This is a genomic window from Nocardioides sp. Z24_21, from assembly GCF_058134345.1.
In genome coordinates, this window is sequence record NZ_JBYTTH010000002.1 from 784,467 (window position 1) to 840,419 (window position 55,953).

The window sequence follows — 55,953 nt, forward strand, 5'->3', positions numbered from 1 at the left end:
CAGCACGTTGGAGTGGAGCTTGTTGCGCCACTCGGCGGGCGTCCGGTCGGTGTTGAGCAGCCACAGCAGGGTGATCGCCAGGAACGGCATGAAGAACGCCCCGAGCACGCCGTAGGCGAGGATCAGCCAGATCGGCTTGCCGAGGAACATCATCGCCATCGGCGGGAAGGTCAGCCAGAGGATGTAGACGCGGTACCACCTGCCGCCGGCGCGGGCCTCGGACGGATCGCCCTTGGTCACGTTGGTCATGAAGTCGGCGAACATCAGGCTGACGCCGTTCCACACGCCCACGAGCGACGACATCGCGGCGGCCCAGAAGCCGAGCAGGAAGAGCTTGCCGGCCCACTCGCCGTAGCGGTCCTGCAGCACCACGCCGAGGTCGACGAGGCCCTGGTCGCCGCTCTCGATGGCGACGCTGGTGGAGTAGAGCAGCTCGGCGCCGACCACCAGCGTGGCGAGGACGAAGAGGCCGGTGACGACGTACGCGACGGCGTTGTCGATGCGCATCACCCGCATGTAGCGAGGAGTGGACCAGCCCTTCTCGCGCAGCCAGTAGCCGTAGGCGGCCAGCGTGATGGTGCCTCCGACGCCGCCGGCGAGGGCGAGGGTGTTGACGAGGCCGTCGTCGGGGATCCGGGGGGCCAGGCCGGTGAGCAGCTCGCCGAGGTTGGGCAGCGTCAGCAGGGCCGCGCCGACCATCGTCACGAACATGATCCCGACCAGGGCGGCGAGCACCTTCTCGAAGACGCTGTAGCGGCCCGTCCACACCAGCAGCAGGCCGATCAGGCCCGACAGGATGCCCCACCACGTCGTGGTCAGGCCCCCGAGGAGCCCGGTGAGGGCCAACCCCGTGCCGGCCATCGCGGCGGCGCCGTAGACGAAGCCCCAGATCACGATGTAGGGCGCGAAGTACCACGTCGTCCAGGCGCCGAGCGAGCGCCAGCCCTCGAAGATCGTGCGACCCGTCGCCAGCGAGTAGCGCCCCGCGCCCTCGACGAGCACGATCTTCATGACGCACCCGACGACGACGCACCACAGCAGGGTGTAGCCGAACTTCTGGCCCGCGATGAGCGTGGCCACCAGGTCGGCGGCGCCGACGCCCGTCGCCGCGACGACGAGCCCCGGACCGATGATCCTCCAGCGGGGGACCGTCGACTGCTCCGCCGATCCGGTCGAGGTGGTGTCAGCCATGGACAGCACCATAACCGCGGTCTGGACCAGTGCGGCCCAGGATCGGACGGCGTGACGTCACAGGTCGAGGAGGAGGACCCGGTGGTCCGACACCTCGGGCTGCGTGACGATCTCGAACGTGCGCACCGCTCCGGGGTCGGAGACGAGGAGGTAGCCGGCATGACGCACCGGTTTGGCGTAGCGAGATGTTCGTGTGTCCGCGCAACCCACCAGATCGGTCAGGCCGAGGTCGCCCAGGATGGCGAAGGTCTCGCTGTCCGGCAGGACGTTGAGGTCACCGCAGACGACGACGAAGTCGCCGGGCTCACGCACCGACTCGACGCTCTCAGCCAGGCGCTCTGCCTGCGCGCGGCGGGCGGGAGTGTCGGCCTTGCCCGTGGCGTCGCGCAGTCCGTGCAGATGCCCGACGACGACCGTGCGTCCGTCCGGCCCTCGCAGTCGGGTCGCCTGGACCGCACGCGGCCGGTCCGTGTGCGGCCACGCGTCGCCGTGGTCGGTGTAGCCTCCGTGCACGAAGGCCTCGCGGCTGGCCGTCCGGACCACCGATCGCCGGGTGAACATGGCGAGGCCGAAATGCTGTCGGTGAGTGCCACCGTCGATGACCACCGGGCCGGTGTCGGACACCGTGAACCACGACTCGTGGTCGGGGAGCACCTCGGCGACGTCCTCGACGAGGTTCGCGCGCTGGGGGAGCGCCCGGTCCTGGTCCTCGAACCTGGTCCATCCGGCAGCGCCGGGCGTCAGGGTGGCTTCCTGCAGAGCCACCACGTCGGCGTCCGCCTCCGGGAGGTAGGCCGTCAGGGCATCGCACATCGCGCCACCCCAGGCGTTCACCGACAGGATCCTCACGACGGCCATCCTCGTGCAGCGCAGGTCGCGTCGCACTCGACTTTGCCCGGCGGTGGTGCCAGCACGTCGCCGACGTGGGTACGGTCAGCACAGCGTCGCGTGCTGGCGGCAGACCGTGCCGGGCATGGAGGCGTGCGAGTCGAAGGAAGGTGACGATCATGTCGTTCACCTCTTCGCCCTCCCGTGACTGAGGGTGAGAAGTCCAGGCTGGTGGCCTGGAGTCGAGAGATGCGCCGGGTCCATGACCGACTGCGCGAAGCGCTGGCGGTGACGCGCGAGGCCGTTGCCGAGGGTGATCCCTCCGAGACCGCAACCCGCGACCTCCTGCTGTTCTGCCACGGATTCTGCACGGCCCTGACCCAGCACCACGAGGGCGAGGACCGGGAGCTGTTCCCCGCGATCGCCGCCGCCCACCCGCACCTGCGGGAGACGCTGCGCTACCTCGAGCAGGACCACTCGATGATCGCGCACCTGTTGGGGGGCCTGCAGCAGGCGGTGGACCGGCGTGCCAGCCCACCGGAGCTCGAGCGCCACCTCGAGGGCGTCGCCGCCATCATGGAGTCTCACTTCGGCTACGAGGAACGCCAGCTCCTGAAGGTTCTCGACACCCTCGAGCTTCACGCAGAGGTGCGCACCGTCCTCGGCCCTTTGTGAGGATCAGGCACGAGGCCGTGCATGGCCGCCACCTGCCAGGGCGCTCGCAGGGCGGCCGATGCGTTGAGGGCCGGCTCTCGTGGGGCAGGGCGCGATCCCCACCCGTGCGTGCCGGTGGCCCCGCTACCGGGTGGGTGGCGGGGTGTGGGGCGGGGTCTGGGGACGGCTGGTGGCCCGCGCGTCACCCGTGGCGCCGTTGCTGGTTCATCAAGGGATGCAGACGAACCGGCACTTCCCATGGTGAGCTGACCATGGGAAGTGCGGGTCCGACGACATCCCTTGATGAAGCGGGGTCATGGTCGGCGGGGGCGTGGGATGCCGGGTGGGTCGGGTGGGTCCGGCTCGTAGATGCGGGTGGTGCCGGATGCGTCGCGGTGGTAGCGGTGGCCGTGGGGGCTGGTCCACTCGTACGCCCGGCGCGCGGCCGCTTGGTAGGTCCAGGGGGTGTGGGTCTTGAGTCGGTGGTGGGACTGGCACAACGCGGCGAGGTTGTCGCTCTGTGTCGGCCCGGGCTGTGGTCTGCCTTCGGCGGCGGCGGCGTCGTCGTGGTCGTAGGCGATGACGGGCTTGATCGTGACCTTGGTGCGCGAGTCGGTGCACCAGTCGCGGACGTGGTCGAGCAGCACCAGCCGCTGCCCTTCCACCACCCGAGCAGCCCCACTAGGACAGTCTCGTCCCCGCTGGGACACCTGGATCCGGGTGGTTGAGCGGGGTCGTGACCGCTCGAGGACGCCCGGTCGGCCCGAACCCGTCGGGGGCGAGTGCGCGGTCGAGGTCGAGGGCGTCGGCCATGTCGAGCTCGGCCTCGAACCGCATCATGCCCGCGACGTGCACCTCCTGGTCGTGCACGGTGGCATGACGCGGGTCGACGTAGAGGTAGCCGTCCTCCGGATCGGGCGCCGGCCCGAACCCGGCGAGGGGCGCAGAGCCGCGGTCCCGACCGCCCGCCAGGGCGGCCCGGGCGCCTCGCCGATATCCATGCGACGCCGCGGCAGGTCGCTTGCGACAATCCTCCCGTGGGTCACGTGGATGTTGCCGGAGTGCGCTACGAGCTGCCGGACGGGCGGGTGCTGCTCGACGACGTCAGCTTCCGCGTCGGCGACGGGCAGAAGGTCGCGCTGGTGGGTGCCAACGGCGCCGGCAAGACGACGCTGCTGCGCATCGTCACCGGCGACCTCAAGCCGCACGCGGGTGTCGTCACGCGGTCGGGCGGGCTGGGGGTGATGCGCCAGTTCGTCGGTCACGGGGGTGCCGACGAGACCGTCGCCGACCTGCTGCTCTCGGTGGCCCCGGCAGACGTACGCCGGTGGTCGCAGGAGGTCGCGGCCCAGGAGCTCCGGCTGATGGACGACGACAGCGAGCCGGTGCAGATGGCGTACGCCGAGGCGCTGGGCCACTACGGCGACGTCGGCGGCTACGACCTCGAGGTGGTCTGGGACAAGGTCACGACAGCGGCGATGGGGATGCCCTACGACCGCGCCAAGTATCGCGCCCTCACGACGCTGTCGGGCGGCGAGCAGAAGCGGCTCGTGCTGGAGTACCTCCTGCAGGGGCCCGACCAGGTGCTGCTGCTCGACGAGCCGGACAACTACCTCGACGTGCCCGGCAAGATCTGGCTCGAGGAGCGGATCCGCGAGTCGCCCAAGACCATCCTGTTCATCAGCCACGACCGCGAGCTGCTCGCCAACACCGCGACGCGGATCGTCACCGTCGAGCTCGGCAGCGCCGGCAACCTGGTGTGGACCCACCCGGGCGGGTTCGCGACCTACCACCAGGCCCGCGAGGAGCGCTTCGAGCGCTTCGAGGAGCTGCGGCGCCGCTGGGACGAGGAGTACGCCAAGCTGCGCGCGCAGATGCTGATGTACAAGCAGAAGGCGGCCTACAACTCCGACATGGCCAGCCGCTACCAGGCGGCCCAGACCCGGCTCAAGAAGTTCGAGGACGCCGGGCCGCCGACCGAGCAGCCGCGCGAGCAGCAGGTCAAGATGCGCCTCAAGGGCGGGCGCACGGGCAAGCGCGCGGTGGTGTGCACGGGCCTCGAGCTGACCGGCCTGATGAGGCCCTTCGACCTCGAGGTCTGGTACGGCGAGCGGGTGGGCGTGCTGGGCTCCAACGGGTCCGGCAAGTCGCACTTCCTGCGCCTCCTCGCCGCCGGCGGCAGCGACCCCGACGTCGAGCACCAGCCGGTCGGCGTGCCTCCCGCGCCGGTCGAGCACACCGGCAGCGCCAAGCTCGGCGCGCGGGTGCGGCCGGGCTGGTTCGTGCAGACCCACGAGCACCCCGAGCTGGTCGGGCGCACGCTGCTGGAGGTCCTGCACCGCGGCGACGACCACCGCGACGGGATGGGCCGCGAGGCCGCGAGCCGGGTGCTCGACCGCTACGAGCTCGCCCACGCCGGCGAGCAGCGGTTCGAGTCGCTCAGCGGCGGGCAGCAGGCGCGCTTCCAGATCCTGCTCCTCGAGCTGTCGGGTGCCACCCTGCTGCTGCTCGACGAGCCCACCGACAACCTCGACGTCCAGTCGGCCGAGGCCCTCGAGGCCGGGCTCGAGGCGTTCGACGGCACGGTGCTCGCGGTGACGCACGACCGCTGGTTCGCCCGCGGCTTCGACCGCTTCCTGGTCTACGGCGCCGACGGCGAGGTCTACGAGTCGGACGGACCCGTGTGGGACGAGGGTCGCGTGGCCCGCTCGCGATGACGCCCGACATCGTTGCCGTCGACCCCTCCGACGGCGCCGCCTTCGCTGCCTGGCACCACGTCTACGACACCTCGGCACGGCACGAGCTGGGCGACGTGGCGACGCCGTGGCGGTTGGAGGAGCTGCGGGCGGCGATGCAGGACGGCGGCCGCCACAGCTGGTCGGGCGCCTCGTCGGCGCTCGTGGACGGGCGGGTGGTGGGTGCGGGGTGGATGCGCACCCCGCTGCTCGACAACCTCGAGCTGGCCGAGCTCGACGTCCACGTGCTGCCCACCCACCGGCGCCGGGGGGTCGGGTCGGCCCTCCTCGCCCGGCTCGAGGACGAGGCCCGCGCCCGGCGGCGGCGCGTGCTCACCGCGCTGGCCTCGTGGCGCCACGACGCCGGTCCGGACGGTGACGGCCAGCCCGGCCCGGCCGTCGCGCGGGCGCGCGGCTACGACCTCGCCCTCACCGAGGTGCAGCGCGAGCTGCGGGTCCCGGTCGCCGACGACCTGCTCGCCGGGCTCGCGGACGACGCCGCCCGCGCCCACGCGTCGTACACCCTGCGGTCGTGGACCGGCCCGGTGCCCGACGACCTCCTGCAGGGCTGGGCGGAGATCACGTCGACGCTGGCGACCGAGGCCCCCACCGGCGACCTCGAGCTCGAGCCTGAGGCGGTCAGCACCGAGACGGTCCGCGAGCGGGAGGCCACGATCGAGCGGCAGGGGCGCACGAAGCACAACACCGTCGCCCTGTCCGAGGCGGGCGAGGTGGTCGCCTACACCGACCTGGCCACGACGCTCCACGAGCCCGGCCGGGCCTACCAGTGGGGCACGCTCGTGCGCAGGGAGCACCGCGGCCACCGCCTCGGCATCGCGGTGAAGGTGGCCAACCTGCGCCTGCTCCAGCGCGAGCGCCCCGACATCGTCCGGCTCACCGCCTACAACGCCGAGGTCAACCGGCACATGATCGAGGTCAACGAGGCGCTCGGCTTCCGGCCGGTCGCACGACTGGGCGACTTCCAGAAGAAGCTGGCCTGAGGCCCACCGCATCGGTCCCGCTCGCGGCGGGTACCGGGGATGCAGAGGCAAGGAGGCCCACGCATGAGCGATTCCAGCGACGCAGGAACCGGCCGGCCCGAGGGCGAGGAGCCCATCGGCGCCGAGATCGGGATGACCGACGAGCCCAACACCTTCGAGCCCGAGGAGGACGCGGAGGAGGATCCCACCCCGGACTCCAAGGAGGACCCCGAGGACGCCGAGGGGCACGGGGCCTGACGCCCCGTGCTCCCCTGACCGCATGACCACGCGCCGCGGCCTCTTCGTCGCGCCCTTCGACGCCCTGGCCGACCCGCGGGTGGTCGGCGACCTCGCCGCCGACGCCGAGGCGGCCGGCTGGGACGGCTTCTTCGTCTGGGACCACCTGCAGTACGGCGACCGGGTGGCCGCGGTCGCCGACCCGTGGACGTGCCTCCGCGATCGCCCTGCGCACCGAGCGGCTGCTGCTCGGGCCCATGGTGACGCCGCTGCCCCGCCGCCGTCCGCAGGTGCTGGCGCGCCAGGCGGCCAGCCTGTCGGTGCTGTCGGGCGAGCGCCTCGTGCTCGGCCTGGGACTGGGTGACGACTGGGTGGGGGAGTTCAGCGCCTTCGGCGACGAGCCCGACCCGAGGGTGCGCGGCCGGATGCTCGACGAGGGCCTCGGCGTCCTGACCGGTCTGCTCGCCGGGGAGCCCGTCGACCACGTGGGGGAGCACTACAGCGCGCGCCAGGCCCGGTTCGTGCCGGCGCCGCGGGTGTCGATCTGGCTGGCCGGTCGCTTCGGCAACCGGGCCCCGCTGCGGCGGGCGACGTCGTACGACGGCTTCTTCGTCATCGGCCTCGACGACCCGGGCGACCTCGACACCGTCGCCGGCGACCTCGCGGCGCACGACCCGGCGCCGGGCTTCGACCTGGTCGTCGACCTCCGGACCGACCAGGACCCCGCCCCGTGGCTGGACCGCGGCGCGTCGTGGGTGCTCACCCGGGTCGGGCCCTACCACCTCGACCTCGACGAGGTACGCCGCGTGGTGCGGGCCGGACCCGCTGAGGAGGGGTGCCCCCGCGCCCCGGGCGGTGCTAGCGTCGAACGATGCCGGCTCGCCGCCGCTCGTTCCGCCTGCGACTCGTCCCCGCCCTGGGCGTGCTGCTCGGGGTCACCGCGCTGCCCGCGGGTGCGAGCCCCGCGCCCGCCCCGGCGCCGCTGCCCGAGTCGGTCACCGTCACGGACGGCCGCACCTCACCGCCCTCGGTGGACATCTCGCAGGTCAGCCTCGTAGCGAGCTCGGGCAGCTTCACCGCTCAGTGGATGTGGATCACCGTGCCGCACCGGTTCCGGGACGGCCACCACCTCACGGTGTGGTTCGACATCGACGGCGACGCCGCGCCCGAGGGCCACCTCACCGTGCGGCTGCGGAAGGACCGCAGATGGCCCCGCCTGCTGCACGCCCGGCAGGCCTTTCGGATCGGCGGCGGCTGGACCGGCGCCGGGCGGCGGGTGCCCTGCGGTTCCGCGTACAGCGACCTGCCCGTGGGCGGCGCCTTCTCGTCCGACCGCTTCCTCAAGGTCACGCTCGACCTGTGGTGGTGCCTGCGGACGCCGAGCCCGCCCGGCGACGGGCCGCGGGGCGCGTGGCGGACCGCCGTACGGCTGGCCGAGGACGGCAGGAGCGACACCGCGCCCAGTGGCCGCAGGTGGAGCCCGCCGGTGCTGGGGTGGACGGGGTGCACCACCGAGTGCGACTGACGCGCGCGACCGTCTCCCGACGGTCTGCCGCTCACGCCTAGGGGGGAGGCAGCGTCTGTCCCGGGTCACGCAGGATGAGGCGCGTGCTGAGTCCCACCGCCCCCGTCCGCGTCACGGACGTCGCGGTGCCCGACCACCTGCTGCTCGGCCCCGACACGCACGGCGTCACCGCGTACGCCGGCGAGCTGGCCGCCGCCGCGCAGGCCCGGGTGGTGCGCGACGCCCGCGACCTCGCGCCCGGCTCGCCGGTGCACCTGCACCTGACCGACCGGCTCTTCGGTCGCGAGCCGGCCCGCGCGGCGGCCGTGGTGCAGCAGCTCGCGCGGCAGGTGCACCTGACGGTGACGCTCCACGACGTCCCGCAGCCCACCGACGGGCCGGTCTTCGCGGCCCGCGCGGCGGCCTACGGGCGGATCGTGCGGGCCAGCCGCGCGTGGGCGACCAACTCCTGGCACGAGCACGCGCTCGTCGACCGCTGGAGCGCCGCCGGCGCCCGCGGCACGGTCATCCCGCTGCCGGTCCGCGCCGCCCCTCGTGGGGCGGGGGAGGGCCCGACGGTCGTGGCGGAGCCGGTGGTCGGCGTCTTCGGCTTCGTCTACCCCGGCAAGGGCCACCGCCAGGTGGTGCGAGCCGTCGCGGCGCTGCGCCGCGCCGGCACGCCGGCCTCGGTGCGGGTGCTGGGCGACGCCGCGCCGGGCCACGCCGACGAGCTCGACTCGCTGGTGCGCACGAGCCGCGCCCGCGGCGTCCCCGTCGAGGTCGCCGGCCGGGTCCCCGACGACGAGCTGGTGGAGGCCCTGCGGGCGGTGGCGGTCGGCGTCACGGCCCACCGCAACGTGTCGGCCTCGGCCAGCCTCAACTCCTGGATCGCCGCGGGCCGGCGGCCCCTGGTCCGCGACGGGGCCTACGCCCGCGAGATGGCCGCACTCCGCCCCGGCACGATCACCCTGTTCGACGACTCCACCCTCGTGCCGTGCCTCGACGCCGCCCTCCGCCACCCGACCTCGACGTGGACCGCACCCGGCCTCGACCTCGGCCCGCACCTCGCGGACACCGTCGCGGCCTATCGCGCGTGGTGGGCCTCGGTGCGATGACCGCGCCGCCCTTCGGCACCAGCGTGCCGGGCAACCGCTGGGACCTCGCGCCCGCCGGGGCGCCGCGACGGCGGGTGTCGGTCGTGGTCACCCACTTCGAGCAGGGGCAGGCGCTCGCGCGCACCCTCGCCGCCCTGGCTCGGCAGACCCGGCCGCCCGACGAGGTGGTGGTCGCCGACGACGGGTCGCGGCAGGCCCCGGTCGTCCCACCCGGCGTGCGCCTGGTCCGCCAGCACGACGACGGCTTCCGGGCTGCCGCCGCGCGCAACCTCGGGGTCGCGGCCACGACCGGCGACGTGCTGGTGCTGCTCGACGCCGACACCACGCCCGAGCCGGGGTTCGTCGAGCGGATGGTCGCCCTCCCCGAGGCGCTCCCGGAGGCGCTGGTGGTCGGGCGGCGGCGGCACGCCGACCTGTCCGGCGTCGCGCCCGACGAGCCCGTCGAGGTGGCCGGCCCTGCCCGGGAGCTGGCGGAGCCGGCTTGGCTGCGCGAGGCGTACGCCTCCACCCGGGACCTGCTCGGCGCCGACGCGAGCAGCCACCGCTTCGTGATCAGCGCCGTCCTGGCGTGCACTCGGTGGTGGTGGGACGAGCTGGGTGGCTTCGACGAGACGTTCCGCGCCTACGGCGGCGAGGACTGGGACTTCGCCCACCGCTCGTGGACCGCGGGCGGGCTGCTGGCCCACCGGCCCGACGCCGTGGCGTGGCACGACGGCCCGGACGCCGGCGCACGGCCCCGCGCCCCCGATGCCCGCCTCGCCGAGACGGCGGCCGTGGCCGACCGGACGTCGGCGCCCGGCACGACGTGGCGCGGCCTGCTGCGCGGTCCGGCGGACCTCGTCGTGACCTGCGACCCCGGCCTCGGCGCCACGGAGCTGTTGGTGAGCGTCGACTCGCTGCTGGCGGCGCTCCCGCGCGCCGTCGTACGCCTCGAAGCCGCGCACCGGGCCCTCGTGGGCGACGACCCGAGGGTGGTGGCTGCCGAGGACGACCTGCCCGCGTCGGCACGGCTCCACCTCGAGGTGCGCCGCGGTCTCCACGGCGACGCCGCGGCGTGGTCGGCCCTGCTCGACGGCCTCGACGGCAGCACCGGCTCGCGCGTGCTCGCGGACGGGTGCGCCGAGGTGCACGACCTCCGGCTGCTGCGCCGGGCCGGCCGGTGGGGCCGGCCGGACCTCGCCCCACCGGGAGCCCCGCTCACCACGTCGCTGCGCCCGTGGGCCGGCGACGCGACGCTGGAGGCGTGGCTGGGCGGCTGGGCCGGCGCGCCGGACCCGGCGTAGGGTCCGACGCGCCGGCGGCCGCCTCAGCTGGTCGGCACGCCGCCCTCCGGCGGGCTGTCGTCGGCCTGGCCCGAGTCGTCGGTGGTGATCTCGGCGTCGCCGATGTCGGTCACCAGCACGTCGGTGAGCGGCTCGCCCACGCCGCCCTTCAGCTCGACCAGCCGCATGCCGGCGATGCCCATGTGGCTGTCGGCGCTGTAGCGGAACGGCGCGAGCTGCGGGCCCTCCCACTCGGCGCCGCCGTCCTCGATCGCCGCCACCAGGCCGTCGCGGGTCAGGTCCTCGCCGGCCGCCTCGAGGGCCTGGACGAAGGCGTAGGCCTGGGACATGCCGTAGATGCGGTAGTTGGTGAGCTCGCCCTTGCCGCCGTGCTCGTCCCACACCTCCTGCCACAGCTGCACCCAGGGGTCGTCGGCGCTGTCGACGCCGGGGATGTACTCGCTCGTCATCACCCCGTCGAGGGCGCCGGAGTCGCCGGTGACCGCGCCCTCGGAGAAGCGCTCGAGCAGCGAGCCGACCAGGGCCGGGTCGGAGCCGATGTTGGCGTAGAACCACTTCGGGGTGAACCCGGTCTTGAGCGCGACCAGCTGGCTCAGCGCCGTGTAGGAGGGCGTGTTGAAGGCGAGCACCAGGTCGACGTCCTCGGCCTGCAGGCCGGTGATCTGGGGGGCGACGTCGGTGTTGCCGGTGGTGTAGCGCTCGACCGCGACGATCTGGTCGTCGATGTAGCGCCGCACGCCCTTCTCCGCGTCCTCGCCGAGGTCGTCGTCCTGGAGGAACAGCCCGACCCGCGCGTCGGGCATGTTGTCGGCGACCCACTGGCCGATGACCTTGCCCTCGGACTCGTAGTCGGGCTGCCAGCCGAAGGTCATCGGGCGTGCCTCGACGTCGTCGCCCCACTGGAGCGAGCCGGAGGACACCATCAGCTGCGGCACGCCCTCGTCGTTGAGGTAGTCGGCGACCGAGGCCTGCGTCGGGGTGCCCAGGGAGCCGACCGTGGCGAAGACCTCGTCCTGCAGGACCAGCTCGTTGGTCACGGTGCTGGTGTTGGTGGGGTTGTAGCCGTCGTCCTTGACGATGTACTCGATGGTCCTGCCGTGCACGCCGCCGGCCTCGTTGACGTAGTCGAAGTAGGCCTTCGCGCCGGTGGGGATCTCCGCATAGCCCGGCGCCGCCACGCCGGTCAGGGGGAAGGTCGCGCCGATCGTGACCGTGTCGTCGGTGACGCCGGGGTCGGCGGCGGCCCCGCCACCGCCCCCGTCCCCGTCGTCGGAGTCGTCGCGCCCGCCGGCGCCGCACGCCCCGAGGACGAGCGAGGTCGCCAGCGCGACGGCCAGGGGTCCTGCGACCCGGAAGTGTCTGCTCATGCTGATGTTCCCTTCGATGAGGTGGTGCGATGGGTGCTGCGTCGACGCGCGAGGGCGCCGCGGAGGGAGCCGACGATCCCGGCGGGGGCGAGGAGGATGACCGCCACCGTGACCAGCCCGTAGACCAGTGGGGCCAGCTCGGCCGCGCGGATGTCGTCGAGCCCGGCGCCGCGGCCGAGGTCGGTGACGATGCCGGGCAGGAAGGTGAGGAGCCCGGCCCCGAGCAGCGCCCCGGTCAGGCTGCCGAGGCCGCCCAGCACGATCGCCGCGAGCAGGGTGAGGCTCAGGGTCAGGGTGAACGCGCTCGGGGCGGCGAGCTTGACGGTGAAGGCCACGATGGCGCCGGCGGCCCCCGCCGCGGCCGCACTGACCATGAACGCCGAGACCCGCGCACGCCCGAGGTCGATGCCGGCCAGCTCGGCGGCGACCTCCGCGTCGCGCACGGCCCGCCACCGGCGCCCGGTGCGCCCGGCGCCGAGATTGGCCAGCAGCAGGTAGACCACGACCAGCGTCAGCCACCCGACGTACGCCGTGAAGCGCGAGCGGGTGAGCTCCTGACCGGTGACGAAGAACGCGACGTCGAGCACCCACACCGGGATCTCGGGCATCACCACGCGCAGGCCCTGCTCGCCGCCGAGGGTCTGCTTGAAGTAGAGCGCGATGCCCGGGACGGCGACCGCGAGCGCCAGGGTGGCCCCGGCGAGGTAGGGCCCGTGCAGGCGCGCGGCGGCCAGCCCGACCACGGTGCCGACGGCCAGCGTGGTCAGCACGGCGGCCACGACGACGACGCTCAGCGGCATCCCCGAGTCGCGCTCGGGCAGCAGCAGGGCGGCGGTGTAGGCGCCGACCGCCATCAGCGCTCCGTGCCCCAGCGAGAGCTGTCCGTTGGTGCCGGTCAGCACCGTCAGCCCGCCGGCCGCGATGCCGAGGTAGGCCATGGCCGCGAGCTGGGTGTTGCGGTAGTCAGAGACGCTCTCGAGGACCACCACCAGCACCACGAGCGCAGCCAGCGTGAGCACGAGGTGGCGGCCGAGGGTGGAGCCCCAGATCGCCGCAGCCCGGGCGCGCATCAGACCCGACGCTCCGGGGCCTGGGCGAACAGGCCGCCGGGTCGCAGCGTCAGCACCAGCATGAGGATCGCCAGCGCCGCCAGGGGCACGAGCTGCGAGCCGACGTAGCCGCTGACGAAGCTGAGCGACACGCCCAGCACCAGCCCGCCGACCACCGCCCCGAGCGCACTGTCGAGCCCGCCCAGGACGGCCGCGACGAAGCCGAACACCACGACCGAGTCCATGTAGGCGGGGTGGACCAGGCTGCCGCCGGCGATCAGGAGGCCGGCGAGCGAGCCGACCACCGCCGCGAGGGCCCAGCCGAGGGTGAGCATGTGCCCGACCCGGACCCCGAGCAGCCGCGCCACCTCCTGGTCGAGGGCGGCGGCGCGCATCCGCAGTCCGACGTCGGTGAACCGGAAGAGGGCGACGAGCGCGACCAGGACGACCCCGACCGAGACGATCGTGAAGACGCCGAACCCGTTGAGCGCGATGGTCGTCCCGCCGACCTCGAATCCCCGCAGCCCGAACGGCGCCGGGAACGACCGGTAGCGGTTGCCGAAGACGACGGCCGCCAGGGCGTGCAGCACGATGAACAGGCCGAGGGTCAGGATGACCGCGTTGATCTCGGGTCCCCCCTCCGCCGGGCGGATCACCACCCGCTCGAGCACCGCGCCCAGGACCAGGCCCGACAGCAGCGCAGCCGCGAACCCCAGCCAGTAGCTGTGGCCCGCGTCGATGACCACGAGGGCCACGAAGGTGGTCACCATCGCCATCGGCGCCTGGGCGAAGTTGACGACGCGGGTGGAGCGCCAGATCAGCACGAGCGCCAGGGCGAAGGCCGCGTAGACCATGCCCAGCGTCAGGCCGGTCAGTGCGGTGTTGACGAGCTGCAGCACAGGGTCTCCTGGTCAGAATCCGAGGTAGGCGTGGCGGAGCTTCTCGTCGCCGGCGAGCTGGTCGGCCGGAGCGTCGGCGACCACGTGGCCGAGGCTGAGCACGACCCCGCGGTCGGCGACGGACAGGGCGCTGCGCGCGTTCTGCTCCACGAGCAGGACGCTGAGGCCCTCGGCGCGGACCAGGTCGCGGACCAGGCCGAAGAGCTGCGCCACGATGCGGGGCGCCAGGCCCAGCGACGGCTCGTCGAGCAGCAGCATCGTGGGCCGCGCCATCAGCGCCCGCCCGACGACCAGCATCTGCCGCTCGCCCCCGGACAGGGTCGTGGACAGCGCGGTGCGACGATCGCCGAGGACGGGGAACAGGTCGTAGACGCGGTCCAGGTCGCCGCGGCTGACCTTGCCACCGCGCCCGAGCCCGCCGAGGCGCAGGTTCTCCTCGACGGTCAGCTCGGTGATGACGCCGCGGCCCTCGGGCACGTGGGCCATGCCCAGCCCGGGCATCCGCTCGGCCGGCAGCCGGTCGAGCGGGCGGCCGGCGAGCTCCACCGTGCCGGAGCGGGCGCGGTGCAGCCCGGACACGGTGCGCAGGAGCGTGGTCTTGCCGGCGCCGTTGGCGCCGAGCACCGCGGTGATCTCTCCCTCGCGGGCCGTGAACGTGACGTCGTCGAGCGCCGTGATCGGGCCGTAGCCGGCGCAGAGGGAGGTGATGGCGAGCATCAGCCGACCTCCTCCCCGAGGTAGGCCGCGAGGACAGCCGGGTCCTCGCGCACCTGCTCGGGCGTCCCCTGGGCGATGACCCGGCCGAAGTCCAGCACCGTGATGCGGGTGCAGACCTGCATCACCAGGTCCATGTGGTGCTCGACGAGCAGCACGGAGGTCGTCCCCGCGAGCGTGGTCACCAGCTCGCCGAGCTCGTCCATCTCGGCCGCCGACAACCCGCTCGCCGGCTCGTCGAGGAGCAGCACCTCGGGGGCGGCGACGAGCGCGCGGGCGAGGGCGACACGCTTGCGGACGGGGTAGGGCAGGCTCGGCGGGTAGCGATCGGCGTACGCCGCGACACCGAGGTCGTCGAGCGTCGCGCGGGAGCGCTCGCGCAGCGCCCGCTCGTCGCGACCGGCCCTCGGAAGCGCGAGCAGCGAGCCGAGGAAGCCGGAGCGGGCGTGGTGGTCGGCCCCGACCATGACGTTGTCCAGCACCGTCATCCGGTCGAAGAGGCCGAGCCCCTGCAGGGTGCGGGCCATCCCGAGCCCCGGGAGGTCGCGGGGGCGCAGCCGGTCGATCCGCTCGCCGCGCCGGACCACCTCGCCGCTGTCGGGCTGCACGAACCCGCACGCCACGTTGAACAGCGTCGTCTTGCCGGCTCCGTTGGGGCCGATCACGCCGTGCACCTCGCGCGCCCCGACCGCGAGGCTGACGTCGCGGAGCGCGGTGAGCCCGCCGAAGGTGACGGTGACGTCGTTCAGCTGGAGCTCGTCCACGTGTGGCTCGACCCTTCCCGGTCCGGGACATGACGTAGACCACTGTCACCAGATCGGGCTGCGAGCACATTGGGCGGGCAGCACAGAACCGGAGGCCAATTCGGCCCCAGCGGTGGCGATCTGTGTGCGCCGGGTGCCACGGTGGGGCCGTGGACACACGGGTGAGCGACGAGCCGGCTCCGGCCTCCGAGCGGGTCGAGCGCGCCTGGCGCTCGATCCTGCACCGCTCCGACGAGGTGGCCGACGTGATCTCGGCGCGGCTGCTGGCCCGTGACATCGACACCTACGCCGAGATGAACGCGCACCTGCCCGACGACATCCGGCAGTCCTGCCGCGAGCACATCCGGCGCGGCCTGCAGGTGCTGTCGGGGATCGACTCGGCCAAGGCCTCGGCCGTCGAGCTGTGGCGCGAGACGGGACGGCGCCGGGCTCGCCAGGGCGTCCCGCTCGAGCTGGTCCTCAACGCCTACACGATGGGGGCGCGGGTGCTCTGGGAGGCGCTCGCCGAGGCCGCCGGACGCTCGGGTGCGGCCGACGTGCCCGACACCGACCTCCTCGTGGCGGCGCGGGCGGTCTGGTCCAACCTCGACGTGCAGAGCGCGGTCCTGATCGAGGCCTACCACCGCGAGCGCGACCGCGTGCACCGCCGCGACCAGCAGCGCCAGCAGACGGTGATGGACGGGCTGGCCGACGGTCGCGGAGGCGACCCCACCTTCGCCGAGACGGCCCGCGCCGCGCTGGGGCTCGACGCCCACGACGCGGTCGCCTGCGTGGTGGTCATCGCGGACCAGGGCGACGGCGACCCGGTCGGCCGGCTCGACGACCAGCTGCAGCGCCACGGCATCACCGCCCACTGGCACGTGCGCTCGGGCGCGGCCTACGGGCTGCTGTCGGGCCGGCTGCCGGACGAGCCCGGCCTCGTCCGGCTCATCGAGCCCGCCGGCGAGGGGCGGATCGCCGTCGCGTCGAGCGACGGCGTCCACGGCTTCGGCACCGCGTTCCGCCTGGCGATGCGCTCGGCGCGCACCGTACCGGCCGGTGGTGGGGTCGTCGGCGTCAGCGACCGGCTGCCGGAGGTGCTCCTCGCGGGCGACTCGTGCGTGACGCCGCTGCTGATCGTCGAGGCGTTCGGCGCCCTGCTCGACCACCCGCAGGTCGACACGCTGCTCGAGACGCTGCGCTCGCTCCTCGCCCACGACGGCTCACCCACGCACGCCGCCGAGGAGCTCTACTGCCACCGCAACACCGTCATGTACCGGATCAAGCAGATCGAGCGACTGACCGGACGCGACCTCACCGACCCGCGCGACAAGATGCTCCTCTGGCTGGCCCTGACCGCCCGGTCCTGACCGGCCGGGAGCGAGGGCCGCTAGAACGCGCTGATGCCCGTCTCCGCCCGCCCGATCAGGAGCTTCTGGATTTGCGAGGTGCCCTCGTAGAGGGTCATCACCCGCGCGTCGCGGAGGTACTTCGCGACCGGGAAGTCGTCGACGTAGCCGGCGCCGCCGTGCACCTGGATCGCGTCGTTGGCGGCGCGGACGGCCGCCTCGGAGGCGAAGAGCTTGGCCTTGGAGGCGGCGACGCCGTAGGGCTCACCGCGGTCGATGAGGTCGGCGCACCGCCAGGCCAGCAGTCGCGCGGCATCGGCGTCGAGGGAGATGCCGGCGATCAGGTCCTGCACGAGCTGGAACGACGCGATCGGCTTGCCGAACTGGGTGCGCTGTGTCGCGTAGGCCACCGAGGCCTCCAGGCAGCCCTGGACGATGCCGACGCACCCGGACGCGACCGCGAGCCGACCCTTGTCGAGGGTGCCCATCGCGATCCTGAAGCCCTGCCCGACCTCGCCGAGACGGGCGGAGTCGGGCACGCGCACGCCGTCGAGGAACAGCTCGGCGGTCGCCTGTCCACGCAGCCCGAGCTTGCCCGTCACCTCGCGTGCGGTGAAGCCGGGGGAGTCGGTCGGGACGAGGAACGCCGTCACGCCCCGCGGGCCGTCGTCGCTGGTGCGCGCGAAGACGAGGGCGACGTCGGCCCAGGTGCCGTTGGTGATGAAGAGCTTCTGACCGTCGAGCACCCAGTCGGAGCCGTCGCGCACGGCCCGCGAGGTCAGGTTGCCGGCGTCGGAGCCGGTGCCCGGCTCGGTCAGCCCGAAGCACCCCAGCGCGGTGGCCGAGGCGAGGCGCGGCAGCCACTCCTGCTTCTGCTCCTCGGTGCCGTGGAACAGGATCGACTTGCCGACCAGGCCGCTGCTGACCGAGACGATGCCGCGCAGGGCGGAGTCGGCCCGGCCGAGCTCCTCCATGGCAAGGGAGTAGGTGACGTAGTCGCCGCCGACCCCGCCGTACTCCTCGGGGATGGTGAGGCCGAAGAAGCCGAGCTCGGCCATCCGCGGCACGATCGCGAGGTCGACCGACTCGTCGCGGTCCCACTGCATCCGGTGCGGGACCGCCTCGCGCTCGAGGAAGTCGCGCGCGAGGGCGCGGAACGCCTGCTGCTCCTCGGTGAGGGAGAGGTCCACGTCAGCCGCCCCGCCTCACGACAGCGCCTCGACGCGGTCGTGGTCGGTGACCCGCTCGGAGAGCCGGGAGAGGTGGTGCCCGGCGTTGCCGAGCCACTGCTCGAGCACCGTCAGGTGTGCGGTGCCCACCCCGACGGCGTACTCCGCGGTCATGGCGATGCCGCCGTGGAGCTGGATCGCCTCCTGCCCGATGTGGCGCGCGGCGCGGGAGACCTGGAGCCCGACGCGGTCGGCGGCGTCGGCCACCGCCTCGCGGTCACCGCCAGCGATGGTCATCGTCGCCCAGTCGACCGCGCTGTGCGCGAGCTCCAGCGAGACGTACATGTCGGCGGCGCGGAAGGTGAGCGCCTGGAAGGTGTTGAGCGTGACGCCGAACTGCTTGCGGCTCTTGAGGTAGTCGGTGGTCGCGCGCACCTGGCTCTGCATGACGCCGAGCGCCTGGTTGGCCCCCATGATCCGGGTGAGGTCGCTGAGGGTCGCGACGCTCGCCGTGACGTCACGGCCGGGCTCGCCAAGCGGCGTCGCGGCGCTGGCGTCGAGCCGGACGGTGGCCGCCCGGGTGAGGTCGGCGGCGGCGTAGCCGGAGACCGTCGCCGCGGACGGCTCCACGAGGAAGGCCCCGGTGCCGCCGGCGGGCAGCGCGGCGGTCACGACGAGGAGGTCGGCCGACTCGCCGCCCATCACGGGGTCGGCCACGCCGTCGAGCGTCCAGCCGCCGTCGGTGACCGAGGCGCGCACGCCGTCGGCGCGTGAGGTCCAGCGCTCGCCCGGGGACGTGTCGGCGGCGGCCAGCAGGAGCTCGCCGGCGCTGAGCCGCCCGAGCAGGTCGGCCTTCTGCTCCGCGGTGCCGAGCGCGGCGACCAGGCCGCCTGCGTGCACCACGGCGGAGAGGTAGGGCTCGGGCGCGAGGACCCGGCCCAGCTCCTGGCACACGATGCCGATCTCGACGGGTCCGGCGCCGACGCCGCCGTCGTCCTCGCTGAAGGGCAGCCCGAGGATGCCCATCTCGGCCAGCCGTCCCCACAGCCCGCGGTCGAAGCCGGGCTCCTCGGCCACCGTGCGGCGGCGCCGGTCGTGGTCGGCGTACGCCGTCGCCAGGAGGCCGCGGACGGCCTCGCGCAGCGCCTGCTGCTCGTCGTCGTAGGTGAAGTCCACGTCGTCTCCTCAGAGTCCCAGGATGGTGCGGCTGATGATCTGGCGCTGGATCTCGTTGGATCCGCCGTAGATCGAGGCCTTGCGGAGGTTGAGGTAGGCCGGCGCCGTGCGCCGGGCCCAGCCCTCCTGCGGCGAGTCGTCGCCCGCCCGGGCGGCGAGCGACGCCGGGCCGGCGAGGTCGAGGGCGAGCTCGCTCACCGCCTGCTGCAGCTCGGTGCCCTTGAGCTTGAGGACGGACGAGGCCGGGTGCGGGGCGCCGTGCGAGGAGTGGGCCACGACGCGGAGCGCGGTGAGCTCGAGGGCGAGCAGCTCGGTCTCGAGCTCGGCGACCCGGGCGCGGACGAGCGGGTCGCCCATCCGGTCCGCGGCCGTGGTCTTCAGCCCGGCGAGCACCCGCTTGACGGTGCCGACGGGGGCGACGCCGACGCGCTCGTTGCCGAGGAGGAACTTGGCGATGGTCCAGCCGCCGTTGAGCTCGCCGACCAGCAGGTCGCCGGGCACGCGCACGTCGGTGAACCACACCTCGTTGACCTCGTGGCCACCGTCGATCAGCTCGATCGGGCGCACCTCCACGCCCGGGGTGGTCATGTCGATGAGGAGCATCGAGATGCCCGCCTGCTTCTTGACCTCGGGGTCGGTGCGCACGAGGGTGAAGATCCAGTCGCCGTACTGGCCCAGGGTGGTCCACGTCTTCTGGCCGTTGACGACCCAGTCGTCGCCGTCGCGCACGGCCGTGGTGCGCAGGCTGGCGAGGTCGGAGCCGGCGTCGGGCTCGGAGAAGCCCTGCGACCACCAGATGTCGAGGTTGGCGGTCGCGGGCAGGAAGCGCTCCTTCTGCTCCTGCGTGCCGAAGTGGGCGATGACCGGCCCGATCATCGAGGTGTTGAAGGCGAGCGGCGGCGGCACCCCGGCGCGCTGGAGCTCCTCGTGCCACAGGTGGCGCTGGAGGTCGGTCCAGTCCTGCCCGCCCCACTCGACCGGCCAGTGCGGCACGGCGAGCCCTTCGGCGTTGAGGGTGCGCTGGGCCGCCACGAAGTCCTCGCGGGCCAGGTGGCGCCCCTCCAGCACGGCGTCGCGGATCTCCTGCGGCACCTTGGTGGTGAAGACCTCCCGCATCCGGGTCCGGAACTCCGCGTCGGCGGGGCTGAGCTCGAGCTGCATGTGACTCCTCGGGGTGACGGGTGGCCCCATCATGTCCGCCCGGTGGTCACGGGTCGATGTTCCACGCGCACAACTCCCGCCCCCACTGGGTGGGGGCGGGAGTGCGGGGAAGGGAAGGGGAGGGGGAGGGAATGGGAGGGGGTCAGCCCTGGGTGGCGTCGGAGTCCAGGGTGACCGTCGCCTGCTTGGTCTGGCCGTCGCGGGTCCAGGTGATCTCCACCTTGTCGCCGGGCCGGTAGGACCGGATGGTCGCGACGAGCGAGTCGGCGCCGGTGATCCGGTGGTCGTCGATCGAGGTGATCACGTCGCCGGCACGGATGCCCGCGTCGGCAGCGGTCGAGCCGTCGGAGACTCCGGCGATCTGCGCACCGTCCTCGGCGTCGGTGACCCGCAGGCCGAGGCGCGCGTGGGTCGGGGTCTCGCCGGCGGCCATCTGGTCGACGATCGGCATGACCTCGTCGATCGGGATCGCGAAGCCGAGACCGATCGAGCCGGCCTCGCTCTGCCCGTAGGGGGACGGGGAGGCGGCCGAGCGGATGGAGGAGTTGATGCCCACCACGGCTCCGGTCATGTCGACCAGCGGGCCGCCGGAGTTGCCGGGGTTGATGGCCGCGTCGGTCTGGATCGCGGGGTAGGTGGTGGAGTTGCCCTGGTCGTCCGAGCCGACGTTGACGGGACGGTCGAGCGCGCTGACGATGCCGCTGGTGACGGTCGCGTCGAGGCCGAACGGCGAGCCGATCGCGACGACGCTCTCACCGACGCCGAGGTTGGCCGACTTGCCGATCGTCGCGGGTGTGAGGCCGGAGACGCCCTCCGCCTTGATCACCGCGGTGTCGGTCAGCGGGTCGGTGCCGAGGACCGTCGCGTCCGCTGTGGTGCCGTCGTCGAACGACACCCGGAGGCCGCCCTCCTCGGCGCCCTCGACGACGTGGTTGTTGGTCAGGATGGTGCCGTCGGCGGTGAGGACGATGCCCGAGCCCGAGCCGCCGCCCTGGGCGGTGGCGACGTCGATCTTCACGACGCTGGGCAGCACCTTCTGCGCCACCGACTCCACCGACCCCTCGGGGGCGGGGGTGTCCGCCTCCGAGGCGGGCGACGCGGGGGCCGACTGCGACGCGCTGGCGGGCTCGTCCTGGGTGGCGTGCCACAGCGCCGCGCCACCGAAGCCGGCGCCTCCGCCGACGAGCAGCGAGGTGGCGAGGACAGCGGCGGCGAGCCCGGCGCGACCGCTCGGGCGCCGCTGGGGCGGGGGTGCGGTCACGGGGTACTGTCCCGGCGGCGTGGCCGCGCCGGTGGCGGGGTGCACGCTGTCAGTGCTTCCTGGTCCCGCCGTGGCCTGCTGGAACGGGTTGTCACCGGCGGGGCGCGGGGTCTGCGGGCCGCCGTACTGGGAAGTGGGTCGCTCGGTCATGGCTCCACTGTGCGCCGGGACCCTGTGGATGCGCTGAGAGCCCGCTGTAAAGCCGCGATGACCTCGCGGCACCTCGCAAGGGCACGTCCGGCAGCCAGGTGTACGGCGCGGGCAACGGGGTAGACGGGTGGCGTCAGCACCGAACCGGGGGGATAACGATGGGCCAGACTCTGCAGATCCAGTGGGGCAGTCTCGACATGCTGCTCGAGGACATGGTCGCGATCCGCGACCAGGTGGACAGCATCGACACGTACGTCGGCACGCACGTGTGCAACGCGGCGGGCTTCGACTTCGAGCCCTTCGCACTCAAGAAGCTCGCCGATGCGATGGGCACGATGCGTGGCCACTTCACCACGGTGAAGAGCACGTTCGAGACGCGCTACGACGGGCTGCGCGAGGCGGTGGTCACCACGGCCAAGGACGTCTACGCGACCGACGACAGCATCAAGTTCGACATCGACAGGCTCACCGGCGAGCCCGGACAGGCCGGGGGCGAGGGCGCCGGCATCGAGGTGCGGCTGAAGAACCTCAAGGACCCCACGGACGTCCTCACCGCACCGCCTCCGGGCGAGCAGCAGTTCCCCAAGGACCACGACCAGCCGTTCCAGTCGGTCGTGACCGGCTGGGACGACGCGCGCGACAAGATCAACGAGTGCATCAAGTGGTGCCGCGACCACAAGATCGACATCTTCGACGAGCTTCCCGACAAGAGCCTGGAGGACTTCATCGTCTTCCCGCTGTCGGGTGACTACTACGCGATCCAGCAGAACGCCTCGGCGTGCCGCAACCTGTCCAAGGCGTTGAAGGACTACGCCTACAACTTCGGACTCCTCGCCATCAACGCCTCGGCGGCCATGAAGGGCCAGGCGGGTCTGACGCTGACGGCCCACATCGGTCTCTACGGCACCGTGATGACCGCGATCTCGGCCGTGGTGTCAGGACTGGCCAAGGTCTTCGACGAGCTGGCGGAGATGAGCGAGAAGATCGCCATCAAGGTGGAGAAGATCATCCGGGTGCTCGCCCAGAAGCTCTTCAAGCTGATGAAGTTCCTGCTCAAGCGCATCAACGCGGCCGTCGGGATCTTCGTGACGATCAAGGAGATCGCCGAGAAGGGCACGGCGTTCTTCACCGACCTCGTCGACGACGTCAAGACCGTCACGAAGCTCATCAAGGTGGCCTTCGGGCTCGCCGACGACGTGGAGGAGTGGGCCAAGGAGCAGGCAGACCGGATCAACACCGTCAAGCAGGTCGTCACCATCATCGAGAAGCTGCCGCACGCGCGCGGCAAGATGAGCCTCAGCGACCTGCCCAAGGACGTGACCGACGTCGAGAAGTCGCTCAAGGACCTCAAGACCGACTTCGGGGACCCCGAGGGCGAGGCCTTCGACGACCTCGAGGCGGCCGTCGACGAGGGCGTGAACGAGGCCGGCAAGACGGATCCCAGCGTCCACTACGACGAGGACTGCGTGCCCGACGACCCGCCCGCGGGCCAGCCCGGCATGTTCGGCCCGTCGGTCCTGCCGCCCGAGTGGCACCCCCCGATGGCGCCGCCGCAGGTGGCGGTGCCCGAGGACGACGTGCGCGTCCCGAAGGTCGCCGAGCGGGTGGGTGGTCGCTGATGGAGTTCTACGACGCCTCGAGCGCCGCTCCGCAGGACCCGATCGAGCAGGTCCTCGGTGACCTCGGCGCGGACGCCACGACGTCGGCCCTGCTCGAGCGCCTGCACGAGGTCGACGACCTGGTCGATCGCATCCTCGAGGAGGAGGGGGCGCAGCCGCTCGACGCCGACATCGTCGCGGCACTCGAGCAGATCACCGGGGCGCAGGACGCGCCCGACCACTTCCGGCGGGTGTACGAGCGGGTCGAGCGGCGGGCGACGACCTGGGACCGGTTCTGGCAGCGACCGCACGACGAATACCGTGGCTTCGAGATCATCCAGGCCGCGATCGTGCGGACGACACGAGAGACCGGCGAGACCCTCGCCCGACTCGACACGAAGGAGCAGCGTGACTGACCTGAGACGGGTGACGACGGCGTTCGCGGCCGTGGCCCTGGTGCTGGTGGCATCGGGGTGCGGCGGCGACGACGAGCCGGCGCCCACCGACCCGGGGAGTGCGACGAGCAGCCTGAGCGGCACCTCGTCAGCGGAGCCCACGGAGGAGCCCACGGAGGAGCCCACGTCCGATGGCGCCGCGGGTGGCGACGGCTATGCCTGCGAGGCGATCGACGTCCAGGTCGCCGGAGCGGACAACGGCGTGCCCCTCGAGGAGCCGTCGGGTGTCGGCGAGATCGGCGGCGACGAGGGCTGCTCGCTGTTCCAGAAGGACGAGCCCACGGTGGTGGAGGTCGAGCTCGTGACCGAGCCCGGCGACCTCGACCAGGAGGGAGCCGCCCTCCAGATCTCGGGCCAGGAGGAGATCGAGGACGTGACGGTCGGCGGCAGCCCCGCACTGCTCGTGAGAGGAGCGGGGAGCCCGGTCTACGTCAACCTCGCGACGCTCGCCGGCGACCGCCTGCTGACCATCAGGCTGCTCGCGCCCGGTGCCGAGCCGAAGCAGGTCGAGCAGTACGAGCAGGTGGTGCGCTCGGTCGCCGAGCAGGTGGTCGCGGCCGCCTGAGGCCCGGACACGACGAACGCCCCCGGCCGTGCGGCCGGGGGCGTTCGTTCGTACGACGGTGGAGCGGGGACTCAGGCCCAGCGCTCGGACGCGGGGGTGAAGGTCAGCTCGCGGTCGCCGGTGTAGATCTGCTTCGGGCGGGCGATCTTCTGGTCCTTGTCCTGCACCAGCTCCGACCACTGCGCGAGCCAGCCCGGCGTGCGGCCGATGGCGAACAGCACCGTGAACATCTCCGGCGGGAACTGGAACGCCTCGTAGATCAGGCCCGAGTAGAAGTCGACGTTGGGGTAGAGCTTGCGCTTGACGAAGTACTCGTCCTCGAGCGCGATCTTCTCCAGCTCCAGTGCGATGTCGAGCAGCGGGTTGGTGCCGGTGACCTCGAAGACGTCCTCGGCGGACTTCTTGATGATCTTGGCGCGCGGGTCGTAGTTCTTGTAGACCCGGTGCCCGAAGCCCATCAGCCGCTCGTTGCCGTCCTTCACCCCCTCGATGAAGGCGGGGATGTTCTCCTTGCTGCCGATGCGCTTGAGCATCCGCAGCACGGCCTCGTTGGCGCCGCCGTGCAGCGGGCCGTAGAGGGCGCCGATGCCGGCGGAGACCGCCGAGTAGGGGTCGACCTGCGAGGAGCCGACCGAGCGCACCGCGTTGGTCGAGCAGTTCTGCTCGTGGTCGGCGTGCAGGATGAAGAGGACGTCGAGGGCCTTGACCAGGCGCTCGTCGGCCTCGAACTTCTGCTCGCTCATCTTGAACAGCATCGACAAGAAGTTGGCGGTGTAGCCGAGGTCGTTGTCGGGGTAGACGTAGGGCTTGCCCTGCGCGTGGCGGAACGACCAGGCGCCGAGGGTCGGCATCTTCGCGATCATGCGCACGATCTGCATGTGCCGGTTGTCGGCGTCGCTGATGTTGCGGGCGTCGGGGTAGAACGTCGACAGGGCGCCGACCGAGGCCATCAGCATGCCCATCGGGTGGGCGTCGTAGCGGAAGCCGTGCATGAAGTTCTTCACGTTCTCGTGCACGAACGTGTGGTAGGTGATCTCGTGCACCCAGGCGTCGTACTGCTCCTTGGTGGGGAGCTCGCCGTGGATGAGGAGGTAGGCCACCTCGAGGAAGTTGGACTTCTCCGCGAGCTGCTCGATGGGGTACCCGCGGTACTCCAGGATGCCCTTGTCGCCGTCGATGTAGGTCACCGACGAGCGGCACGAGGCGGTGTTGACGAACCCGGGGTCGTAGGTCGCGAGTCCGGGCTGCTCCTCGTCGAGGCGGATCTGCCCGAGGTCCTTGGCCGCGATCGTGTTGTCGGTGATCGCGATGTCATACGTCTGACCGGTCCGATTGTCGGTGACAGTCAGGGAATCCTTGGCCGCAACGTCGGTCACGTCGGCTCCTGTTCATACGTCTTTGTACGTCTGTGGGGTCCCCTCAACCTAGACCGGCGTCCGCAACGACCGCGAATCAGGTGTCCAGACAGAGGGACGCCCATGATCCCTGCACGCCGTCACCGGCCGGCGACGCGGTGGGCGACGCGGGCGATGCGGCTGGTGCGACCCAGCCCCGCGTCCTCGCGTCGGTCGGCGGTGCGGTAGAGGCCGTACAGCGCGTGCACGCCTGCCCACCGCAGTGGCTCCGGCTCCCACCTCCGCACCCGGTGCCCGGACCACGGGAGCCGGGTCAGGTCGGTGTCGTGGCCGAGCACGAGGTCGCGCAGGGTGCGACCCGCCAGGTTGGTGGCGGTCAGGCCGGAGCCGACGTAGCCGCCGGCGTGGCCGAGACCGGTCGCGGGGTCGTACGCCACGCTCGCGCTCCAGTCGCGCGGGACGCCCAGCACGCCGCACCAGGCGTGGTCGAGCCGCACGCCGGCCAGCGACGGGAAGAGCGTCGTCAGGGTCGAGCGCAGCGACTCGACCGTCTGCGGCTGGGTGCGGCCGTCGACGTCGGTGCGCGAGCCGAAGCGGTAGGGGACGCCGCGCCCGCCCATCGCGATGCGCCCGTCGGCGGTGCGCTGGGCGTAGCAGTAGGCGTGCGCCTCGTCGCCGAGCAGCTCCGCGCCGCTCCAGCCGATCTCGTCCCACCGTGCCCGGTCGAGCGGCTCGGTGACGACGATGGCGGAGTTCATCGGCAGCCAGTCGCGGCGGTGCCCGGGCAGCCCGGCGGTGAAGCCCTCCAGGCAGCGCAGCACCACCGGCGCGGTCAGGGTGCCGCGGTCGGTGACGACCGTCCCGGCGGTGACCGACGTGGCCCGCGTGCCCTCGTGGATCCGCACGCCGCGCGCGCGGACGGCGCGCGCGACGCCCGCCACCAGCCGGGCGGGCTGCACCCGCGCGCAGTCGGGGTCGAAGTGCCCGGCGACGGCTCCGGCCACCCGGACCCGCTCGGCCACCTGCGCCGCGGTGAGCTCGCCGCCGAGCCGCCGGCGCTGGGCCTCCGAGCGCGCGACGGTGAGCACGCCGCTGCGCACGATGTCGGCCTCGATGCCCTCGCGGGCGGCCACGCCGATCACCTCGCCGACCGTCGAGCGCAACGCCTCGCGCAGGCGTCGTACGCCGTCCTCGCCGGCCACCGCGGCGTAGGCCCGGGGGCTGCCGGCGAGCTCGCTGGAGAGCCAGCCGCCGTTGCGCCCCGACGCCCCGAACCCGGCGAACTTCGCCTCGACGACGCGCACGTCGAGCGTCGGGTCGGCCTCGGCGAGGTAGAAGGCCGTCCAGAGGCCGGTGAGGCCCCCGCCTACGATGGCCACGTCGCACGACGCGTCGCCGGCCAGTTGGTCGGTGGGGGAGGGCAGCCCGACCTGCTGCCACCAGAAGGACACGCCGCCGTTGCGCACGCGCCCATTGTGGTCCCCGGCGTTTTGACCGCCCCGCGGGCGGGCCGTAGTCTTGATGGTCGCGACTCCTGCCGCGTCCGCTCCCTCCGGGACCGGGTGCAGATCCGGACGTCATCCTCCCTGAGTCGGGGGAGCGATCCGGGCCGTGTTCGTCAGAAGCCGCAGCAGCACCAGCCGGCCCTCGTCCGAGGGCCGGGACCAACGAACCAGAACGGGACACCGCCGTGCGCACGTACAGCCCCAAGCCCGCTGACATCCAGCGTGAGTGGCTCGTCATCGACGCCACCGACGTGGTCCTGGGCCGCCTCGCCGTCCAGACCGCCAACCTCCTCCGCGGCAAGCACAAGCCGACCTTTGCTCCTCACATGGACATGGGCGACTTCGTGATCATCGTGAACGCCTCCAAGGTGTCGCTGTCGGGGTCCAAGAAGACCACCAAGATGGCCTACCGCCACTCCGGCTACCCGGGCGGCCTCTCGGCCACCCCGTTCGGCGAGCTCCTCGAGAAGGACCCGCGCAAGGCCATCGAGAACGCGGTGTGGGGCATGCTCCCCAAGAACAAGCTCGGTCGCCAGATGCTGAAGAAGCTGAAGGTCTACGGAGGCCCCGACCACCCGCACCTGGCCCAGCAGGCCACTCCCTTCGAGATCACGCAGATCTCCCAGTGACGACTGAGGACGCACAGATGACTGAGAACACCACCGAGGTCGAGGAGACCTTCGAGACCGACGCCGAGGGCGTTGCCTACACGTCCGAGAGCGACGCCTCCGCGGACTCCCCGGCCCGCCCGGCGACCATCGCCCCCGGCGCGGCCACCGGCCGTCGCAAGGAGGCCGTCGCCCGCGTGCGCATCGTCCCCGGCACCGGCGAGTGGACCATCAACGGTCGCTCGATGGACAGCTACTTCCCCAACAAGCTGCACCAGCAGATCGCCAACGAGCCGTTCGTCGAGCTGCAGCTCGAGGGTCGCTTCGACGTGATCGCCCGCATCCACGGCGGCGGCATCGCCGGCCAGGCCGGCGCCCTGCGCCTCGGCGTGGCCCGCTCCCTCAACGGGATCGACACCGAGGCCAACCGCCCCGCGCTCAAGAAGGCCGGGCTGCTCACCCGCGACGCCCGCGTCGTGGAGCGCAAGAAGGCCGGTCTCAAGAAGGCCCGCAAGGCCTCGCAGTTCAGCAAGCGCTGATCCAGCCTGCACCTCGAGGCCCGCACCGTCCTACGACGGTGCGGGCCTCGTCGCATGTGCGGCCTCGGTGGCGCGTCAGGCACCGACGGCCCGTAGGCTGCCGGGCCATGACGCGACTCTTCGGCACCGACGGGGTCAGGGGCCTGGCCAACGCCGACCTCACGGCCGAGCTTGCCCTCGACCTCTCCGTCTGTGCGGCGCACGTGCTGGCCGACCGCGGTGAGTTCGAGGGGCACCGGCCCCTGGCGGTGGTGGGCCGCGACACCCGCATCTCCGGGCAGTTCCTCGAGGCGGCGGTCGTGGCCGGGCTCGCCTCGGCCGGCGTCGACGTGCTGCTGCTCGGCGTGCTGCCCACCCCCGGGGTGGCCTACCTGACCGACCGCCTCGGCGCCGACCTCGGCGTGGTGCTCTCGGCCTCGCACAACCCGATGCCCGACAACGGCATCAAGTTCCTCGCGCGCGGCGGGCACAAGCTCGACGACGTCATCGAGGACGCCGTCGAGCGCCGGATGGGCGAGCCGTGGGAGCGGCCGACCGGCGGCGACGTCGGCCGCGTGCGGGTCTACGACACCGCAGTGGAGGAGTACGCCGCCCACCTCGAGAGCACGATCAGCCATCCGCTGGCCGGGCTCACGGTGGTGCTCGACTGCGCCGAGGGGGCGGCGCACGCCGCAGGCCCGCGTGCCCTCGAGGACGCCGGCGCGACCGTGATCGCGATCCACGCCGACCCGGACGGCATCAACATCAACGACAACTGCGGCTCCACGCACCTGGAGTCGCTGCGCGCCGCGGTGGTCGAGCACGGCGCCCACGCCGGCTTCGCGCTCGACGGCGACGCCGACCGCTGCCTGGCCGTCGACGCCGAGGGCAACGTCGTCGACGGCGACCAGATCCTCGCGATCCTCGCCCTGTCCATGCGCGAGCAGGGCAAGCTCGCCAAGGACACCGTCGTCGCGACGGTGATGAGCAACCTGGGCTTCGTGCAGGCGCTGCGCGCGGCCGGCGTCGGCGTGCGCCAGACCAAGGTCGGAGACCGCTACGTCCTCGAGGCGATGCGGGTCTCCGGCTACAACCTCGGCGGCGAGCAGTCCGGCCACGTCATCCTCAGCGACCACGCCACCACCGGTGACGGCATCCTGACCGCGCTGCACGTGCTGGAGCGGATGGCGACCACCGGCAGGTCGCTGGCCGACCTCGCCTCGGTGGTCCACCGGCTGCCGCAGGTGCTCCTCAACGTCTCGGGCGTCGACAAGTCGCGCGCCGACGAGGACGCGGTGGTCGCCGCTGCCCTCGCCGAGGAGGAGGCGCTCCTGGGCGACCGCGGCCGCATCCTGCTCCGTCCCTCCGGCACCGAGCCGATCGTGCGGGTGATGGTCGAGGCCCCCAGCGAGGACGAGGCGCAGGACGTCGCCTCCCGGCTCGCCGAGGTCGTCCGCCGGGAGCTCGCGCTCCAGCCGTACTGATCGAGCACGTGGGTCGAGATCGTGTGACGACGCGATCTGAATGAGGTCGGCAGGCGAAGACCACCGGGGTTGAGCGGGGATGTCCCCGCTCAACGGCCCGGATCCGGGTGTCCTAGCGGGGACGGGACGTGTGTAGTGGGCCAGCCAGACTCGCGCGGGAGCGTGGCGGTGCTGGAGCGGGGATGTCCCCGCTCAACGGCCCGGATCCGGGTGTCCTAGCGGGGACGGGGCGTGTCTAGTGGGCCAGCCGGCCTCGCGCGGGAGCACGGCGGGCGTCGAGCAGCGCCGTGCGCAGCCAGCTGCGGAGCGGTGAGTCGGTCGTCATCCGCCGACCCTGCGCAGCGTGACGCCGGGCGCACGCCGTTAATCGGGGTGAACCGGCAGGCCCCGCCGACTACCGTCGCCGCCGTGGGCGTCGACATCGAGCAGATCGACCCGCGCAACGAGGCGGCCCTCCGCGCGTGGTGGGAGGTCGGGCGAGCGGCGACGGCCGAGCGGCCCGGCATGCCGTGGCCGGTGTGGGAGCAGAGCCGGGTCGCCCTGCCGGCGCCCAACCCCGAGCGGGGCGTCACGATCATCGGGGCGATCCACGGCCGTGAGATGGTCGGGGCCGGCCTGCTCACCCGGACGCTCAAGGACAACCTGCACTCCGCCATGGCGTTCGTCTACGTCCGCCCCGACCGCACGCGGCAGGGCATCGGGCGCCGGCTGGCCGAGGAGCTCGAGGTCGTGGCCGCGGGCGACGGGCGTACGACGATCCAGGGGGAGGCCTACGTCCCGCCCGGCGGGTCGGGCCCGGCCGAGCACTTCGCCCGGGCGATGGGCTACGACGTCGCCAGCCGCGAGTCGATCAAGGAGCTGGCGCTCGCTGACTACCGTGCCCGCCGCGACGAGCTGGTGGCGCCTGCGCCGGTGCCCGACGGCTACCGCGTCGTCACCTTCGACACCGTGTGCCCCGAGGAGCACCTCGCGTCGTTCGGCCGGATCCTCGGCATGCTGATGTCGGAGATCCCGCTCGGCGAGCTCGACCTCACGGCGTCGGACTGGACGCCGGAGCGGATCCGCGAGGCCGAGCAGCGCCAGGTCGCGATCGGCCGCCACGTCCACACGGCGTTGGCGATCGCACCGGACGGCTCGGTGGCGGGTGTCTCCGACGTACGCGTCGACGACAGCGACCCGGCCCACGGCCAGGTCGGCATCACCCTCGTCGACCCGGTCCACCGCGGCCGCCGGCTCGGCCTGGCGCTCAAGGTCGCCACGCACGACCTCGCCCTCGCCACCCATCCCGGCCTGGTCTCCCTCGACACCTCCAACGCCGAGGTCAACACCTGGATGAACGCCGTCAACGACGCGCTCGGCTACCGCACGATCGAGACGCTGCTGGAGCTGCAGAAGCGGCTCTGAGGCCACTCAGAGCTTGCGCAGCCGCACGTAGCGCACGGAGTGGTCGGCGTCCTTGCGGAGCACCAGGTTGGCGCGGGAGCGGGTGGGGGCGACGTTCTGCACGAGGTTGGGCCCGTTGGTCGAGTCCCAGATGCGGGTGGCCTGGTCGACGGCCTCGTCGTGGGAGAGCGCGGCGTACTTGCGGAAGTAGGACGCCGGGTCGCGGAAGGCGGTCTCGCGCAGCCGCAGGAAGCGGTCGACGTACCACCGCTTGATGTCGGCCAGGGCAGCGTCGACGTAGACGCTGAAGTCGAAGAAGTCGCTGACCGCCAGCCCGGTGCGTCCGTCCTCGCGGACCCGTGCGGGCTGGAGGACGTTGAGGCCCTCGATGATCACGATGTCCGGGCGCTTGACCACGACCTTCTCGTCGGGCAGCACGTCGTAGACCAGGTGGGAGTAGATCGGCGCCTCGACCTCGTCGCGGCCCGACTTGATGTCGATGACGAACTTGAGCAGCGCCCGGCGGTCGTAGGACTCCGGGAACCCCTTGCGGTGCAGGATCCCGCGGCGTTCGAGCTCGGCGTTGGGCAGCAGGAAGCCGTCGGTGGTGACGAGGGCGACGTTGGGGTGCTCGGGCCAGTGGGCGAGCATCTGCTGCAGCACGCGCGCGGTGGTCGACTTGCCGACCGCCACCGACCCGGCGAGGCCGATCACGAACGGCGTACGCGGCGGGGTGACGCGGTGCAGGAACTCCTCCTGCTTGCGGTGCAGGCGCGAGTTGGCCGCGACGTAGAGGCTCAGCAGCCGCGAGAGCGGAAGGTAGACCTGCTCGATCTCGCGCAGGTCGAGCTGGTCGCCCAGACCCCGGAGACGGGCGACCTCCTCGCGCGTCAGGGTGGTCTCGGCCGTGCCCGCCAGCTGCGCCCACGCCGCCCGGTCGAGCTCGACGTAGGGGGAGGACTCGCCGCCGTTGGAGGGCGCGCTGTCCTCGGGCATGGGTGCGATTGTGGCACCGCCGCTGCGTCGGGCCGCGCAGCACCCTGCCGATAGACTCCCGGCCCATGTGCGGAATCGTCGGGTACGTGGGTCCCAGGCCGGCCCAGGGCGTCATCATCGAGGGACTGCGGCGCCTGGAGTACCGCGGCTACGACTCCGCCGGCATCGCGCTCGTCGACGCCGGGTCGATCGTGTCGGAGAAGTGCGCCGGCAAGCTCGCCAACCTCGAGAAGGCGATCATCGACGCCCCGCTCCCGGCCAGCACCACCGGCATCGGGCACACCCGCTGGGCCACCCACGGCCCGCCGACGGACCGCAACGCCCACCCGCACCTGGGCCGTCAGCGTCGCGTGGCGCTGGTGCACAACGGCATCCTCGAGAACTTCGCCGACCTGCGCGCGCGCCTGGAGGCCGACGGCATCGAGATGGCCTCCGAAACCGACACCGAGGTCGCGGCGCACCTGTTGGAGGAACAGCTCGAGACCGGCGTCGACCTGACCGTCGCCATGCAGAACGTCTGCCGCGGCCTCGAGGGCGCGTTCACCCTCGTCGCCGTCGACGCCCACGACCCCGACCGCGTCGTCGCGGCACGCCGCAACAGCCCGCTCGTGGTCGGCGTCGGCGAGGGCGAGAACTTCGTCGGCTCCGACGTGGCCGCCTTCATCGAGCACACCCGCGAGGCGCTGGAGCTCGGCCAGGACCAGGTCGTCACGATCACCCGCGAGGGCGTCAACGTCTCCGGCTTCGACGGCACCCCGGCCGAGGGCCGCCGCTACCACGTCGACTGGGACCTCTCGGCCGCCGAGAAGGACGGCCACGACTGGTTCATGCGCAAGGAGATCTTCGAGCAGCCGCGGGCCGTCGCCGACTCGCTGCTGGGCCGCCGCGGCGCCGACGGGCACCTGCAGCTCGACGAGATGCGCCTCTCCGACCAGGACCTGCGCGACATCGACAAGATCATCATCATCGCGGCCGGCACGTCGTTCTACGCCGGCATGGTCGCCAAGTACGCCATCGAGCACTGGTGCCGGATCCCGGTCGAGGTCGAGCTCGCCAGCGAGTTCCGCTACCGCGACCCGATCCTGACCAACGCCACCCTGGTGGTCGCGATCAGCCAGTCCGGCGAGACCGCCGACACGCTCCAGGCCATCCGGCACGCCCGGGCGCAGCGCTCCAAGGTGCTGGCCATCTGCAACACCAACGGCTCGACCATCCCGCGTGAGTCCGACGGCGTCATCTACACCCACGCCGGCCCCGAGATCGGCGTCGCCTCGACCAAGGGCTTCCTCACCCAGCTCGTCGCCTGCTACCTCCTCGCGCTCTACCTCGCGCAGGTCAAGGGCACCCGCTTCGGCGACGAGATCTCCCTGGTGATGGACCAGCTCGACGAGATGCCCGGCCACGTCGAGACCGTGCTGGAGAAGGCCGAGCAGGTCTACGCGCTCGCCCGCGACCACGTGGACAACCGCTCGGTGCTGTTCCTGGGCCGCCACGCCGGCTACCCGGTTGCGCTGGAGGGGGCCCTCAAGCTCAAGGAGATCGCCTACCTGCACGCCGAGGGCTTCGCCGCCGGCGAGCTCAAGCACGGGCCGATCGCGCTGGTGGAGGAAGGGCTCCCGGTCCTGTGCGTCGTGCCGCCCCGGGGCCGCGACCACCTGCACAACAAGATGATCAGCGGCATCCAGGAGGTCCGCGCGCGCGGCGCCCGGACGATCTGCCTGGCCGAGGAGGGCGACACGACCATCGTCCCCTACGCCGACGAGCTCATCACGCTGCCGCAGGTGCCGGTGCTCCTCCAGCCGATCCTGGCCGTGGTGCCGCTGCAGCTGTTCGCGTGCGAGCTCGCCACGCTGCTCGGCCACGACGTCGACCAGCCCCGCAACCTCGCCAAGTCCGTCACGGTCGAGTAGACGCATGCCGGTCATCGGCGTCGGCATCGACGTGGTCGACATCGACCGCTTCACGCAGTCCCTCGAGCGCACCCCAAGGCTGCGCGGTCGACTGTTCACCGAGGCCGAGTCGGTGCGTCCTCCGGCGTCGCTGGCCGCGCGCTTCGCGGCCAAGGAGGCGATGGCCAAGGCGCTCGGCGCGCCCGTCGGGATGGCCTGGCACGACGCCGAGATCGTCTCGGAGGAGACCGGCCGGCCGCGCTTCGAGATCCGCGGGACGGTCGCCGCGCGCGCCGAGGCGTTGGGGGTCGTGCACGTGCACGTCTCGCTGTCGCACGACGCCGGCATCGCCTCGGCCGTGGTCGTGCTGGAGTCCTGAGGAGTCGCGATGCTGCGTGCCCACACCGTCGAGGACGTACGCCGCGCGGAGGCCGCCGCGATGGCGCGCCTGCCCGAGGGCGCACTCATGCAGCGCGCCGCGGCAGGCCTGGCAGCCGCCGTCCTCGACCTGCTCGGCGGGGGCTACGGCCGGCGCGTCCTGCTGCTGGTCGGGCCCGGCGACAACGGCGGCGACGCGCTGTGGGCGGGTGCCCGGCTCGCCGCCCGCGGCGCCTCGGTCGAGGGTCTGCTGCTCGCCGACCACGCCCACGAGGCGGGCCACGCCGCGCTGCTCGCCGCCGGGGGGCGTACGACCCGGAACGCCGACGACCTCGACCCCCACCCCGACGTGGTGGTCGACGGCATCGTCGGCATCGGCGGCCGGCCCGGGCTGCGGCCCGACGCGGTGGCGGCGCTCGAGCGGTTCGCCGGCGTGCCGGTGGTCGCGGTCGACGTGCCGTCCGGTGTCGACGTCGACGGCGGCACCCTCGACGGCGCGCACGTGCGCGCCGACCTGACGGTCACCTTCGGCACCCACAAGGTCGCCCACCTCGTCGACCCCGCCTGCCTGGCCAGCGGGGCGGTCCACCTCGTCGACCTCGGCCTCGACGACGGCGACCTCGGCGCGCCGGCGGTGGAGGCGCTCCAGCCGGCCGACGTCCGCCGCCTGCTGCCCCGGCCGGGACCCACCGCGCACAAGTACACCCGCGGCGTGGTGGGCGTCCGCGCCGGGTCGAGCACCTACCCCGGGGCCGCCCTGCTGGCGGTCGCCGGCGCCGCGTGCGGCCTCACCGGGATGGTGCGCTACGTCGGCCCCGACGAGGTCGCCGCCGCTGTCCGCAGCGCGCACCCGGAGGTCGTGGGCGACGGACGGGTCCAGGCCTGGGTCGTGGGCCCCGGGGGCGGCGACGACGCCGAGGCGATGGTCTCCGCGGCCCGCTCCGACGACGTGCCCGTCGTGGCCGACGCCGACGCACTGCGCCACGTCGACGGCCGCGCGCCTGGCTGGGTCCTCACCCCGCACGCCGGCGAGTTGGCCGCCATGCTCGGCCTGGAGCGCGCCGAGGTCGAGGCAGCCCCGCTCGAGCACGCACGCCGGGCGGCCGACCGCTTCGACTGCGTGGTGCTCCTCAAGGGCCACCACACCCTCGTCGCCGACCCCGGCGGGCGGGTGCGGGCCACCACCACCGGCGTGCCCTGGCTCGCCACCGCCGGGGCCGGCGACGTGCTCGCCGGACTCATCGGCGCGCTGCTCGCCGCGGGCCTCGATCCCTTCGACGCCGCGTCCGTGGGCTCCTGGCTGCACGGCGCCGCAGCGACGCAGGCGTCCGGCGACGGACCGCTCACCGCGGGCCGCGTCGCTGACCAGATCCCGCGCCTGGTGCGTGACACGCTCGCGGGTTTGGGATGATCGTCCCATGAGCGATCCTGTGCCGCCACGCGCCGAGATCGTCGTCGACCTCGCCGCCGTGCGCCACAACGTGCGCATCCTCAAGGACCTCGTCAACGTCGACGGCCCCGTCGCGCTCATGGTGGTCGTCAAGGCCGACGGCTACGGCCACGGCATGGCCGAGGTGGCCGCGGCCGCCCGCGATGCCGGGGCCGACTGGCTGGGGGTGGCCACCATCGAGGAGGCGCTCGCCCTGCGGGCCGCCGGCGACTCGGGCCCGCTGCTGTGCTGGCTGAGCGCCCCGGGCGACGACTTCGCGGCCGCCGTGGCGGCCGGCATCGAGGTCACCGCCTACTCGCTGGCCGAGCTCGAGGAGATCGCCGCCGTGGGCGCTGCCCGCGTGCAGCTCAAGGTCGACACCGGCCTCTCCCGCGGCGGCGCGCCCCGCGCGGAGTGGTCCGAGCTGTTCGCCAGGGCGAGCCTGCTCGAGCGCCAGGGCCGCATCACCGTCACGGGCATCTGGTCCCACCTCGCCGCGAGCGACGAGCCCGAGCACCCGGCCAACGACGCGCAGGAGGCCGCCTTCCGCGACGCCCTCGCGCTGGCCGCCGAGGCGGGTCTCGACCCGGACGTGGCCCACCTGGCCAACTCGGCGGCGGCGGTCCTGCGTCCGTCCTCCCACTTCGACATGGTCCGCTGCGGCATCGCGGCCTACGGCCTCGACCCGGCACCCGGCGTCAGCCCGCTCCTTGGCCTCCGGCCGGCGATGACGGTGCGGGCCCGCCTGCTGCTCAGCAAGGAGGTGCGGGCCGGCGACGGCGTCTCCTACGGGCACACCTGGCACGCCGAGCGCGACACGAGCGTCGGCGTCGTGCCGGTCGGCTACGCCGAGGGCGTCCCGCGGGCAGCAGGCAACACCGCCGCCGTCTGGGTGGGCGACTCGCGACGCCCCGTCCGGGGACGCGTGTGCATGGACCAGCTGGTGATCGAGCTGCACGGCGAGCTGCCGCCGCCCGGCACCGAGGTCGTCCTCTTCGGTCCCGGCGACGCCGGTGAGCCGACCGCGCAGGAGTGGGCCGACGCGGTGGGCACGATCAGCTACGAGATCGTCACCCGGATCGGCGGCCGGTTCGTCCGCCGGCACGTCGACGGCGACGAGCCCGGAGGGACCGCACCGTGAGCGTCAAGGGCCGCGTCTTCGGCTCGGTCGTGGGCGCGGCGGGCCTGGCCGCCGCCGCCGGCGCCGTGGGCATCGCGCGCCAGAACCGCGTCATCGGCAACCGCGCCGCCGGGGAGACGGTCGCCTTCGGCGAGCTGCACAGCCCGCCGCGGGTGGTGGTCGCCGACGACGGCCTCGCCCTGCACGTGGAGATCGACGAGCCCGCCGACTTCGGCGGCCGCGCCACGACCGACGACGACCTCACCGTGGTGTTCGTGCACGGCTACTCCCTCAACCTCGCCTGCTGGCACTACCAGCGCGCGGCCTACCGCGGCCAGGTGCGCACCGTCTTCTACGACCAGCGCAGCCACGGCCGCTCCGCGCGCTCCGACGAGAAGCACTGCACGATCGAGCAGCTCGGCCACGACCTGCGCCGCGTCATCGAGACGACGGTGCCCGGTCCGTGCGTGGTGGTCGGCCACTCCATGGGCGGGATGAGCGTGATCTCGCTCGCCCAGCAGCACCCCGACCTCTTCGGCGACAAGGTCCGCGGCGCCGCGCTGATCTCCACCACGGCCGGAGGCCTCGACCCGGGTCGCATCCTGTTCCCGATGCTGCCGCTCGGCCTCGGCGGGCGGTTCGTCGGCCGTGCCGTACGCACCCTCGACCGCGGCCACAAGGCCGTCGACCTCGCGCGGTCCTGGGGCCACGCGATCGCCGACGTCATCACCGACCGCTACGCCTTCGGCGACGACGTCCCCGCCTCGCACGTCGAGTTCGTCTACTCGATGCTCGACGCGACGCCGTTCGCGGTGGTCGCGGACTTCTACCCCGCCTTCGCCACCCTCGACCACTTCGACCACCTCGCGCCCCTGGGGCAGGTCCCCACCTCGATCATCTGCGGCACCGCCGACAAGATCACCTCCGTCGGTCACAGCCGCAAGCTGCACAGCCGGATCCCGGGCTCGAGCCTGCTCGAGTGCGAGGGCGCGGGCCACATGGTGCTGCTCGAGCGCCACAAGCAGGTCACCGCCGAGCTCGACGACCTGATCTCGCTGGCCCAGGGGCAGGACCTGTCGTGAGCCTCGTCGTGCGCAGGGTCGGCCCCGAGTCGGCCGCCGACGTGCTGGCCGTGGTGCGGGAGGCCTTCGGTGCCCGCCCGGCCCTCGACCCGCCGGCGGACGCCCTGGGCGAGGACGTCGACTCCCTGCGGCGCCTGCTCGCGCGCCGGGGTGGTCTGCTGGCGTGCCTCGACGGGGAGCCGGTCGGCTGCGTCGTCCTCGACCCGGGGCCCGACGGGCTGGTGCTCCGCCGCTTCGGCGTGACACCGGCGGCGCAGGGCAGGGGAGTGGCCACCGCACTCGTCGAGGCGGCCGTGGAGGCGTCCGCCGGGCGGTCGGCGGTGCGGGTCGTCGCCCGCGAGGAGCTGCCCGGCACCGTCGCGTTCTGGGAGGCCCACGACTTCGTCGTCACGGGCGGCGCGAGCCCCTACGTCGAGCTCGCGAGGTGGCTGGGCACGTCGTTCGACGCCCCCGACGCGGAGACGATGCGCCGGCTCGGGGCCCGGGTCGGCGCCAGCCTGGTCGCCGGCGACCTGGTGGTGCTCACCGGTGAGCTGGGCGCCGGCAAGACGACGTTCACCCAGGGCCTGGGCGAGGGGCTCGGCGTGCGCGGCGGCGTGACGTCGCCGACGTTCGTGATCGCCCGGGTGCACCCCGCGCTGGGGGAGGGGCCCGACCTCGTGCACGTCGACGCCTACCGACTCGGCGGCCTCGACGAGCTCGACGACCTCGACCTCGACACCTCCCTCGACACGGCCGTGACCGTCGTCGAGTGGGGGGCGGGCCTGGCCGAGGGGCTGGCCGAGTCGCGCCTCGAGGTCGTGATCGAGCGGACGGTGGGCGACGCGCCGGCCGACGACGGGGCCGACCCGCGCCGGGTTTCGCTGCGCTGGATCGTCGGACAGTAGCCTCGACGCCGTGCTGCTCGCCTTCGACACCGCGACCCCGCTGGTCTCCGTCGCCCTGCACGACGGTGAGCGGGTGGTCGTCGAGCACTCCTCCGAGCAGCCGATGAAGCACGGCGAGCACCTCGCGCCGCTCATCGCCCGCGCGATGGAGGACGCCGGCATCGTGCGGCAGGACCTCTCCGGGGTCGCAGTGGGGGTCGGCCCCGGACCGTTCACCGGGCTCCGGGTCGGCGTCGTCACCGCGCGCACCCTCGGCTTCGTCCTCGACGTCCCGGTCTACGGCGTGTGCTCGCTCGACGCCGTCGCCCTCGAGGTCGCCGGCGCCGGCGCACCGGACGGCGGGTTCCTCGTCGCCACCGACGCGCGCCGCAAGGAGGTCTACCTCGCCTCCTACGACGCCGACGGCCGCCGCCTCGAGGGCCCCGTCGTGACCCGCCCGGCAGAGGTCGCCACGGGCGCACCCGTCGCCGGCGCCGGTCCCGAGCTCTACTTCGACGCGTTCCCCCACGCGATCGCTCCCACCCGGCCGGGCGCCGGCTGGCTGGCCGTCGGCGTGGCCGACGAGCTCGTCGAGCTGCTCGACCCCGAGCCCCTCTACCTGCGCCGCCCCGACGCGGTCGCCGGCGCACCCCGGAAGCCCGTCTCGTGATCCGTCCCGCCACGCTCGCCGACCTGCCGGCACTCCTCGCCCTCGAGCAGGAGCTCTTCGGTCCCGACGCGTGGAGCGAGGCGCTCGTGCGCGAGGAGATCGAGGGGCCCGGGCGACGCTTCCTGGTCGCCGACGACCTCTCCGGCTACGCGGTGACGATGACCGCCGGCGACATCGTCGACCTGCTGCGCATCGGCGTACGCCCCGACGCGCGCCGCGCCGGCCTCGCCTCCCGGCTCCTCGAGGAGCTCCTCGTCGACACCGACGGCGCCTCGCGGATGCTGCTGGAGGTGAGCGTGGCCAACGCGCCCGCCGTCGGGTTCTACGTCGCCCGGCAGTTCAGCGTCATCGACGTACGACCGCACTACTACCGCGACGGGTCGGAGGCGCTGGTGATGTGCCGCTGGCTCCCGGGCGCGGCGAGGGAGCAGACGGAGACCGCCCATGACTGACGCACCGCTCGTCCTCGGCATCGAGACCTCGTGCGACGAGACCGGCGTCGGCATCGTCCGAGGCCACACGCTGCTCGCCGACACCGTCGCCAGCAGCGTCGAGGAGCACGCCCGCTTCGGCGGCGTCGTGCCCGAGGTCGCCAGCCGCGCCCACCTCGAGGCGATGGTGCCCACGATCGAGCGGGCCGCCGAGACCGCCGGCATCTGCCTGTCCGACATCGACGCGGTGGCCGTGACCAGCGGGCCCGGGCTCGCCGGCGCGCTGCTGGTGGGCGTGGCGAGCGCCAAGGCGCTCGCGCTCGGCCTCGGCAAGCCGATCTACGGCGTCAACCACCTCGCCGCCCACGTCGCCGTCGACCAGCTCGAGCACGGTCCGCTGCCCGAGCCGTGCCTGGCGATGCTGGTCTCGGGCGGTCACTCCAGCCTGCTGGAGGTCACCGACGTCACGGTCGGCGTGGAGCCGATGGGCGCCACCATCGACGACGCCGCGGGGGAGGCCTTCGACAAGGTCGCCCGGCTGCTCGGCCTCCCCTTCCCCGGCGGCCCCCACATCGACAAGCAGGCGCGCTCGGGCAACAGCGTCGCCATCGACTTCCCGCGCGGGCTCACCAGCCGGCGCGACCTCGAGCGTCACCGCTTCGACTTCTCCTTCTCCGGACTGAAGACCGCCGTGGCCCGCTGGGTGGAGGCCCAGCAGCGCTCGGGGGCCACGATCGACGTCGCCGACGTGGCCGCGTCGTTCCAGGAGGCCGTATGCGACGTGCTGACCCGCAAGGCGATCGACGCGGCGACGAGCCGAGGGATCGAGGACATCCTGATCGGCGGCGGGGTGGCTGCCAACAGCCGCCTGCGTGCCATGGCCGAGGAGCGCGCCACCGCCCGTGGCATCCGGGTGCGGGTGCCGCGCCCGGGCCTGTGCACCGACAACGGGGCCATGGTCGCCGCGCTCGGCGCCGAGCTCGTCGCACGGGGGCGTACGCCCTCCTCGCTCGACCTCCCCGCCGACTCCTCGCAGCCGATCACGACCGTCGTGGCCTGACCGCTCCGGCACCGTTGCCCCACCGTTGCCCCATCGGGGACGCCGAAGGCCCCCGCCCGAGAGCGGGGGCCTTCGTCACGCGCACTCGTGCGCCGTGGTTGTCAGTCGAGGACGCTCGGAGCGACCTCGTCGTCGCCGAGCCAGTCCTGGTCGTAGACCAGGCTGTCGCGCTCTGCGGCCTGGTCGCGGTCGCCCTTGCGGCCGCCGCGCCCGGAGGCGCCACCAGCCGCTGCACCCGCACCGCGGGCCCCGCTCGAGCCGCGCCCGCCGGAGCGGGAGCCGGTGCTCGAGCCGGCCGCCGCGCCGCGGCTGCCCGCCGAGCCGGCACCGCGTCCACCCGCCGTGCCGGCGCCACGGGCACCGGCCGAGCCGGCACCGCGGGCTGACGACCCACCGGTGGAGGCCCCGCGTGCGGCCGCCGAGCCGGCTCCGCGCGAGGTGGGGCTGCCGGCCGCTGCGCCGCCGCGTCCGGTCGCACCTGCCGCACCCGCGCTGGTCGGACGCGACAACGCGCCGGCGCTGCCGCTGCGACCGGTGGCTCCGATCGGTCGGGTGGTGGACGAACCGGGGGAGGACACCGAGCCGGCGCGGACGCCGCCCATCATGCCGCTGGCACCGCCGGCCGCACCGGCAGCGCCCATCGCCGCGGCGTTGACGCCGCCGGCGCCCGCTCCGGCCGCGCCCGCCGCGCCGGGCGCCGCCACCTGCGAGCCGCCGGGGGTGTAGCTCACCCCGCCCTGCGACGAGCCCGCGACCGTGCTGGTCTCGCCCGGCGTGGCTCCCGGGTAGGTCGGGGTCGTGCCCGGCGGGGTGTGGGTCGGCGGGGTGTGGGTCGGCGGGGTGTGGGTCGGCGGAGTCGGCTCCGTGGTGGGCGGAGGGGGCGGGTTGCCGGTGGGCGGCTGAGGAGTCGGGTCGCCGGGGGGCGGCTCAGGGATCGGGGGGCCGGTGGGCGGCTGCGGGGTCGGGTTCCAGGTGCCCGGCGGGTTGCCGTTGCCGGGACCCTCGGGCGTCGTCGGAACGCCCGGCGCCTTGGTGCCCGGCAGGTAGGGACCCGACGGACCGGTCGGGACGCTGGGCGGCGGCTCGGTCGGGTCGGGCTGCCCGTGGATCTCCTTCATCGGCGGGATCGCACCGAGGAAGGCCGCATCGAGGTCCTTGGTGAGCGCGAGAGCCTTGGCCTCCTGCTTCTCGTACTCCGCCTGCCAGGACGAGCGCGCGTTGGCCCGCGCGCTGGACGCGGCCGCCTGCGCCTGCAGCTCCTCCTTGGTCGGCTCGACGCCGGGCGTGCCCGCGGGAGCCTGGTAGGGAGCCGGCTTGTCGCCGAGGTCAGCCATGTTGTCGCGCGTGGTCCGGGTGTCCTCGATCTGGAGTCCCACCTGGCGCAGGGCCTCGCCGGCCGCCTCGAGCTGCTCGGACTTCGCGATGATCGAGGTCGCCGACTCCTCCATCCCGGCGCGCAGGGCCGGACCGGTGAGGGTCGACTCGCCGATGCGGAGCTCGGCCTGCTGAGCGGCGTTCCTGAGGGCGTCGCCCAGCACCTTCAGGTCGGCGGCCTTCTCCTTCCAGGCGTCGCCGGCGTTCTTGATCTCACCCCCGGCCGCAGAGTCGAGGTAGGTGTCGAGAACCTGACGGTTGGGTCCCTTGGTCACGGCTCAGTCCTCCTCGGTGGGCATGGTGCACTGGTCGGTGCCGAAGTCGGGGGCAGCCACGCAGCTCGTCGACGTCTGGATCAGGCGCATCGTCGCGGCGGTCTGCTCGGTCGTCGTCTCCATGTCCTTGTTGAAGAGCTCCACCGACTCGGCCATCCCGCGCAGCCCGGCCGCCATCTTCTTGAGCTCGTCGGCGACGGTCTGGTGGGCCATCTCGGTGTTGGTGCCGAGGCGGTATCCACCGGTGTAGGACTGACCGAACGAGGTGCTCGCGACGGGCACGACGGGATTGTTGACGACGCCCTCGGCGGCCTTGTCGAAGGAGGCCATCAAGGAGGCGGTCGTCTCGGGATCGATGTTGAGCCCGACCATGGTCTGGTTGAGCAGTTCACGGTCTTCCAACGGCAGCATGATCTGTCCTTTCCCCCTCGTCGCAGAACCAAAACCACCCTATGTGGGCGAACTGCCTCGCGAGGCATCCTCCAGGGAAAACGCGGTGCCCCGGGACGTGTCGTCCGGCCCGATAGGCTCCCGCGCATGATGTCTCGGGGAGAGCGGGTCCGTCTGGTGGCGGCGTGCGTCGGTCTGGTCGCGGTCCTGGCCAGCGGGTGCCAGTCGTCGGGGGAGGACACGCACGCCGACCCGGTCGGCGGCTCGCCCACGTCGTCGTCCGCCCCGCCGACCCCGGTCCCGACCGCGACGAGCACGGTCGTGGGGCCCGCGGACGGGCCCCGGATCAAGGTCCCCGGCGCCAGCATGCACGGCCTGGCGACCTACACCCGCAACAGCGACTTCGGCATCGTGCAGGGCTTCCGCGACGGCCAGAGCGGCGTGACGCTGGCGCCGGCGCTGACCGACACGGCCTCGCTCGACGCCTTCGCGAAGGAGTGGATCCGCCAGCACGACGGCCCGAAGGTCCAGGTGCGCCAGGACGACGCGGTGGCCGGCGGCAAGTACAACGCCTGGCACGTCGTCGACGAGACGTCCGACCCGCAGTACCGCGTGCACACCTTCGGGGTGATGTTCCTCGACTCGAGCTGGACCATCACCATCCGGCACAACCTCGACGGCGTGCCGCAGCCGCTGACCGACGACGAGATGCAGGGTGTGACCGACTCCCTGCTCGCCAGCTTCAAGACCGACCTGGACTGAGCGGCACCCGGGGCTGGCCCGGGTCCCGGTGAGCACACCGTGACACCCGGGGTGGTTGCATCTGTGGGGTCGGCGTCGCAGCGTTCGCGTCGACCCAGACACAGAGGAGGCACATCGATGCAGCAGGTCCAGGCGGTCGTCGCGCTCGCGAAGGGCGAGCCGGTGCAGCTCACCACCATCAACGTCCCCGACCCCGGCCCGGGCGAGGCGGTCGTGAAGATCCAGGCCTGCGGGGTGTGCCACACCGACCTCCACTACCGCGAGGGCGGGATCAACGACGACTTCCCCTTCCTGCTCGGCCACGAGGCCGCCGGCGTCGTGGAGTCGGTCGGCCCGGACGTCACGAGCGTCGAGCCGGGCGACTTCGTCGTCCTCAACTGGCGCGCGGTGTGCGGCGAGTGCCGCGCCTGCAACCGCGGTGAGCCGTGGTACTGCTTCGCCACCCACAACGCCACCCAGAAGATGACGCTCGCCGAGGGCGACCTCGCCGGCACCGAGCTGTCGCCGGCGCTGGGCATCGGGGCGTTCGCCGAGAAGACGCTGGTCGCGGCCGGCCAGTGCACGAAGGTCGACCCCTCGGCGCGTCCCGCCGCCGTCGGCCTGCTCGGGTGCGGGGTGATGGCCGGCCTGGGTGCTGCCATCAACACGGGCAACGTGACCCGCGGCTCCACCGTCGCCGTCATCGGCTGCGGCGGCGTCGGTGCCGCAGCGATCGCGGGCGCCGCACTCGCCGGAGCGTCCCGGGTCATCGCCGTCGACATCGACGACCGCAAGCTCGAGATGGCGCGCTCGATGGGTGCCACCCACACGGTCAACTCCGCCGAGGTCGACGCCGTGACCGCCATCCGCGAGCTGACCCCGCCGCAGGACGACACCGGCCACGAGGGCGGGGCCGACGTGGTGATCGACGCCGTCGGTCGCCCGGAGACGTGGAAGCAGGCCTTCTACGCCCGCGACCTGGCCGGCACCGTCGTCCTCGTCGGTGTGCCGACGCCGGACATGACGATCCCCGAGATCCCGCTCATCGACGTCTTCGGCCGCGGCGGCTCGCTCAAGTCCTCCTGGTATGGCGACTGCCTGCCCTCGCGCGACTTCCCGATGCTGGTCGACCTCTACCAGCAGGGCCGGCTCGACCTCGACGCCTTCGTGACCGAGGAGATCGGCATCGGCGACGTCGAGGCGGCGTTCGAGAAGATGCACCACGGGCCAGAAGACGGCCCCAGCGTGCTCCGCTCGGTGGTGGTGCTCTGATGACCGGGCCGCGCGGCGTGCGGGTCGACCACGGCGTCGTCTCGGGCACGTTCTCCCTCGACGGAGAGACCTACGACGTCGACAACAACGTATGGGTGATCGGGGACGACGAGCAGTGCCTGGTCATCGACGCCCCGCACGACGTCGACGCGATCCTCGCGGTCGTCGGCGGCCGCACCGTGAAGGCGATCGTGTGCACGCACGCGCACGACGACCACGTGCGGGTCGCGCCCGAGCTGCGCCGCCGGACCGGGGCGCCCGTGCTGCTGCACCCCGACGACCGGCCGCTGTGGGAGCTGACCCACGGTGGTGACGAGGAGGGGGCCGAGCTCTGGGACGTCGACCTCGCCGACGGTCAGACGCTCACGATCGGCGGGGCGGCCGTCACGGTGATCCACACGCCGGGCCACGCTCCCGGCGCCGTGTGCCTCTACGTCCACGACCTCGGGTGCGTCTTCACCGGTGACACCCTCTTCCAGGGCGGGCCCGGGGCGACCGGTCGCTCCTACTCCGACGAGGACCTGATCAAGGAGTCCATCCGGTCGCGGCTCCTCGAGCTGCCCGACGAGACGGTCGTGCACACCGGCCACGGTCCCGACACCACCATCGGGGCCGAGCGGGAGCGGCTCGCCGGCTGAGGTCGGTTGTGGCCAGCCGGGGTCAGGCGGCCCGCCACTGCTGCTGGCGGGCCTCCCTCACCTCGTCGAGGTGCTCGGCCTCGGCCGCCAGCTGGCGGGACGCCGGATGGTCGACGGGCGTGCCGAACACGCGCCGCTGGAGCCAGCGCCAGTAGGGCGAGGTGTGGTGGAGGACGAGCGGCTCCCTCCGGGCGCGCGAGGCGCGCCGCCACCGAGCGGGCTCGGGCGTGCACTCGAGGCCGCGCGGGACGTACCACCCGGTGGCCTTGAGGTCGACGTGGGCGGGGTAGCGCCTCCCGCCCCGGTCCCGCGCCCCGTCGTCGCGCATCGGCTCGACGACCTCGCCGCTGTCGGCGTCGTGGACGGTGCTGCCCAGTCCGGCGAGGCCGAGCAGGTACTGCATCACGCTCACCCGCGGGCTGGTGCGGCCGGTCTCCCACCTCGCGACGACTGACTGCGACACCCCGATCATGGCCGCCAGCCCGCGCTGCGACACGTCCAGGATCCGCCTGATGCGGCGCACGAGACCGGGCACGCCTCCGTCGAACGGGCCCATCAGGTACCACTCCACCTCGTCGTCGGTCCACTCGCACACCGCGTCCCACTCCTCCGTCGTCCGCATCTCTCAGCCCCTTCCGTCGGTCGTGGACGTCGTCTCGTCCTCGGTCCTGCCATCCCAGTCGTCCGCACCGACAACCGGCGATCGCTCGTCCACAGGCCAGCTCAATCCCGGTGCGACCACCCGCCCGCACTGGCACCTGAGTCGCGGAGAGACTCAGGTGGCAGGACGACGCGTGGGGGTGCGAGCTCCTTCTGCGGGGCCGCCTTGTCATCTGAGTCGCCCGGAGACTCAGATGACAGGAGAGAGGGAGAGGGAGAGGGAGAGGGCGGTGGCGCGACGAGCGGGCGGGTTCCCGAGGGCGTGCCACCATGGCTGGATGCGCTCGCGTCCGGCCACCCGTTTGGCGAGCCTCGGCGTCTCCCTCGCTGCGGTCGCCTCGCTGGCCGCCTGTGACGGCGCGGCACCGGGGGAGGACGAGGATCCCTCGAGCGGGGGCCCGGCTGCCACGAGTACGCCCACGGTGCCGCCGACCCCCTCCGAGGAGCTCGGGCTGGTGGAGGGGTGGGGGCCGGACCGCGCCGAGCTCGACCGGGCCGCGCGGACCGTCGGTCGGATGCGGCTCCCCGACCTCGCCGGACAGGTGATCGTCGCCGACTGGGCGGGCACGGCAGCGCCCGTGGGGATGGTGCGCGACCTCCACCTCGGCGGGGTGATCGCCTTCAGTGCGAACGTCGCCTCCGCCGACCAGGTGAGGTCGGTCAACCGGACGCTCGCTCGTCGGGTCCCGCGGAAGTGGCCGCTCTTCCTCGCCGTCGACCAGGAGGGTGGGGTGGTCGAGCGGCTGCGCGGCGCCGCGACCCGCTTCCCCGCGTTCATGAGCACCGGGGCCGCGGACGACGCCGCGCTGACCGAGGAGGTGTACGCCGCCGGAGCGGCGGAGCTGCGCGGCCTCGGGTTCACCGCCGACCTCGCGCCCGTCGCCGACGTCACCTCCGGGCCGGAGGACCCGACGATCGGGTCGCGCTCGGCGTCGTCGCGACCGGCGATCGTGGCCGAGCAGGTGGTCGCGGCCGCCGACGGGTTCGTCTCGGCCGGCGTGCTGCCGGTCATCAAGCACTTCCCGGGCCACGGGTCGGTGCCGGCCGACAGCCACCTCAGCCTGCCGGTGCAGACGAAGTCGCTGGCCGAGCTGAGGGACACCGATCTCGTGCCCTTCGCGCGCAGTGTCGAGGCCGGGCTGCCCGCGGTCATGGTGGGCCACCTCGACGTGCGCGCCGTGGACCCGCGCGAGCCCTCGTCGTTGTCGCGCAAGGTGGTGACCGGCCTGCTGCGCGAGGACCTCGGGTTCGAGGGGCTCGTGGTGACCGACTCGCTCCAGATGGCGGCGGTGACGCGCGGCCGCGACCCGGGGCGGACGGCCGTGCAGGCGATGCGGGCCGGCTCCGACGTCCTGCTCATGCCGCCGTCGCCGGCCGCCGCCCGCGCCGCGCTCGTCCGCGCGGTGCGCCGCGACGACCTGCCTCGCCGGCGCCTCGAGCAGGCCGCGGCACGGCAGATCGCCCTGCTGACGCACCTCGCCGACGCCGGCACCGGCACCGGCACCGGCACCGGCACCGGCACCGAAGGATCGGGCACCGGGGCCGCGCCTCCCGACTCGGCACGTGCCGCCTCGCGACGCCTGTCGGCCGCCGCGGTGACGCTCACCCACGGCGCGTGCTCGGGCCGGCTGGTCGGCGACACGGTGCACGCCTACGGCGACGCGGGCGCGGTGGGTGCGTTCACCGCGGCCGCGCGCGCGGCGGGCATCACCGTGCTGGCGCGTCGCTCGCCGCCGGCGGCGCTGGCCACGGCCGAGCCCCGCCCGGAGCGCAGGAAGAAGGAGCGCAAGCCTGCGTTCCGCAAGCGGGTGCGCGCCTGGAAGGCGGCCGAGGCGAAGCGGTCGGAGCGCCTGGCCGCCTGGACCGCACGCGAGGACGCCCGCCTCGCCGCGGGCGCCCAGGTGGGCTTCACCGGCTACCGCGACGCCCCCGTCGACGGGGAGGTCGCGGTGGCCACCGACAGCCCGTGGGTGCTCGGCCGGGTGAGTGCCGCGACGCGCCTGGCCACCTACGGGGACACGCCTGCGGCGATGGAGGCGCTGGTCGACGTGCTGACCGGTGCGCAGCCCGCGAAGGGCCGCCTGCCGGTGACGGTCCAGGGCGTGGCCCGCGACGGCTGCTGAGCGGCGGCTCGAAACGGCTCAGAACGGCTGGACGAGTAGGGCGGTGCCCTGCCCCGACACGCGCGTCAGCACCAGCGTGGCCTCGTTGTCGCCCTTGAGGGCCAGCCGCTTGCGCAGCTCCTCGGGCACCACCTGCACCCCGCGCTTCTTGATCGTCAGCCGGCCGACGCCGCGCGCCTGCAGGGCCGCGCGCAGCGGCTTCTCGCGGTAGGGCAGGTGCTCGACCACCCGGTAGCTGCGCGCGAACGGCGTGTGGAACGAGGCGTCGCTGGTGACGTAGGCGATGTGCCGGTCGACCAGCCCGCCACCGACGCCGGCGGCGACCGCCGTGACCAGGCCGGCGCGGATGACGGCGCCGTCGGGCTCGTAGAGGAAGGCGCCGACCTCGCGGACCTCGGTGCCGGCCTCGCCGTCGGCGGGCGAGTCCTCGACGGTGAGGCTGGCGAGCCCGCCGTCGGCGATCACGGTGGCGCGGCGTCTGGTGGTGGCCAGGTCGGGGGACCACAGCGCGGCCTCCTTGACGTCGCCGGCGTCGCTGACCCACTCCGCCTCCACGCCCGCGGGCACGAGGTCGTGGCCGATGCCGGGCGCCACCTTGACCAGCGCGCGCCGCTGCAGCAGGTCGAGCACCCACGACCAGGGCGGCGTCCACCCCTCGACGTCGAAGACCCGGCCGCGGCCGCCGCGTCGCGCGGGGTCGGCGAACGCGACGTCGAACGCCCGCGGGTCGATCGCGGTGGCGTCGCCCACCTGGACGGCCCCCGGGAGGCCGAGGGCCTCGAGGTTGGCCCGCGCCATCGCCACCCGCACCGGGTCCTGGTCGATGCCGCCCGCGACCAGCCCGGCCCGGGCGAAGGCCAGGAGGTCCCCGCCGATGCCACAGCCCAGGTCGACGACGCTGCCGCCGGGGATCGCGGCGGCGAGCCGGGCGGCCCGGTGGTCGGCGACCCGCGCCCGGGTCGCCTGCTCGAGCGCGTCGGGGGTGAAGAACATGTGGTGTGCGGCGTCGCCGAACTTGGCGACGGCCCGCTCGCGCAGCTGCGCCTGCGTGGTGGCCGCGGCCGCCCGCTCGGGGTCGGGCTCGAGGCGGCGGACGACGCCGGCGACCCGCACCGGGTCGCCCGGGTGGTCGGCCCACGCCTGCGTGGCGGCGGCGAGCAGACGGGCGCCGTCGGGCGTGCGCAACCAGTCCAGCGTCTCGATCTCCACGCCGTCATCCTGTCAGCGGCGGCACCGGCTAGCACTCGAGCGGGCAGAGTGCTAGCGTCTGCGTTGGCACTCTCGCCCTGAGAATGCCAACGCTCGTGAGCCAGGCACGACCCCCGCGACGGCGTGCCGCGGTCCGCGAGCCCACGTCCTGGGAGCCCCGGGCGGAAATCGATCCGGGCTCCTGAAGATCTCTTGTTTTGAGAAAGTGGAGGTTGATCCGAAGTGTCGGTCAACATCAAGCCCCTCGAGGACCGCATCGTCGTCCAGACCCTCGAAGCCGAGCAGACCACCGCCTCCGGCCTGGTCATCCCGGACACCGCCAAGGAGAAGCCCCAGGAGGGCGAGGTCGTGGCGATCGGTCCCGGTCGCATCGACGACAACGGCAACCGCGTCCCGCTCGACGTCGCCGTGGGTGACAAGGTCATCTACAGCAAGTACGGCGGCACCGAGGTCAAGTACGCCGGCCAGGAGTACCTGATCCTGTCTGCGCGCGACATCCTCGCCGTCGTCTCCTGATTCCCCTCGCCCGGCACGTCATGGCTGCCGGTCGCTCCGGCGACCAGCGGCCATGACGTCCGGGCGAACCCCTTTCACCTGTTCCTAGGAGCACAGCAATGCCCAAGATCCTGGAGTTCGACGAGAACGCCCGCCGCGCCCTCGAGCGCGGTGTCGACGCCCTCGCCAACGCCGTCAAGGTGACGCTCGGCCCCAAGGGCCGCTACGTCGTCCTCGACAAGAAGTGGGGCGCCCCCACCATCACCAACGACGGCGTGACCGTCGCTCGCGAGATCGAGCTCGACGACCCGTTCGAGAACCTCGGTGCCCAGCTCACCAAGGAGGTGGCCACCAAGACCAACGACATCGCCGGTGACGGCACCACCACCGCCACCGTCCTGGCCCAGGCCATGGTCCACGAGGGCCTGCGCGCCGTCGCGGCCGGCGCCAACCCGATGGGCCTCAAGCGTGGCATGGACGCCGCGGCCGAGGCCGTCGGCGACGCGCTGCGCGAGGCCGCCCGCGAGGTGGAGACCCGCGAGGACATGGCGTCCGTCGCGACCATCTCCAGCCGCGACAGCCACATCGGCGACCTGCTCGCCCAGGCCTTCGACAAGGTCGGCAAGGACGGCGTGATCACGGTCGAGGAGTCCAACACCATGGGCACCGACCTCGAGTTCACCGAGGGCATGCAGTTCGACAAGGGCTACATCTCGGCCTACTTCGTCACCGACCCGGAGTCGATGGAGACCGTCCTCGACGACCCCTACATCCTTCTCCACCAGGGCAAGATCTCCGCGATCCAGGAGCTGCTCCCGCTGCTGGAGAAGGTCATCGGCACCGGCAAGCCGCTCTTCATCCTCGCCGAGGACGTCGAGGGCGAGGCGCTGTCGACGCTGGTCGTCAACAAGATCCGCGGCACCTTCAACGTCGCCGCGGTGAAGAGCCCGGCCTTCGGCGACCGCCGCAAGGCGATGATGCAGGACATCGCGATCCTGACCGGCGGCCAGGTCGTCGCCCCCGAGGTCGGCCTCAAGCTCGACCAGGTGGGCCTCGAGGTCCTCGGCCAGGCGCGTCGCGTGGTCATCACCAAGGACCACACCACGATCGTCGACGGCGCCGGCGACGGCACCGCTGTCGAGGGCCGCGTCAACCAGATCAAGGCCGAGATCGAGAACACCGACTCCGACTGGGACCGCGAGAAGCTCCAGGAGCGCCTCGCCAAGCTCGCCGGCGGTGTCTGCGTGATCCGGGTCGGCGCCGCCACCGAGGTGGAGCTGAAGGAGAAGAAGCACCGCATCGAGGACGCCGTCTCCGCGACGCGCGCCGCGATCGAGGAGGGCATCGTCCCCGGCGGTGGCTCCGCGCTCATCCACGCCGTGTCGGTGCTCGAGGACAACCTCGGCCTGACCGGCGACGAGGCCGCCGGTGTCCGCGTGGTCCGCAAGGCCGCCGACGAGCCGCTGCGCTGGATCGCCGAGAACGGCGGCGTCAACGGCTACGTCGTGACCACCAAGGTCCGCGAGCTCGGTGTCGGCAACGGCTACAACGCCGCGACCGAGGAGTACGGCGACCTGGTCGCCCAGGGCGTCCTCGACCCGGTCAAGGTCACCCGCTCGGCGCTGGTCAACGCGACCTCGATCGCCGCCATGCTGCTCACGACGGAGACGCTCGTCGTGGACAAGCCCGAGGAGGAGGAGCCGGCCGCCGCCGGTCACGGCCACGGCCACTGATCCACCTCGTCCCACCTGCACGACACGACAGGCCCGCACCGGACTCCGGTGCGGGCCTGTCGCCGTGCCGGGCCGGCTCAGTGACCCCGGATCGTGCGGAAGGGCGTCGTGCAGTCGACGTCGAGGCGGATCGGATCGACCGTGTTGAGGTGGTAGACCCGGTAGCGGTCGCAGGCGGTGCCCACGAACTCGTACTTGCGGATCAGCGACCGCTCGACCGGCCGGGTCCCGTCATCGGCCCACGCGTCGATGTGCGCCGCCTCGACGAACCACGTGGGCGGATTGGGCCCGGTCAGCACCTCCTCGAGCTGCTGGAGGTCCGGGTCGCGCGTGCGCATCGGCAGCGACCAGAGGTACGGGTAGGGCGAGGGGGCGCCGCTCGCCCACTGGATGTCGGCCCGGCCGCCGTAGACCAGCACCCGGTCACCGGGCCTCCCGGCCGCGGCGATCGCCTCGCCCGTGCGCACCTCGACAGGCACGCGGCCGCGCACCCACGAGCCCGTCCAGAGCAGGAGCGCGACCACGCTGGAGACGACCAGGACGCCCACCGTCGCCGGCGTGGCCCAGCGCGGCACCCGGTCGACCTGGTCGTGGGCGGCCAGCGCCGCCACGGCGAGCGCGAGGCCGGGGATCGGCACGAAGAGGTAGGGCACCCAGAAGCTCCCGCTCAGCGCGACTCCGAGCAGGTCGGCCACGAGCGTCGCCGTGATCGCGACGACCACCACCGGGTCGCGTCGCAGCAGGCCGCGCAGGCGCAGGGCGAACAGCACCAGCACGAGCACCATGCCCGTGCCGACGAAGACGAGCAGCACGTCCACGCCCCGGCCCAGCGCCGCGGGGGAGTCCTGTGCGGCGAGGACCTCGCTGGCCTCCGATCGGAACGTCACGACCGTGTACCAGAGCTCGTCCAGGCGTACGCCCGCCACGACCGCCCAGGCCACGACGCCCACGACGGGCACCACCGCGCCGGCCAGGGCGGACGCGGTGCACCGCAGCCGGGCGCGCACGTCGAGCCGCTGGGCCACCAGCGACCCGACCAGCAGCGTGGCCCCGAACACCAGGCCCCCGGCCATGCTCTGCTTCATCCCGACGGCGAGCATCGCCAGCAGGCCGGCGAGGAACGCGTCGCGGCCCGACCCGCGGCGCGCGGCCCGCAGCGCGAGCCAGCACGAGCCCATCACCAGCGGGATGCCGAAGAGCTCGCCCTTGGCGCCGGCCGGGTCGATGTCGGCGTTGCTGACGAGCGCGGCCGCCGCCACCGCCGTCCAGCCGGTCACCCGCCGCACCGCGTGAGGGTCGAGCACCCCCGCCCGGACCGCCACCTCGCGGGCCGCCGCCGCGGCGGCCAGCACGAGCAGCGCGCACCCGACCGCAGCCACCAGCCGGTGGGCGTACGCCCCGCCGACGGCGTCGACGGCCCGCATCAGCGCGATGACCACCGGCGGCCGGTCCACGAAGTAGCGGCCGAAGACCGAGTCGACCTCGGGCTGCCAGGCCTGCGCGACGAGCAGGAAGCCGGCCTCGTCGGGGCGCAGCGGCCAGAGCAGCGAGGGGAACCGCGCGAGGAAGGCGAGGGCAGCCGCCACCCACACCATGCGCCCCGAGCGCCACGTGTCCACCCCCACCCCCACACTGTCCCAGAGCCGTGGCGAACGGCCGTAGAATGAGGGTGTGGAGATCCCGGAGAAGTTCGCTGCGCTCGGCCTCACCTACGACGACGTGCTGCTGCTGCCGGGGGAGTCCGACCTCGCGCCGAGCGACATCGACACCACCACGCGGCTCACCCGCGAGATCTCCATCCGGGTGCCTCTGGTCAGCGCGGCGATGGACACCGTCACCGAGGCGCGGATGGCGATCGCGATGGCCCGCGAGGGCGGCATCGGCGTGCTCCACCGCAACCTCTCCATCGACGACCAGGCCCGTCAGGTCGACCTGGTCAAGCGCACCCAGACCGGCATCATCTCCAACCCCGTCACGATCGGTCCCGACGCGACGCTGGAGGAGCTCGACCGGATCTGCGGCGAGTACCGCGTCTCCGGCCTGCCCGTGGTCGACCTCGACAACCGCCTGCTCGGCATCATCACCAACCGCGACCTGCGCTTCACCCCGGTCGCGGAGTGGGCGACCACCAAGGTCGACGAGGTGATGACGCGCGAGGGCCTGATCACCGGCCACGTCGGCATCTCCCGCGACGAGGCCACCACGCTGCTGCGGGCCCACAAGCGCGAGCGGCTGCCGCTGGTCGACGCTGACGGCCGCCTCGGTGGGCTCATCACGGTCAAGGACTTCGTCAAGGGCGAGCAGTTCCCCCAGGCGTCCTACGACGCCGACGGCCGGCTGCTCGTCGGCGCGGCCATCGGCTACTTCGGCGACGCCTGGGAGCGCGCCACCACCCTGGTCGAGGCCGGCGTCGACGTGCTCGTCGCCGACACCGCCCACGGGCACGTGCACCTCCTGCTCGACATGGTCCGCCGGCTCAAGTCCGACCCGGCGACCAGGCACGTCCAGGTCATCGGCGGCAACGTCGCCACGCGCGAGGGGGCGCAGGCGTTCGTCGATGCGGGGGCAGACGCGGTCAAGGTCGGCGTGGGGCCCGGCTCCATCTGCACCACCCGCGTCGTCACCGGGGTCGGCGTCCCGCAGGTGACCGCGGTCTACGAGGCGTCGCTGGCCACCAGGCCCGCCGGCGTGCCGCTGATCGCCGACGGTGGGATGAGGCACTCCGGTGAGATCGCCAAGGCGCTGGTCGCCGGCGCCGACGCGGTCATGGTCGGCTCGATGCTGGCGGGCTGTGAGGAGTCGCCCGGCGACGTCGTGTTCGTCAACGGCAAGCAGTTCAAGTCCTACCGCGGGATGGGCTCGCTCGGCGCGATGAGCAGCCGCGGCAAGAAGTCCTACTCCAAGGACCGCTACTTCCAGGCCGAGGTCGCCAGCGACGACAAGATCGTCCCGGAGGGCATCGAAGGCCAGGTCGCCTACCGCGGCCCGCTGGCCGCGGTCGCCCACCAGCTCGTCGGCGGTCTGACCCAGTCGATGTTCTACGTCGGCGCTCGCACGGTCCCCGAGCTGCAGGAGAAGGGGCGCTTCGTGCGCATCACCTCCGCCTCGCTCAAGGAGAGCCACCCCCACGGCGTGCAGATGACCGTCGAGGCGCCCAACTACACCGGCGCCTGATCACTCCCTTCCGGCCCTTCCGCAAAGCGGTCGCGTGGGCATACGTTGACTCGCGTCAGGGGATCGGGCCCCACGACGACGATGCGATCCATCGACCTTGGGCGCTCGATCCCGATTTCTCTCGGGAGGAGCGCTTCAGTGCGCAGAAATATCCTGGTCGCGACCGGCTGTGCCGGGCTGCTGGCCGTCGTCACCCCAGCCCTGTCCGTCGCCGCACCAGCCGGTGACGACACCGTCACGCCGTCGCAGCAGGAGGCCCTCGACCTGGGCATCCAGGTGGCCCCCAAGGACTCCGACGCCGCCGCCCTGGCGGCACGGACCAACCCCAACCCCTACCTGGCCAACCTGCCCGACCTCACCGACGCCAACTACTTCGCCTGGAACAAGGTGATGCACGAGCGCGCTGAGCAGCGGGCCGACTCCGCCAAGCTGGCCGCCAACCGCCGCGCGGCCTTCGGCGCCAAGGCCGGAGGCGTCAACGCCCGCGCGGTGCTGACCCCGTTCGTCCACGACGAGGAGGAGCCCGCCGGCCGGTCGGGGTCCAACGACACGCACCCCGACGCCGAGCCGATCCCCGGCTTCGGCACGGCGGCCGCCCGCACGCCCGCCGTCCGCATCCTGGGCGAGCTCGCCGCACCGGCGGCGGTCACCACGCGCACCGTGACCACCACCGAGGACCAGGGCTCCATCCCGCTCGCCACGTCGACCGGCATCGTCGGCAACGGCGCCTCGGTCACCGACTCGGTCCTCGGTGACGGCCCCCACGGCCCCGTCGCCTCGGGCGGCTCGGGCAGCAACGACTTCGACTTCTTCTCGGTCCAGGTCGGGGCCGGCGAGACGCTGACGGCCAACACCGAGGGCAGTGCCACCGGCACCGACACGATCCTCGTCGTCTGGGACGCCGAGGGCACG

At 73.1% G+C, this 55,953-nt stretch carries 54 protein-coding genes (2 of these 54 running past the window's edge); 33 read left to right on the forward strand and 21 right to left on the reverse strand.

The window, feature by feature from the left end; all coding sequences use genetic code 11:
• Positions 1–1,191: the 5' portion of an Nramp family divalent metal transporter gene (locus AC3X7Z_RS10210; RefSeq protein ID WP_489975825.1), read on the reverse strand. It extends 72 nt beyond the left edge of the window; only the first 1,191 of its 1,263 coding nucleotides appear in the window; the start codon lies at positions 1,189–1,191; its stop codon lies off the left edge, out of view.
• Positions 1,192–1,248: 57 nt separating this feature from the next.
• Positions 1,249–2,049, reverse strand: coding sequence for an endonuclease/exonuclease/phosphatase family protein (locus AC3X7Z_RS10215; protein ID WP_489975826.1), 801 nt, complete (start codon positions 2,047–2,049; stop codon positions 1,249–1,251).
• A gap of 174 nt (positions 2,050–2,223) precedes the next feature.
• Between AC3X7Z_RS10215 and AC3X7Z_RS10220 the strand changes: the two genes are divergently transcribed.
• Positions 2,224–2,694 (forward strand): hemerythrin domain-containing protein, encoded by a 471-nt coding sequence (locus tag AC3X7Z_RS10220; RefSeq protein WP_489975827.1) that lies wholly within the window; start codon positions 2,224–2,226, stop codon positions 2,692–2,694.
• A gap of 293 nt (positions 2,695–2,987) precedes the next feature.
• Here AC3X7Z_RS10220 and AC3X7Z_RS10225 read toward each other — a convergent pair whose 3' ends face one another.
• Positions 2,988–3,341: a hypothetical protein gene (locus AC3X7Z_RS10225; RefSeq protein WP_489975828.1), complete on the reverse strand. Its 354-nt coding sequence runs from the start codon at positions 3,339–3,341 to the stop codon at positions 2,988–2,990.
• 13 nt (positions 3,342–3,354) lie between these two features.
• Complete coding sequence (locus AC3X7Z_RS10230) at positions 3,355–3,543, reverse strand: hypothetical protein (protein ID WP_489975829.1); 189 nt, start codon at positions 3,541–3,543, stop codon at positions 3,355–3,357.
• A 167-nt stretch (positions 3,544–3,710) separates the two neighbouring features.
• Between AC3X7Z_RS10230 and AC3X7Z_RS10235 the strand changes: the two genes are divergently transcribed.
• The 7 genes from AC3X7Z_RS10235 (at position 3,711) to AC3X7Z_RS10265 (ending at position 10,527) form a co-directional block, all read left to right on the forward strand.
• Complete coding sequence (locus tag AC3X7Z_RS10235) at positions 3,711–5,390, forward strand: ABC-F family ATP-binding cassette domain-containing protein (RefSeq protein ID WP_489975830.1); 1,680 nt, start codon at positions 3,711–3,713, stop codon at positions 5,388–5,390.
• Positions 5,387–6,409: a GNAT family N-acetyltransferase gene (locus AC3X7Z_RS10240; RefSeq protein ID WP_489975831.1), complete on the forward strand. Its 1,023-nt coding sequence runs from the start codon at positions 5,387–5,389 to the stop codon at positions 6,407–6,409. Before AC3X7Z_RS10235 ends, AC3X7Z_RS10240 begins: the two co-directional genes overlap by 4 nt.
• Before the next feature lie 63 nt (positions 6,410–6,472).
• Positions 6,473–6,646 carry a hypothetical protein gene (locus AC3X7Z_RS10245; protein ID WP_489975832.1) on the forward strand — a complete coding sequence of 58 codons (174 nt, stop codon included), beginning with the start codon at positions 6,473–6,475 and terminating at the stop codon, positions 6,644–6,646.
• 200 nt (positions 6,647–6,846) lie between these two features.
• Positions 6,847–7,683 carry an LLM class flavin-dependent oxidoreductase gene (locus AC3X7Z_RS10250; protein WP_489976013.1) on the forward strand — a complete coding sequence of 279 codons (837 nt, stop codon included), beginning with the start codon at positions 6,847–6,849 and terminating at the stop codon, positions 7,681–7,683.
• A 29-nt stretch (positions 7,684–7,712) separates the two neighbouring features.
• A complete protein-coding gene (locus tag AC3X7Z_RS10255) occupies positions 7,713–8,150 on the forward strand; it encodes a hypothetical protein (protein WP_489975833.1) in 438 nt (145 codons plus the stop codon).
• 83 nt (positions 8,151–8,233) lie between these two features.
• Entirely contained in the window at positions 8,234–9,244 is a 1,011-nt protein-coding gene (locus AC3X7Z_RS10260) for a glycosyltransferase family protein (protein WP_489975834.1), read from the forward strand.
• Positions 9,241–10,527: a glycosyltransferase gene (locus AC3X7Z_RS10265; protein ID WP_489975835.1), complete on the forward strand. Its 1,287-nt coding sequence runs from the start codon at positions 9,241–9,243 to the stop codon at positions 10,525–10,527. Before AC3X7Z_RS10260 ends, AC3X7Z_RS10265 begins: the two co-directional genes overlap by 4 nt.
• Positions 10,528–10,550: 23 nt before the next feature.
• On the opposite strand, the gene AC3X7Z_RS10270 is transcribed toward AC3X7Z_RS10265, so the two are convergent.
• From AC3X7Z_RS10270 to AC3X7Z_RS10290, 5 genes are read right to left on the reverse strand one after another with little or no spacing between them, the layout of a single operon-like run.
• Positions 10,551–11,894 carry an ABC transporter substrate-binding protein gene (locus tag AC3X7Z_RS10270; protein WP_489975836.1) on the reverse strand — a complete coding sequence of 448 codons (1,344 nt, stop codon included), beginning with the start codon at positions 11,892–11,894 and terminating at the stop codon, positions 10,551–10,553.
• Entirely contained in the window at positions 11,891–12,964 is a 1,074-nt protein-coding gene (locus AC3X7Z_RS10275) for a branched-chain amino acid ABC transporter permease (RefSeq protein ID WP_489975837.1), read from the reverse strand. Before AC3X7Z_RS10275 ends, AC3X7Z_RS10270 begins: the two co-directional genes overlap by 4 nt.
• A complete protein-coding gene (locus tag AC3X7Z_RS10280) occupies positions 12,964–13,842 on the reverse strand; it encodes a branched-chain amino acid ABC transporter permease (protein WP_186342420.1) in 879 nt (292 codons plus the stop codon). The genes AC3X7Z_RS10275 and AC3X7Z_RS10280 overlap by 1 nt, the downstream gene beginning before the upstream one ends.
• 12 nt (positions 13,843–13,854) lie before the next feature.
• Positions 13,855–14,559 carry an ABC transporter ATP-binding protein gene (locus AC3X7Z_RS10285; protein ID WP_186342419.1) on the reverse strand — a complete coding sequence of 235 codons (705 nt, stop codon included), beginning with the start codon at positions 14,557–14,559 and terminating at the stop codon, positions 13,855–13,857.
• The gene (locus AC3X7Z_RS10290) at positions 14,559–15,320 is read right to left on the reverse strand and encodes an ABC transporter ATP-binding protein (RefSeq protein ID WP_186342418.1); all 762 of its coding nucleotides are present in this window, start codon (positions 15,318–15,320) and stop codon (positions 14,559–14,561) included. The genes AC3X7Z_RS10285 and AC3X7Z_RS10290 overlap by 1 nt, the downstream gene beginning before the upstream one ends.
• Before the next feature lie 149 nt (positions 15,321–15,469).
• Here AC3X7Z_RS10290 and AC3X7Z_RS10295 point away from each other — a divergent pair, with 149 nt between their 5' ends.
• Complete coding sequence (locus tag AC3X7Z_RS10295; protein WP_489975838.1) at positions 15,470–16,669, forward strand: PucR family transcriptional regulator; 1,200 nt, start codon at positions 15,470–15,472, stop codon at positions 16,667–16,669.
• 20 nt (positions 16,670–16,689) lie between these two features.
• Here AC3X7Z_RS10295 and AC3X7Z_RS10300 read toward each other — a convergent pair whose 3' ends face one another.
• The 4 genes from AC3X7Z_RS10300 to AC3X7Z_RS10315 all read right to left on the reverse strand — a co-directional run bounded on the left by AC3X7Z_RS10300 (position 16,690) and on the right by AC3X7Z_RS10315 (position 21,565).
• Entirely contained in the window at positions 16,690–17,838 is a 1,149-nt protein-coding gene (locus AC3X7Z_RS10300) for an acyl-CoA dehydrogenase family protein (protein WP_186342416.1), read from the reverse strand.
• Between the two features lie 15 nt (positions 17,839–17,853).
• Positions 17,854–18,993, reverse strand: a complete 1,140-nt coding sequence (locus AC3X7Z_RS10305; RefSeq protein ID WP_489975839.1) for an acyl-CoA dehydrogenase family protein — start codon at positions 18,991–18,993, stop codon at positions 17,854–17,856.
• A 9-nt stretch (positions 18,994–19,002) separates the two neighbouring features.
• Complete coding sequence (locus AC3X7Z_RS10310) at positions 19,003–20,154, reverse strand: acyl-CoA dehydrogenase family protein (protein WP_489975840.1); 1,152 nt, start codon at positions 20,152–20,154, stop codon at positions 19,003–19,005.
• A 142-nt stretch (positions 20,155–20,296) separates the two neighbouring features.
• Positions 20,297–21,565, reverse strand: coding sequence for a S1C family serine protease (locus AC3X7Z_RS10315; RefSeq protein WP_186342413.1), 1,269 nt, complete (start codon positions 21,563–21,565; stop codon positions 20,297–20,299).
• Between the two features lie 158 nt (positions 21,566–21,723).
• On the opposite strand from AC3X7Z_RS10315, the gene AC3X7Z_RS10320 reads away from it, so the two are divergent.
• From AC3X7Z_RS10320 to AC3X7Z_RS10330, 3 genes are read left to right on the forward strand one after another with little or no spacing between them, the layout of a single operon-like run.
• Positions 21,724–23,184 carry a methyl-accepting chemotaxis domain-containing protein gene (locus AC3X7Z_RS10320; RefSeq protein ID WP_186342412.1) on the forward strand — a complete coding sequence of 487 codons (1,461 nt, stop codon included), beginning with the start codon at positions 21,724–21,726 and terminating at the stop codon, positions 23,182–23,184.
• Positions 23,184–23,579, forward strand: a complete 396-nt coding sequence (locus tag AC3X7Z_RS10325; protein ID WP_186342411.1) for a hypothetical protein — start codon at positions 23,184–23,186, stop codon at positions 23,577–23,579. Before AC3X7Z_RS10320 ends, AC3X7Z_RS10325 begins: the two co-directional genes overlap by 1 nt.
• Positions 23,572–24,183: a hypothetical protein gene (locus AC3X7Z_RS10330; RefSeq protein ID WP_489975841.1), complete on the forward strand. Its 612-nt coding sequence runs from the start codon at positions 23,572–23,574 to the stop codon at positions 24,181–24,183. Before AC3X7Z_RS10325 ends, AC3X7Z_RS10330 begins: the two co-directional genes overlap by 8 nt.
• Before the next feature lie 71 nt (positions 24,184–24,254).
• Here AC3X7Z_RS10330 and AC3X7Z_RS10335 read toward each other — a convergent pair whose 3' ends face one another.
• Together AC3X7Z_RS10335 and AC3X7Z_RS10340 are read right to left on the reverse strand one after the other, a co-directional pair.
• Positions 24,255–25,559: a citrate synthase gene (locus AC3X7Z_RS10335; protein WP_186342409.1), complete on the reverse strand. Its 1,305-nt coding sequence runs from the start codon at positions 25,557–25,559 to the stop codon at positions 24,255–24,257.
• A gap of 119 nt (positions 25,560–25,678) precedes the next feature.
• Positions 25,679–27,004, reverse strand: coding sequence for an NAD(P)/FAD-dependent oxidoreductase (locus AC3X7Z_RS10340; protein WP_489975842.1), 1,326 nt, complete (start codon positions 27,002–27,004; stop codon positions 25,679–25,681).
• Between the two features lie 224 nt (positions 27,005–27,228).
• Here AC3X7Z_RS10340 and rplM point away from each other — a divergent pair, with 224 nt between their 5' ends.
• The 4 genes from rplM to AC3X7Z_RS10360 all read left to right on the forward strand — a co-directional run bounded on the left by rplM (position 27,229) and on the right by AC3X7Z_RS10360 (position 31,057).
• Positions 27,229–27,672 carry a 50S ribosomal protein L13 gene (gene rplM, locus AC3X7Z_RS10345; protein ID WP_186342407.1) on the forward strand — a complete coding sequence of 148 codons (444 nt, stop codon included), beginning with the start codon at positions 27,229–27,231 and terminating at the stop codon, positions 27,670–27,672.
• 17 nt (positions 27,673–27,689) lie between these two features.
• Positions 27,690–28,190 carry a 30S ribosomal protein S9 gene (gene rpsI, locus AC3X7Z_RS10350; protein WP_186342406.1) on the forward strand — a complete coding sequence of 167 codons (501 nt, stop codon included), beginning with the start codon at positions 27,690–27,692 and terminating at the stop codon, positions 28,188–28,190.
• A gap of 107 nt (positions 28,191–28,297) precedes the next feature.
• On the forward strand, positions 28,298–29,653 hold the full coding sequence (glmM, locus tag AC3X7Z_RS10355; RefSeq protein WP_489975843.1) for a phosphoglucosamine mutase: 1,356 nt from the start codon (positions 28,298–28,300) through the stop codon (positions 29,651–29,653).
• 408 nt (positions 29,654–30,061) lie between these two features.
• Positions 30,062–31,057: a GNAT family N-acetyltransferase gene (locus tag AC3X7Z_RS10360; protein WP_489975844.1), complete on the forward strand. Its 996-nt coding sequence runs from the start codon at positions 30,062–30,064 to the stop codon at positions 31,055–31,057.
• 6 nt (positions 31,058–31,063) lie between these two features.
• On the opposite strand, the gene coaA is transcribed toward AC3X7Z_RS10360, so the two are convergent.
• Positions 31,064–32,032, reverse strand: coding sequence for a type I pantothenate kinase (gene coaA, locus AC3X7Z_RS10365; RefSeq protein WP_186342403.1), 969 nt, complete (start codon positions 32,030–32,032; stop codon positions 31,064–31,066).
• A 65-nt stretch (positions 32,033–32,097) separates the two neighbouring features.
• Between coaA and glmS the strand changes: the two genes are divergently transcribed.
• Genes glmS through tsaD form a run of 9 tightly spaced genes read left to right on the forward strand, consistent with a single transcriptional unit; the run spans position 32,098 to position 40,957 of the window.
• Positions 32,098–33,942 (forward strand): glutamine--fructose-6-phosphate transaminase (isomerizing), encoded by a 1,845-nt coding sequence (gene glmS, locus AC3X7Z_RS10370; protein WP_489975845.1) that lies wholly within the window; start codon positions 32,098–32,100, stop codon positions 33,940–33,942.
• Positions 33,943–33,946: 4 nt separating this feature from the next.
• Positions 33,947–34,300 carry a holo-ACP synthase gene (locus tag AC3X7Z_RS10375; protein WP_186342401.1) on the forward strand — a complete coding sequence of 118 codons (354 nt, stop codon included), beginning with the start codon at positions 33,947–33,949 and terminating at the stop codon, positions 34,298–34,300.
• Positions 34,301–34,309: 9 nt separating this feature from the next.
• Positions 34,310–35,710, forward strand: a complete 1,401-nt coding sequence (locus AC3X7Z_RS10380; RefSeq protein WP_489975846.1) for an NAD(P)H-hydrate dehydratase — start codon at positions 34,310–34,312, stop codon at positions 35,708–35,710.
• Between the two features lie 7 nt (positions 35,711–35,717).
• Complete coding sequence (alr, locus tag AC3X7Z_RS10385; protein WP_489975847.1) at positions 35,718–36,869, forward strand: alanine racemase; 1,152 nt, start codon at positions 35,718–35,720, stop codon at positions 36,867–36,869.
• A complete protein-coding gene (locus AC3X7Z_RS10390) occupies positions 36,866–37,930 on the forward strand; it encodes an alpha/beta fold hydrolase (RefSeq protein ID WP_489975848.1) in 1,065 nt (354 codons plus the stop codon). The genes alr and AC3X7Z_RS10390 overlap by 4 nt, the downstream gene beginning before the upstream one ends.
• The gene (gene tsaE / locus AC3X7Z_RS10395; protein WP_186342397.1) at positions 37,927–38,817 is read left to right on the forward strand and encodes a tRNA (adenosine(37)-N6)-threonylcarbamoyltransferase complex ATPase subunit type 1 TsaE; all 891 of its coding nucleotides are present in this window, start codon (positions 37,927–37,929) and stop codon (positions 38,815–38,817) included. Before AC3X7Z_RS10390 ends, tsaE begins: the two co-directional genes overlap by 4 nt.
• Before the next feature lie 10 nt (positions 38,818–38,827).
• Positions 38,828–39,466 (forward strand): tRNA (adenosine(37)-N6)-threonylcarbamoyltransferase complex dimerization subunit type 1 TsaB, encoded by a 639-nt coding sequence (gene tsaB / locus AC3X7Z_RS10400; protein WP_489975849.1) that lies wholly within the window; start codon positions 38,828–38,830, stop codon positions 39,464–39,466.
• Positions 39,463–39,918: a GNAT family N-acetyltransferase gene (locus AC3X7Z_RS10405; RefSeq protein ID WP_186342395.1), complete on the forward strand. Its 456-nt coding sequence runs from the start codon at positions 39,463–39,465 to the stop codon at positions 39,916–39,918. The genes tsaB and AC3X7Z_RS10405 overlap by 4 nt, the downstream gene beginning before the upstream one ends.
• Positions 39,911–40,957: a tRNA (adenosine(37)-N6)-threonylcarbamoyltransferase complex transferase subunit TsaD gene (gene tsaD / locus AC3X7Z_RS10410; protein ID WP_489975850.1), complete on the forward strand. Its 1,047-nt coding sequence runs from the start codon at positions 39,911–39,913 to the stop codon at positions 40,955–40,957. The genes AC3X7Z_RS10405 and tsaD overlap by 8 nt, the downstream gene beginning before the upstream one ends.
• Before the next feature lie 101 nt (positions 40,958–41,058).
• Here the strand turns inward: tsaD and AC3X7Z_RS10415 are convergent, their stop codons facing one another.
• Together AC3X7Z_RS10415 and AC3X7Z_RS10420 are read right to left on the reverse strand one after the other, a co-directional pair.
• Positions 41,059–42,606: a hypothetical protein gene (locus AC3X7Z_RS10415; RefSeq protein ID WP_489975851.1), complete on the reverse strand. Its 1,548-nt coding sequence runs from the start codon at positions 42,604–42,606 to the stop codon at positions 41,059–41,061.
• Between the two features lie 3 nt (positions 42,607–42,609).
• The gene (locus tag AC3X7Z_RS10420) at positions 42,610–43,008 is read right to left on the reverse strand and encodes a hypothetical protein (RefSeq protein ID WP_186342392.1); all 399 of its coding nucleotides are present in this window, start codon (positions 43,006–43,008) and stop codon (positions 42,610–42,612) included.
• A gap of 135 nt (positions 43,009–43,143) precedes the next feature.
• On the opposite strand from AC3X7Z_RS10420, the gene AC3X7Z_RS10425 reads away from it, so the two are divergent.
• The 3 genes from AC3X7Z_RS10425 (at position 43,144) to AC3X7Z_RS10435 (ending at position 45,647) form a co-directional block, all read left to right on the forward strand.
• The gene (locus tag AC3X7Z_RS10425; protein WP_489975852.1) at positions 43,144–43,758 is read left to right on the forward strand and encodes a hypothetical protein; all 615 of its coding nucleotides are present in this window, start codon (positions 43,144–43,146) and stop codon (positions 43,756–43,758) included.
• A gap of 117 nt (positions 43,759–43,875) precedes the next feature.
• Positions 43,876–45,009, forward strand: coding sequence for an S-(hydroxymethyl)mycothiol dehydrogenase (locus tag AC3X7Z_RS10430; protein ID WP_186342390.1), 1,134 nt, complete (start codon positions 43,876–43,878; stop codon positions 45,007–45,009).
• Positions 45,009–45,647: an MBL fold metallo-hydrolase gene (locus tag AC3X7Z_RS10435; RefSeq protein ID WP_489975853.1), complete on the forward strand. Its 639-nt coding sequence runs from the start codon at positions 45,009–45,011 to the stop codon at positions 45,645–45,647. The genes AC3X7Z_RS10430 and AC3X7Z_RS10435 overlap by 1 nt, the downstream gene beginning before the upstream one ends.
• Before the next feature lie 22 nt (positions 45,648–45,669).
• Here the strand turns inward: AC3X7Z_RS10435 and AC3X7Z_RS10440 are convergent, their stop codons facing one another.
• Positions 45,670–46,269, reverse strand: a complete 600-nt coding sequence (locus AC3X7Z_RS10440; protein WP_489975854.1) for a helix-turn-helix domain-containing protein — start codon at positions 46,267–46,269, stop codon at positions 45,670–45,672.
• 316 nt (positions 46,270–46,585) lie between these two features.
• Between AC3X7Z_RS10440 and AC3X7Z_RS10445 the strand changes: the two genes are divergently transcribed.
• On the forward strand, positions 46,586–48,430 hold the full coding sequence (locus AC3X7Z_RS10445; protein ID WP_489975855.1) for a glycoside hydrolase family 3 N-terminal domain-containing protein: 1,845 nt from the start codon (positions 46,586–46,588) through the stop codon (positions 48,428–48,430).
• 18 nt (positions 48,431–48,448) lie between these two features.
• On the opposite strand, the gene AC3X7Z_RS10450 is transcribed toward AC3X7Z_RS10445, so the two are convergent.
• On the reverse strand, positions 48,449–49,639 hold the full coding sequence (locus AC3X7Z_RS10450) for a class I SAM-dependent methyltransferase (RefSeq protein WP_489975856.1): 1,191 nt from the start codon (positions 49,637–49,639) through the stop codon (positions 48,449–48,451).
• A gap of 222 nt (positions 49,640–49,861) precedes the next feature.
• Between AC3X7Z_RS10450 and groES the strand changes: the two genes are divergently transcribed.
• Both groES and groL read left to right on the forward strand, forming a co-directional pair.
• Complete coding sequence (gene groES, locus AC3X7Z_RS10455) at positions 49,862–50,155, forward strand: co-chaperone GroES (protein ID WP_056605525.1); 294 nt, start codon at positions 49,862–49,864, stop codon at positions 50,153–50,155.
• Positions 50,156–50,253: 98 nt separating this feature from the next.
• The gene (gene groL / locus AC3X7Z_RS10460; RefSeq protein ID WP_489975857.1) at positions 50,254–51,867 is read left to right on the forward strand and encodes a chaperonin GroEL; all 1,614 of its coding nucleotides are present in this window, start codon (positions 50,254–50,256) and stop codon (positions 51,865–51,867) included.
• Positions 51,868–51,944: 77 nt separating this feature from the next.
• On the opposite strand, the gene AC3X7Z_RS10465 is transcribed toward groL, so the two are convergent.
• Complete coding sequence (locus tag AC3X7Z_RS10465) at positions 51,945–53,492, reverse strand: hypothetical protein (protein WP_186342384.1); 1,548 nt, start codon at positions 53,490–53,492, stop codon at positions 51,945–51,947.
• A gap of 46 nt (positions 53,493–53,538) precedes the next feature.
• On the opposite strand from AC3X7Z_RS10465, the gene guaB reads away from it, so the two are divergent.
• Together guaB and AC3X7Z_RS10475 are read left to right on the forward strand one after the other, a co-directional pair.
• Positions 53,539–55,041 carry an IMP dehydrogenase gene (gene guaB / locus AC3X7Z_RS10470; RefSeq protein ID WP_186342383.1) on the forward strand — a complete coding sequence of 501 codons (1,503 nt, stop codon included), beginning with the start codon at positions 53,539–53,541 and terminating at the stop codon, positions 55,039–55,041.
• Between the two features lie 138 nt (positions 55,042–55,179).
• Positions 55,180–55,953: the 5' end (the start) of a pre-peptidase C-terminal domain-containing protein gene (locus AC3X7Z_RS10475; protein ID WP_489975858.1), read on the forward strand. Its footprint extends 1,227 nt past the window's final position; the window shows 774 of its 2,001 coding nt (coding positions 1–774); its start codon is at positions 55,180–55,182; the stop codon falls past the right edge of the window.

Excerpts from the sequence above, each read along its gene's own strand:
- groL (WP_489975857.1), top strand. The coding sequence starts at position 50,254 with ATGCCCAAGATCCTGGAGTTCGACGAGAACGCCCGCCGCGCCCTCGAG.
- AC3X7Z_RS10430 (WP_186342390.1), top strand. The coding sequence starts at position 43,876 with ATGCAGCAGGTCCAGGCGGTCGTCGCGCTCGCGAAGGGCGAGCCGGTG.
- AC3X7Z_RS10270 (WP_489975836.1), bottom strand. The coding sequence starts at position 11,894 with ATGAGCAGACACTTCCGGGTCGCAGGACCCCTGGCCGTCGCGCTGGCG.
- AC3X7Z_RS10240 (WP_489975831.1), top strand. The coding sequence starts at position 5,387 with ATGACGCCCGACATCGTTGCCGTCGACCCCTCCGACGGCGCCGCCTTC.
- AC3X7Z_RS10310 (WP_489975840.1), bottom strand. The coding sequence starts at position 20,154 with ATGCAGCTCGAGCTCAGCCCCGCCGACGCGGAGTTCCGGACCCGGATG.
- AC3X7Z_RS10265 (WP_489975835.1), top strand. The coding sequence starts at position 9,241 with ATGACCGCGCCGCCCTTCGGCACCAGCGTGCCGGGCAACCGCTGGGAC.
- AC3X7Z_RS10320 (WP_186342412.1), top strand. The coding sequence starts at position 21,724 with ATGGGCCAGACTCTGCAGATCCAGTGGGGCAGTCTCGACATGCTGCTC.
- AC3X7Z_RS10215 (WP_489975826.1), bottom strand. The coding sequence starts at position 2,049 with ATGGCCGTCGTGAGGATCCTGTCGGTGAACGCCTGGGGTGGCGCGATG.
- AC3X7Z_RS10425 (WP_489975852.1), top strand. The coding sequence starts at position 43,144 with ATGATGTCTCGGGGAGAGCGGGTCCGTCTGGTGGCGGCGTGCGTCGGT.
- tsaD (WP_489975850.1), top strand. The coding sequence starts at position 39,911 with ATGACTGACGCACCGCTCGTCCTCGGCATCGAGACCTCGTGCGACGAG.
- AC3X7Z_RS10275 (WP_489975837.1), bottom strand. The coding sequence starts at position 12,964 with ATGCGCGCCCGGGCTGCGGCGATCTGGGGCTCCACCCTCGGCCGCCAC.
- alr (WP_489975847.1), top strand. The coding sequence starts at position 35,718 with ATGAGCGATCCTGTGCCGCCACGCGCCGAGATCGTCGTCGACCTCGCC.
- AC3X7Z_RS10245 (WP_489975832.1), top strand. The coding sequence starts at position 6,473 with ATGAGCGATTCCAGCGACGCAGGAACCGGCCGGCCCGAGGGCGAGGAG.
- AC3X7Z_RS10375 (WP_186342401.1), top strand. The coding sequence starts at position 33,947 with ATGCCGGTCATCGGCGTCGGCATCGACGTGGTCGACATCGACCGCTTC.
- glmS (WP_489975845.1), top strand. The coding sequence starts at position 32,098 with ATGTGCGGAATCGTCGGGTACGTGGGTCCCAGGCCGGCCCAGGGCGTC.
- AC3X7Z_RS10255 (WP_489975833.1), top strand. The coding sequence starts at position 7,713 with ATGTGGATCACCGTGCCGCACCGGTTCCGGGACGGCCACCACCTCACG.
- AC3X7Z_RS10315 (WP_186342413.1), bottom strand. The coding sequence starts at position 21,565 with ATGACCGAGCGACCCACTTCCCAGTACGGCGGCCCGCAGACCCCGCGC.
- AC3X7Z_RS10435 (WP_489975853.1), top strand. The coding sequence starts at position 45,009 with ATGACCGGGCCGCGCGGCGTGCGGGTCGACCACGGCGTCGTCTCGGGC.
- glmM (WP_489975843.1), top strand. The coding sequence starts at position 28,298 with ATGACGCGACTCTTCGGCACCGACGGGGTCAGGGGCCTGGCCAACGCC.
- AC3X7Z_RS10325 (WP_186342411.1), top strand. The coding sequence starts at position 23,184 with ATGGAGTTCTACGACGCCTCGAGCGCCGCTCCGCAGGACCCGATCGAG.
- rpsI (WP_186342406.1), top strand. The coding sequence starts at position 27,690 with ATGACTGAGAACACCACCGAGGTCGAGGAGACCTTCGAGACCGACGCC.
- AC3X7Z_RS10440 (WP_489975854.1), bottom strand. The coding sequence starts at position 46,269 with ATGCGGACGACGGAGGAGTGGGACGCGGTGTGCGAGTGGACCGACGAC.
- AC3X7Z_RS10380 (WP_489975846.1), top strand. The coding sequence starts at position 34,310 with ATGCTGCGTGCCCACACCGTCGAGGACGTACGCCGCGCGGAGGCCGCC.
- coaA (WP_186342403.1), bottom strand. The coding sequence starts at position 32,032 with ATGCCCGAGGACAGCGCGCCCTCCAACGGCGGCGAGTCCTCCCCCTAC.
- AC3X7Z_RS10285 (WP_186342419.1), bottom strand. The coding sequence starts at position 14,559 with ATGCTCGCCATCACCTCCCTCTGCGCCGGCTACGGCCCGATCACGGCG.
- AC3X7Z_RS10445 (WP_489975855.1), top strand. The coding sequence starts at position 46,586 with ATGCGCTCGCGTCCGGCCACCCGTTTGGCGAGCCTCGGCGTCTCCCTC.